Source organism: Pseudoalteromonas maris (assembly GCF_049257235.1).
Taxonomy (GTDB): domain Bacteria; phylum Pseudomonadota; class Gammaproteobacteria; order Enterobacterales; family Alteromonadaceae; genus Pseudoalteromonas.
Map to the genome: position 1 here is coordinate 173,015 of NZ_JBMMUF010000006.1, position 57,671 is coordinate 230,685.

The following is a 57,671-nucleotide window of genomic DNA, read 5'->3' on the forward strand; positions in this document are numbered from 1 at the left end:
GGCAATCAACACGATCGCCTCCAACGAAGTGTTATCGAAGTGCGGAGTGTAGGGTGTCGAGATGATTAACAAGGTCAAGACCTAGGTCGGTAAGGTAGCCACCGTCAGGGCTATCCGTTATGCCTTTCTCATACAAACGCTTCGCCGCTTCACGCATTGATTCCTCGGCGTCACTGTGCACTTTAATGCCCTGCATATGGCTTGCTCGTGGGAACTTGGCAAGCAACTCCATTTCATCAACCATCGCTTTATTTATGCGCATAATACTTTCCTTTTGTTGCTTTTATTTTGGTGTTTTTACTAATGCTAGTAGAAGAAAATGATTTTGCTTTGTGATAAATCATCATTTACCCACATTTGAAACTCATCATGCAGGTATTTCAATGCCTTGTCCAAGAGGCTGAGACAATTTAGTACAATTTCAACCTTCCTCAAGAGCACGTCATCACGCTATCAAAATACCTCAACGACAAAGAAGCTGACGAGTGAGGCCTGCTACTGGGGTCTGAGTTAAAGACGTAAAAAAGCCAAGCATTCGCTTGGCTTTTCGTTACGCTGAGGCTCGACTGAGTCTATCCCAAATATCCGCCCATTTCGGCTCACGCGGAGGAGCTTCGACCAATAACTGCTCAATGCCTTGCTTATCAAGTTGATGCAGCGACGCATAAAAACCTTGGCGATAACCTTGGCAATCACTGGACAAGCGCACTAAATGTTCGCTCTCAAGATGTTGCAGTTCATCCGAGTAGACAACCACTGCCGTTGTGTGTGGTTGTTGTTCTAATCGCTGTTGTAGCTCGACAGCACTGCAAATAATTACTTTGGCATTGGGCTGATAATGCACTTTCATGTTTCCCGATACCGACTCCTGGTGGCTTTGCGGCATGGTTACAGGGAAGGGCAAATAAGGCTGGATGTGTTCAGCACTAAGCGGGCCACTGCGCAAAATTTCTGCTTTGCTTTCACTTACACGTAAAATAGTCGATTCAGTGCCAACACCGCACTCACCACCATCTAAAACTGCCGCTATTTTGCCATCTAGGCCTGCTATAACCTGCTCTGCACTAGTTGGACTGAGCTTCTGATAGGGGTTAGCTGAGGGCGCAGCTACGGCAATATCAAATTGCTGTAACACACTTAGTAGCACAGGGTGATCGGGAATACGTACACCAATGCTAGGCAAGCCACCGGTGATCACATCAGACACATCTGGGTGTCTTTCAAAAATCAACGTTAACGCCCCCGGCCAAAACGCCTGCGCCAAGGGCGTTACCCACGATGGTATTGACTTTACCCAGCGAGAGAGCTGGTCAATGCTGCCAATATGCGTAATCAATGGGTGATTGGTCGGTCGATTTTTGGCAGCAAAAATCTTACGTACCGCATCTGGATTACTCGCATCAGCCGCTAAGCCATACACCGTTTCTGTTGGCACAGCCACCAGCTCACCTGAGCACAACAACTCGCCAGCTTGTTGCAGGTGCTTAAGGTCATTGGCATTTAATTTTAACGTTTTCACGGGTTACACCATTGGCAACGGTAGGGATCGGCTTCCCTGGGTTGCGTTAATTCATTCAATTGATGATTACAGTGCGCACACTGCCTTATATACGCTTTCGCCAACTCAGTTGGCGCACCGCAGCCACTGCATGGCAAACCAGCTACACGCTCTCGTAACCAAAAATCAGGTAATCCACATGCGGGACAAAAGGTCTGAAGACGCTCTGCTAACTGTTGCCCAGCTTGAAAAATATAGGCTTGGCGCTGCGGTGAATACATAGCGCGAAGATCGGGGGTGATGTCAACGCGCTCGCGCAGGCGGCTATTTTCATCACAAAGGCCCTGTGAATCAAGTACTGCTTTGAGCGAATTGATATCACCAATGCCCTTGGTAATTTGCTGCTGCGTTTTGAGAATCCACGCTTGGCCGTCGCCCGCTCCTTTGAGCGCTGCTTCAAGCTCATTAAGGCATTGACCTTGATAGGTTTTTAAATTGACGGGTCCAGCGGCTGTGGCAACAATGTCGATATCTCGTTGTGCATCATGCAATACCAAGATTTCTGTATCCCAATTCATTAACCCGGGCAAAGGCCCGCCACCAAAGCTGCCTTCACTGCCAAGACCCGCACTGAGCCCTGACAACTCGCATGCTAAACGCGCTTTTTTCTTAGCACACTCCAGAGGCGATAGGGTGCGCTCTACTTCACCCGAAAACGTGCCTAAATTGTCGGTATCAAACGCCTCGGTGACATGCAGCGCTATCCCTAACGGGGCTAAAGCTGGCGCAAGCTGCTGTGCTTTACCATGCTTGGTAAGCAGCGCCACCTGCGTTGGAACTTGGTAAGGGAGTGAGGAGCAGCCCATATTATTTTGCGAACGGCGCTTGCCATTCTCCGCCCTCATAAAATGCCAGCGTGTCGCCATCAAACCGTGCCAAGTACAGCCATTGATTGTCGACGAGTTGCTTTACAATGTCATGATTGTTGATAACCGAAGCTATCGCCTGCTCTGGTGCATCAATCACCACTGTGAGTCGCAGAGGTTCGTGACGCCACTCGGTGCCATCATGCAGTGATTGCATCGACAAACCAATTCTCAGGTCACCACCGTTACCCTCAAATACGCCCATGCGCCCGCCAACCACATTATGTAAGGTCTTGTTGCCCGAACCATAGCGGTGGTTATCAACCGTAGAAGCAAAATACTGCATGTTAATCCAATTGGTCACTACCATTGGCGCGGTCATGATTTGCGCCAGTACACCCGCATCGGCGTCTGCGGCACTGTTATATTCATGCATAAAGGTACGGCCATCGAGCTTGAGCCCGCGGGTGCGCTCTCGTGGCGCGATGATAAAAGCGGCATTATTGGCAAGTCCCCATTCAGGACGTGTTTGCGCCCAATCGTTAGTGCGTCGAGTCACTTTAGCTTGCAATGCTTTTGCATCATTCGCGCTTTTATCTAGGCCCAGCTGCGGGGCACGCTCAACACGCGCAGCACTTGAAGCTGCATCCAAAGTGTTTTGCAACTGACAGAGCGCTTGCTGCATATCATGTGCAAGGTGTTCGGTGTCGAATAAGGTAATGTCATCTGTGGTGGTATTGTGCAGTGCAGCAACAAACTGCGTCGCCTCTGGGATTTCAACACCTCGCAGCTTTAATCCTTCACGTACCGAGGTGTTATTTAATATCTGTGCCAAGGCGCGAGCATTAACTTCACCGGTTTGGCCACAGCATGCGCCACAATCTAAGCCTGCACGCTGAGGGTTATTGGCATTTTCACTGCCATGACCGACTAGCAATACCATCGGAGCAAGCTTGCCCACTAACGCCATACCCTTTAGCACCCCTTCAGCTAATGTTATTTGCTGCTCGAGATCGGCGCTGAGCGTAGGGCGAAGTTGCTTAATATTTTTAGCGCTGAGCCCGGGAGAGGAAGGGTGGGAAGCACTGATTGGTAACACTCGCTTGATGAGCTTGGCCACATAAGTCAGGCCCAGAGCTTCAACCAAGGTAAAAGCCGAGGAAGGCATGGTATTGAAAGGAACCCATCCAGACTCACGCTGCAAGGCGGCCTTTCTGTGTTTGGCGATCACTGCGTCTTTTTCGTCACACCCTGCGCTGTCACAAATAGACATTTGTGGCGCCAGTAAGCCCGGTAGTTGCGGGCGCTTAACACGGGTAGCTAGAGGTGCGTAATCCACAGGTAGGCCAAAAAATCCTGCAAAGCCTAAGGTCTCTATCTCGTTACTTTGTGCTTCAAGGTGACGACGGATCACCTCAGAGCGCACATCAATACAAAACACCGCCTGCACTTTTGCCGTGGTTTTGCTCAGTGAACGCGGTTGGGTTAGCGCGTTACTCAATTGGCGCTGATAACTTAACTCATGAGCGCGCTGCCATAACAAACGCATGCTCATGGCATCATTGTCATAGTCTGCGAAGTGTTGCCCCCATTGTCGTTGCCAATGTTGCCATACCGACTCATCATCTCGCTTTTTATCATCAACCAAGCACTCCCAACTTAGGCGAATCGCAAGCAATTCGATGAGCGTGTGGTCTTGTTGTTGCGCCAAATTAGCTTGCCACTTCTGGTATGCACACCATGACGCCCAGCCGCTGACTCGATACATTACAGCTTGTAAGTAGTCTTGCCATTGCTCAGGCGCGATATGTAATTGCTCCAATGCGTGGGCAATTTGCGCACGAGGATCTTTGGCCATGTTGTTGGCAAGCTTTGGAATGCTCGGCGCTTTCATCAACAGCGCCACACTGTGGTCGTGACGCATTGTTTCACGCCAACTTTGGTACAAGGTGCGTCGGCTGTGAGGGTGCCAATCAGCCTGATCTTTATCAAAATAAGCGGCGCAGAACTGCGCGACCTGATGAGTGATAGTGTCGCACCACGCTGGCTCTTTATGCAGGTCCCGTTCACTATCAAGGGTATCGCACAGCAAAGGTGCAGGCACAGGATTGTGGCTGTTACTTGTGAGAGCGTCGATTGCTTTATCAAGGCTGGTATTTTCAAAAGCAGATGACGATGCCAATGCGTGCGCCAAATCTTCTTGGCTTATTTCCCCTGCTTGCCAGCGCTTATGGTAATAGCTCAATGACATCGCCATGGGCGAGCCGGCAAATTGCGCTAGGTAGTGCGCGGCTTCCGTAAACGGTTTATCAACCCATGACCAATAAGGGTTTACCGCAATCATTTTGTCGAGCGGCCAGTTGGGCGCAATGCTGTCACAGGCTGCTTGAATCGCTGCATTCAACATGGTTTGTGAACTACTTTCACTGTTTAATTGAACACTCATGCACGTTCTCCATTAATAGTCTTTGAGCGATTAACTTTCGTTTGTGCTTGTTCAACACTGAGCTGGATTGGCCACACTTTGAAGGTGAGTCGGGTAAAGGTTTCATCCAAATAAAAACCGTTGTATACCCAAGGATAGAAAATCTTTACAGCTCGGGTGCGAGGGTATCGGCATATCGCCACTTGGCCAGCATAGAGCAGGGTAAATACGGCACATACGAAGATCAGCAAGCCAACACTAGTCTGCTCGTTAGCTGAGGTGATTTGCGCGAAGCCTGTATGCCACAAAAGATAAACGTGAAGCAGCACAACAACCCTAAACACACCAACTAATACCGATGTTACTGAGGCTGAGGGGCTGTGCCACAACAAGGTAGAAAAGCCAAAGACTAAAATGACAATGGCTGCGGTAGGGAGCGTCATGGATGGCAACCACTGCTGCCAAACCCACAATGTGCCCATGATAATGACGCCTGTAATAATCACGCCAAGTACAGTGCCTTTCACTGAAGCTGATTGTGGCAGGTAATCTTTATTCACGGTTTGCTGCACAATATCACCGGCTGATAGGAAGCTGTATGCTTTGTACACTGAGTGTGCAACCAAGTGCAGTAATGCTAATTCATAAAGCCCTAGACCTATCTCCAGCAACATGAAACCCATTTGCGCACAGGTAGACCATGCTAGGCGAACTTTAATACTGATCCGCGTCATCATCACCCAACCGGCCAGTAACGCCGTCATGCCACCAAACACCACCAGCATAGCCTGAACCTTTGGTGCCATATCAAGCAAAGGGGCAAGCGAAATCAATACGAAGCCACCCATATTCACAACACCAGCATGCAGTAAAGCAGAGACGGGCGTAGGCGCTTCCATTACTTGAATTAACCAACCGTGAAGTGGCAATTGTGCAGTTTTAAGAATGGCTGCCAACGCAAATAAACAGGTTGCAACACCTAACAAAACAGGGAGTTCATTGAATGCCTGTAGTTGCTGACCGATGCTGGATAAAGAAAAGGTGCCGAAGGAGTGATAACTAAGAAACAAGGCGATGATTAAGCAAATGTCTGCTAAGCGACTGGCAATAAACTTTTTATGGGCAACAATTTGCCCAGCTTTGCGCTCTTTATAGTGGGTGAGCAAGAAGTGCAAACTAAAGCTGGTGGCACTCCATGCCACAGCCATTACCAGCAGGTTATCACTTTTTACCAGTAACGCGACGGCGAATAAGGTGGCTAACATGGCGCGAACGAATCGAGGTTGGCCTGTGTCGCCCTCGAGGTATCGCGAAGCGTAATCAACAATCACCCAACCCAATAAAGCAACCAAAATGCCCATTACAATGGTCATGTGCGGCAATGCGGTTTGGGAGTTAAAAGCATCAATCACAGGCAAGGCGATACTGGCGAGCAAACCCAAAAAGGTGGTGATACGCGCTACACTCCAATGATGCTGCTTAGTCAATAAACTGATAAAAAAGCCCAGTCCATACACAGCGGCAAACGCATAGCCACTTTGAATCAACGCCATAAATACTCCTATCAAAACACCTGCTGTTTCGAGTATGTATGTTGCAGCGAGAACTTCCAGATGTAAAATAGATAGATATTCACAATTCATTCTCTTTTAGTGAACAATCAGCATGAGACAGCTAAATTTTCATCATCTTTACTACTTTTGGACGGTTGCCAAAGAAGGGCATTTGACTCGTGCAGCACAAAAGCTCAACGTGTCTCAATCTGCTTTATCTTCACAAATTAAGCAGTTAGAAGGGCAGCTAGAGCAAGCCCTATTTCATCGTCAAGGGCGCTCATTGCAGCTAACCGATTTTGGCCATGTGGTGCTTGAGTATGCTGAGAGTATTTTCAATTTAGGCAGTGAACTGTTATCAATTTTAGAAAGTGGTGAGCACCAACGCATGCAAACGCTGCGCATTGGTTCTGTTTCTACACTATCACGTAACTTCCAAGAGAACTTTCTACGCCCAGTAATCGGTCAAGAAGACATAAAGTTGGTACTAAAGGCATCGAACTTTGACGACTTGCTTGAGCAACTCAGAGTCCACAAACTCGATCTGATTCTCTCAAATCGGCCCGTTGTTTCTGACTCAACCACGCCATGGCGATGTAAACTCATAGCGCAACAAGGCGTGTGTTTGGTTGGCCCAAATACGCAGGCGTTTTCGGGCTTAGGCTTCCCGCAAGATTTAGATAAAGTAAAACTCCTGTTGCCAGGGGGCGACAGCGAGATCCGCACCCAGTTTGATCTGTACTGCGAACACCATGGCTTACAACTAAAACCATATGCCGAAGTAGACGACATGGCCATGCTGCGACTACTAGCCCGAGATGCCGATGCGATTGCCGTTGTTCCCGAAGTTGTTGTACAAGATGAAATACAAGCAGGTACATTGAAAAACTACGCCTCACTCGAATCGGTAACTGAAAGCTTCTATGCCATCACCACAAAAAGGCACGTAGAGTTACCAATATTGAAAAAGCTGCTAACGGTGCAGTGATAGTATGGGTAACTTATATTTTGGGAAGAGACTATATGCGTAAAAAAATACTATTTATGACAATTTCAGCAAGTTGGGTATTTGTTTTTTATATATTAGTGGTTGATGCATTCAGACATCATCAATTAGGCAAAGTCATAGCTTCGTATGAGGAAGTCGCGACTGTATCACTGGACACAGCCTCGCAAAACATCGACGTTGCGTTAATGAGTTTGAAAGCTGAGCGAGGCATTCACCGCACGCAACTCAATTCAGTGAATACCTATGTGAACAATCACCTTGAGTTATTGTATTTACTTATAGTGGTCGTCATTATTAACAAACTAATTTTTTTGTACTTTATAAGACGTTATGCGTATCCCAAACATAAAGATTAAAGTAGTAGAGGATTGCACGGCTGAGACAACAAAGAGGGATTAGCGTAATGATTTATCTTGTGATGATTGTAATCGCGTTTGCCGCAACCACCTTTTTAGCAAGGCAAGAAATAAATAAAACACGCAATAAAGTTGGCTTCTCTGAAGTGATTGAAATTACATTGTCATCTTTTTGCTTCAAGTCTAATGAACACTGTAAAAGCAATATTAATTATGTTTATCTGGGGCTATTAAATTGGTCAAGACTGCTATTGCTGGTTTCACTTGTGGGAGTGCATAGCTACCTCAAGGGAAGTGGGCTAATCTAGCCAAACACATTTAAAACTAAAAATAATGAGCAAAATAGTCTTCTCCATAGCCTTAATATTAATGTTAGTTTGTGATGGCATTGGACTAACTTTAATGAAATCAAAGCAACCCAAGCTACATAAAGAGCTCGGTGAGCCAATCCACCTGTGGACTGGTGCAGATAAAATAAGCTACCTTTTTGGCTTTATTTTGTGGTTTAGATTTTTTAGTACATCTTGCAAAGCATTGTTCTGGGTCTTGCTCTTACAGGCTGTTTGTCTTTGGTATTGCTTGTTTTTTGTCTTTTACTCTTAGCTCTCTGGCTTCAAATATTAGAGTGATAGTTTCAATAACGTGGCCTTAAAAATGATAACCTTTGTATTCTTTATATTGACAACAGTAATGGCCATTACGCTTTATATAGCTAGGGAGGACTATAGGGATGTTCTCATAGTTATAGCATTATATTGCATCACAAGTTATTGGATATTAGGCAAAGACCAGCCGTTAAAAATGATAGTTGGAAGTCTTACTTTTTGGAAAAACTTAAAGCTTGTACTAATAACAGCGGCCTATGTAATCTTCAACTATTTTGCCTTGATGAAAGCGTTGTCATTTAATTTAATAACTATGTTTATCGCTGTTATTTGGTTTTTGTCTACAAGCGGAGTTTTGTATTTTGAATGTAGAAAAATAAATCAAACCCAGTAAAGAGTACGAACGCTCATTCTTGATGCACCGCATACCCCTTAGATTATCCTGAGCACTAAAAAGCCGACAAAAAGTCGGCTTTTCGCTCAATATCAACTTACCTTACTCAACCGTTACCGATTTTGCTAGGTTACGAGGTTGGTCAACGTCGGTGCCTTTGATCACTGCTACATAGTACGACAACAGCTGTAACGGAATGGTGTAAACCACAGGCGCTATCACGTTTTCTACGTGATTCACGTTGATAACACGCATGGTGTCGTCTGACTCGAAGTGTGAATCTTTATCCGCGAATACATAGATAATACCGCCACGAGCACGCACTTCTTCAACGTTTGATTTAAGCTTTTCAAGCAGCTCGTTATTTGGTGCCACAACAATGATTGGCATGTCTGCATCAATCAGTGCCAATGGGCCGTGCTTTAATTCACCTGCCGCGTATGCTTCAGCGTGAATATACGAAATTTCTTTAAGCTTTAACGCACCTTCCATCGCAATTGGGTATTGTGAACCACGGCCAAGGAATAGTGAGTGGTGCTTGTCAGCAAACTCTTCTGCGAGTTGCTCGATGCCATCAGCAAGTAACAGAGCTTCTTCTAGCTTGTTAGGTAACGTTTTAATCGCGTTAACGATTTCTGCCTGATTTAAGCCTTTTTCCTGCGCGATTGACGCTGTTAGCATCAATAAACCAACAAGTTGTGTTGTGAATGCTTTGGTTGAAGCAACACCAATTTCCGCACCGGCTTTGGTCATAAAGGCCAAGTCAGATTCACGCACCAATGACGAACCTGGTACGTTACAAATCGTCATAGACGCCATGTAACCTTGCTCTTTGGCAAGGCGCAATGCAGCAAGAGTATCGGCTGTTTCACCAGACTGTGAAATAGTGACCAGCAAGCTGTTTTCGTGCACGAATGAATCGCGGTAACGGAACTCTGAGGCAATCTCAACGTTACAACTTACACCTGCAAATTGCTCAAGCCAGTAACGGGCAACCATGCCTGAGTGATATGACGTACCACAGGCGATAATTTGCACGTGTTTTACGTCTTTAAAAATTTGATTTGCGCTTTCGCCAAAGGCATCAATTGCTACGCGGTCGTCTTGCAGACGGCCTTCGAGCGTGTTGCGCACAGCCATGGGTTGCTCGTAAATTTCTTTAAGCATGTAGTGGCGATATTCGCCTTTGCCCGAAGCGTCTTGGGTGATGTTTGACTCAACGACTTCACGCTCAACTACGTTACCGTTGATATCAAAGATTTCTACACTGTTACGAGTAATGCGCGCTACATCACCTTCTTCTAGGAAGATAAAGCTACGCGTTACAGGCAGAAGTGCCAACTGATCTGACGCGATAAAGTTTTCGCCTAAACCAAGGCCAATTACCAGTGGGCTACCTGAGCGAGCAACGATGATTTCGTTTTCATTCGCTTTATCAAATACCACTGTGCCGTATGCGCCCTCAAGTTGCTTCACTGCGGCCTGAACAGCATTCAATAAAGAATCATGCTGTTGGCGAAGCTGGTGAATAAGGTGCACCATAACTTCTGTGTCGGTTTCAGATAAGAAGGTGTAACCATCGCCTTTAAGCGCTTCGCGCAGGCTGGCATGGTTTTCGATAATGCCATTGTGCACTAACGCCAGTTCATTGTTTGATAAATGCGGGTGAGCATTGGCTTCTGTTACGCCACCATGGGTAGCCCAGCGTGTGTGCGCGATACCTGTAGTGCCTGACACATTCGCTTCATTCAGCGCGCTTTCAAGTGCTGCAACTTTACCTACAGACTTTACGCTATTTAAAGCACTTCCTTGCAATAGCGCAACGCCCGCAGAGTCGTATCCACGGTACTCAAGTCGCTTTAAGCCTTCGATCAAAATTTTATTTACTGGGCGTTCTGCAACAGCCCCAACAATTCCACACATAAATTCTCCATTTGCACAGTATGTGTACGTTAATTTAGGTTGCTCTGAGGTTGTCGCTCAGGGCGTTATTCGTTGACCTCGGCGCAGATCACATTAATGCCATGCGCTTGTATCTCTTGGCGCAAATTCGGCGCTAAGTTGTTGTCGGTAATAAGCGTGCTCACACTTTGCCAAGGTAATTCTAAATTTGGGATTCGGCGGCCAATCTTTTCAGATTCAACCATGACCACTACATCGCGTGCGGCTTCAGCCATTACTTGGCTCAAGCCAATCAGTTCGTTAAACGTAGTGGTTCCTCGCGAAACATCAATGCCATCAGCGCCAATAAATAAGGTATCAAAGTCGTACGAGCGCAATACTTGCTCTGCCACTTGCCCTTGAAATGACTCTGAGTGTGGGTCCCACGTGCCACCGGTCATCAATAAGGTTGGCTCATTTTCGAGCGCTAACAGGCGGCTGGCAACATTAATCGCGTTTGTCATCACCACCAAGCCACGCTTGCTCGCTAGCTCTGGGATCATGGCTGCCGTGGTTCTGCCGCTATCGATAATAATGCGGTGATGGTCTTTAATGAGTGCCGCTGCCGCTTTAGCAATGGCCACTTTGCGCGATGAATCTTGCGGCGCTTCACTGGCGACGATTTCGCTTGGCAGCGCAATTGCACCACCATATCGGCGTAGCAATAAGCCACTTTGTTCTAGTGATGCCAAATCCTTTCGAATCGTAACTTCTGACGTTTGCAGTTGTTCCGCTAACGCTTCCACAGACACTTCTCCTAACTCATTCACTTGATTTAGGATAGTATGGCGGCGCTGTTGGGTATTGCGTTTGGTCATTTGAAATTGCTAAGTTTCGATTCGAAAGATGCGCATTATAGTCGAAACTTTAGGCAAAGCTCAATGCTTTACATGCCCCAACAGTATTAATTTTTATAATAATGACTACACCACCACCGAACTGGCGAATGCGGGTAAATAGTTGATCGAGCATGCTATTCTTTACGTAGTGCTGTGCCAGCTTTATCACACTATTGTTTGCGATGCGCGCAAACAATGACTAACTTCAATAACATATAAACCGCTTTTGTCAGTGAGGTATGCTGTGGTCAAACCGTCATCGTTGATGTCATCGCTGATCGTCTTCTTATTCGTTGAGTCCATTGTGCTTGGACTTTTCTTTGATAATGCCATTCAAGGCGCACTCATTGGTGCTTTGATTGGCTCTGTGCCTGTGATGTTACTGCGTTCTGACCCAAACAGTGCGCTTACCCATCACGTGTGCGCGGCGGCGTTGATGATGTTTTCTTTTTTACATATTCATCAAGCCTATGGCCTCATTGAGGTGCATTTCGAAATCTTTATTTTGATGGCAATACTGGTGATATTCACCCGCTGGCAGATTTTTATCACGGCACTGGTGTTCGTTGCGGTGCATCATCTCAGCTTTTTCTTCATGCAAACGAATGAGGTAGGGGTCTATGTGTTCGATGCTGAGCGCTTGAAATTCTCTACGGTGATCATCCACGCCATTTACGCTATCGCAGAAGCAATGATAGCGGCATACATTGCCTACATGCTGCTCTTAGAACATCGTAACAGTAAATCTTTGGAACACGCTATTTCACGTATCAGTGAAGATCCGATGAAGCTAGATTTGTCTGTACGAATTGATAACCCAGACAATACGGCACTGGAGCAGTTTAATGCGCTGCTAAACACCATGAGTGATGCGTTACAGGAAATACAAACTCAGCAAACGGCTTTAAACCAAAGTGCAGAGCATGTGTATGCGCTACAAAATACGCTAACCCAAGGCATAACCCAAAAGCGTGAGCAAAATGCTCGGATCACTGACGCGGGTGAACGGGTAGCCGATGGTTTTGCACAAGTGCATAGCCAAAGCGAAGGGGTGTTCGCGCAATACGGCAATATTACCGAAGAGCTGCAAAGTGCGAACTTACAGGTGAGTGAAACTGACCAACAAGCACATGCCCTTGGCCAATTACTGCAAACAACACAGCAACAGGTGAAAGAGCTTGATAGCAGCTGTGCCTTGATCTCAAACCTACTAAACGACATAAACACCATCGCCGAACAAACCAACTTACTGGCGCTCAATGCGGCAATTGAAGCTGCTAGAGCAGGTGAGCAAGGCCGAGGATTTGCGGTTGTTGCCGATGAGGTACGTTCATTGGCGAATACATCTAAACAAGCAACCGACAAAATAGCGAGTACCCTGAGTGAGCTTATCAGTAACAGTGAGCGCTCTACGTCATCAATGAGCGAGTGTATCGAGAAAATCACGACGGTTGAGTCGCTTAGCTCCTCTGTGCTTGGTGCTATTTCGTCAGTAGCACACACCATGGAGTCTATCCGCAACGACTCTCGCAGTGTGAACGATATCGTTGCCCAGCAAGCAGACAACACCCAAGAAATTGCGACTCAAAGTGCACAGTTTAGAGAAGACTTTGAGCGCGATGCAGATAACATTCAGCAACTTGATGAGCAAATTCGTCTTATGGCTGGTGCCATTGAGCAGATGCAGGCCCAAGTAGAGCGCTTTAGAGCGCTTAAACGTTAATAAAGTCGCAGCGGTATGTTTGGCAGGTATTCGAAGCTTATCGTTAGCACAATATGGCTGATGGCCACTGTGTGTGCTCTTTGGTGGGCGATTCAACAGCGCGCATTGGAGTTTGATCCAGAAAATCAGCTGCAATCACCACAGTGGTTAACGCTAGCGCGAGAAGTCAATAACACGCCCCATTCTGGCCCTTCGCTCGTCATCATTTCAGATGCGTCATGCCAATGCGCTAAAGTCAGTGAGGCGCATCAAACTAAGGTAGTGAAGGATGCACTGCAAGCAGGGATTGAGGTCACACAACTGCAACTGACTGATGGCCACAGAGAGTGGCTGCCAGCAGTGCCTGCCGCCATTTTATTTAATAATCAAAACGACGTGATTTATGCAGGGCCGCTATCTGTTGGACTCGCCTGCGCTGCCAAAGATGGGATCATCGATACCGTGATAGCCAACTACACCCGTGGCTATCATAGTGAATTGTTGGTCAGTAATGCGATGGGATGCTATTGCCGAACTTAGGCTGACATGGTGCCAGCCAACGCCTAGGTGAGATTACGGATTTCCATGTCTGAAATATGATCCATCAAGCCATCGCTTGGTCCACACTCATCATATGCAGATTGCATTTTCAACAGCGCCTTGGTCGCTCCCAAGTTAGCAAGTGCTTGCTCCGCTTCTCTGAGTGAATTAAACGGCTTCATGGCTTGGCGATTGTCGCCCAGAATATGGTAGTTGCCCTGCGAGTCTAATGCACCGGCTAGATAATGGTTAGCGTCGGCATAGCTCAGGATGATGGCGTTGTATTGGTTATCGGCCAGTGCTGCTTTTAGTTCGTTTGCTTGCATGGAAAAGCTCCTCTTTATGCTCACCAAGAATTAAACGTTTTAAGTGCACAGACCGATTAAAAAAAATACATATTTTTTGCTTTACGCTGTAGGGATACGCATCTCAAAGCATGCTCCGCCAAGAGTGTCACTTTCTCGCACGTGAATATCGCCACCATGCCAATGAATGACCTTTTTGGTAATCGCTAGCCCCAAGCCGTAGCCTAATTGAGTATTATTATGTCTCGTGTAAGGCAGGAAAAGCTCATCAATTTCTTGCGCGTTTACCCCACTGCCGTCATCTTCAACACGCAGGACTAGGTGTTGCTGTTTTATAACCAAAGTGAGCTTTATTTGGCTGTCGGCATACTTAAAAGCGTTGTCAATCAAGTTCTTGATAGCACGAGATAAAAAGGGTAAGTCGACCTTTACTACGGGATCGTCTGCAACTGAAAATACATAATCTTTGTGGCTATACGTGCTCAATTGCTCTAAATATCCGTTGATTGTCGCCGACAGGCGGTGCTCCTTTATTTCCAGCTGTGGTTGCTCGTGCTCCGCTTTTGAGAAGTTCAAGTATTGCTCTATCAGCGCTTCAATTTCTACCACGTCCTGTTTTAACAAGACTTTGCTTTTATCAAGGTTATCCTCATTCAGCGTCGCCAAGGTGAACTTTAATCTCGATAAATTCGTTCTGAGCTCATGAGATAGCGTACCTGAGAGCTCCTTTTGCAACGCCATGAGTTTGGCTATTTTGTGCAACATCCAATTAATGGTATCTGTCACTGGCTTGAAAAAACGAGACGAAGGCACTGCTAGGTTATCGAGATCTTTACTCTGAGCGAACTGCTCAGTTGCTTCTTTTATTCGCCATATATCGCGATATAAAGGCCATAAAATAAGTAAAAAGGCGACACCTAAAACAACATAGAATAATACACTGTACCAACGCCAGTATGTGGGCTCATCAACAAGTAAAGGGCCTATTTCAAGCACATAACGGGGTGAAAAAGGGTAGTAAAAATAGAGCTCTGATTTATCGCTCACCACTAACGGTTGTTGCTGAGAAAAGCGCGTAGAGTAGCTCTGCGGTAAGACAAAATTTGCCCGTTCAAGCAACCTGAGTTGCGTTGATGAAAACGTTGTCGACGCGTCACAATCAACCGTCGCGCAATGATGTTGTGCAAGCTCTAATAGCAGGTGTAAGCTCTGTGTCATGCCATGAGGCTTATCAGACTCATTGTGACGCTGAAACCAAAAGTCAGCGGTTAAAATAAGTGAAAATAGCACCAGCACGACAACAAAGTAGTATTGAATTAATCGACTGATCATTGGCTTTTCACCGAGAGTAAGTAGCCTTGTCCCCAGAGAGTTTCAACCTCACACTTTAGATTCTGATACTGCTCAAGTTTCTTTCTTAGCCTGCTCACACGCCCATCGATTGTGCGATCAGAACCATTGTATTGCCTACCAACAGTATTAACGAACAAGAACTCTCTACTCACTTCCTTTCCTTGCTGAGACGCAAGAATCCACAGTAAGTCAAACTCACATCGCGTCAACGCAATGGGTTGGTCATCAACTTTTACGACGCGATTTGGCTTATCAATCGTCAGGTTCTCAATTTCGATCACGTTTTGATTTTCTTTATAGGGCAGGCCGCGTCGCAGACACGCGTTAATGCGCGCTAACAGCAATTCAGGTTCAACGGGCTTAGTTATGTAATCATCCGCTCCGAGTTTAAACCCCTTGAGTTGATGGTAGCTGTCATTTAAGGCCGACATAAAAATGTAAGGGCCGTCGAATTTATTTCGAATCGCCCGAGCTATTTCAAAGCCGTTTGTCCCTGGCAGCATGACATCGCATAGAATTAGGTCAATAGAACCACTACTCACAATACTTTCTAGGTTATCGCCGTTAACGAAATGCTTAACAATAAAGCCATTGCTACTGAGAAAATCACAAATTGAACGAGCGAGACGCTGATCATCTTCAATCAGCAAGATACGATACTCAATTGTGTGCATATCAAAAAACACTCCATATATGGCGGCGCACTTGGCGCACATCAGCACGTAATTGGCGCACAAATATTGTCTCTTTCACTGCCTGTTGAGGCGAGCGTAACTCAAACTCTTGAGATTCGAGTAAGACGATATCCTTCGTTAACTTCACTTCTTTGGTGTACGCACAGTGCAAGGGCTCATCCTCAGAGGCTTTGAACAAACACGCTTGCATTGGCTGCGTTAACCGCCAGTAAAATATGAACCGTTGGTGGCACAGCTTTTCTTGCTCAACAATGCATAACGCTGGCTTTATTGAAAATTCCTTGATCTCGTTTTGTGCACTGACGCTAAAACTCAGCGCCGTGATAAAAACGAAACACGTGGTGATAAGCAATGGCCTAAAGCACATATTTTATCCCCACGAAGAAGCTGTAAGGAGCAGTTGTTCTCAGCAGTGGGCTGTCATTAACACCTCCACCAAACCATTGCTGCTGAAAGGAAGCAACAGCCGCGAGCTGTTCACTCATAGGATACGCAACATTTACTCCTAGCAACCAATCAAGGGTAGCGCTTGCCTGATAGTGATGATCGCCACTGACAATGTCGCCCTCTCGAACACTGAAATAATAACGCGACAAGGCGTCACTCTTGTATGTGAGTCGCCCCTCAAGAGACACTTGAAATGGCTGTAGGCTGATATTTTTTAGCAGTCTTAGTTTCGTTTCACTGCCATGATGAACATTACTCACATCTTTTTGCCACGAGATATAAACATTTACCCACTGTGAGTCATAAAAACGCGTCTCTACTCCGCCCAGATAAGACATTGAGCGATGCGCAGGGGCCGCAGGCCGAGGTGTGAGCAGATCATAAAATGACCCTGAAAATGACCCTGCAAATGCGCCATACTCTTGTCGATGCTTACCAGGAAAATACACACCATCAAAGTTTTGTGAGCCTATCAGCTCGACAACCCAACCTTTTTTTTCTATCAACGCGTATGAGGCATTTAAATTATCCAGTGAAAATCTTTCACCGTAATAGCGAACGTCAGGCAGGATGTATAAAGGGATTTCTTGTCTACCTTTTAATGGACTTGCGAGTTTGCCGTAACCAAAAGCAGCCCCCAAAACCCATGAGTTACTTGGCTGGTAGATATAATCACTTTGTGTTGATTTGACACTCATAGAGGTCAGTATCGTCGCTAAAGCGAACAAATTCATGGCAAGTTTCATAACACAGCCGAGTCGTGGTAGTTAGGGCTGAACTATACTTAAACGAGCATAACTTAAGCAATATTGGTGAAGTCTTAAAAATTGCAAAAACTCAATTACCCATAAAAGCAACACATTGATATATAACAAGAAAATAATATTACATTTACGCATCATACAAATTTGCACATTTATCACCTAAATCAAAAATAGCGATATAAATCATAACCTTATAATAAGTCACGCCTCTAATTTCACCGCTGTTTCCATGTAATTTCGGACACTTTGCTACAAGTAAAGCCTTTTCCTCATGCTTTTATAGAGATTGCTTTTTAGCACTTCTAATAACAATTAACCGGGAGGATTTGTTTTGAAACTCAAAGCAATCTCAGCTGCCACACTGGCGGCGCTCTATTCAGCAGGAATAGCGGCATCAGTCTCACAAGGCTGGCAACCGCTGAACATCTCAGCAGAAAAAATTGATATCAAAAAAGAGTCAATTGAAAACAAGCGTAAGCAATTTGATTCTCTGAATCCCAAATTGAGACAAGGCGCTACAAATCGTGTTTTTAAAAAGTTAAAGCCAGAAGACAAGTTCACTTTCGAGCAAGATGTTACCGGCACTAATGTGTACATCATTCAACTCAAAGACGCGCCAATCGCGACCTATCAGGGTGGTGTAAACGGTATCCCTGCCACCGTATTGCAACCTGTTTCAGCAACACAATATGGACAGCGCACGGCAAGTCAGCCACACAGCAATAAGCTATTTACTAATTCTCGTGCACATTCCAGCCATATCTCTCAATACCAGTCATATTTGCACGACGAGCAAAGCGCTTTTGTCAGCGAAGCGCATACCCTAGGTGTACCACTCAATGTGCGTAGACGCTTCACTGCAACGCTCAACGCTGTAACTGCAGAGTTAACGCAACAAGACGCGGCACAACTGGCTAAATCAGACCGTGTTGTGAGCATTGAGCGCTCAATTTTACATACCATCGACTCTGATGTTGGTCCTCAGGTGATCAAAGCAGATCAGCTTTGGACTGGGCAGGGCTCTCATGATGGCTTGGCATATAAAGGTGAGGGTCAAGTCATAGGTATTATTGATACCGGTATTAACAGCGACCATGTGTCTTTTGCAGACGTTAGTGATGACGGTTATGACCATACCAACCCCTTAGGTGAAGGTAATTATTTAGGCCAGTGTCAGCTAGAGGAATTCGCCGAGCGCTGTAACGACAAGCTTATTGGTGTGTATACCTGGGATATCATTGCTGACATGTACGATGCAGAGTACTTCCAACCAGGGTACCCAAATCATAATCCATGGAACCCACAGGAAATTCGCCCTTATTTTGGTGAAGACTATAACGGTCATGGTTCTCATGTAGCAGGCACGGCTGCCGGTAATGTGGTATTTGAAGCACCTTTGCAATTACCGAGCTTTGATGCAGACCCAGACACGCTAGGGAATACTGGCGATGGCCGCGATACAGGCTATGTAACACAAGTATCGGGTGTTGCCCCGCGTGCAAACGTCGTCATGTACCAAGCGTGCTACGGTGGCGATGGCGTTACAAACCCATATTACGGTTGCCCTACAGAAGCGACGTTGGCATCAATTGAGCAGGCTGTGCTTGATGGCGTCGATGTTATTAACTATTCAATCAGTGGTGATGGCTTCCCTTGGGAGCAAGCAATTGAACAGGCATTCTTCTCTGCGTATGCAGCAGGGATATCGGTTGCGGCTGCCGCTGGTAATGGTGGTTTTAACTCACCGACAAACCACAACTCACCTTGGCTCCTAAACGTTGCAGCAACGCACCATGGCCGTACTTTTGATGTTGAAGAGAAAACACTGGGAGAGTTTAGTGGTGGTGATACCACGGCACCTGCTGAAATTACCGGAGCGAGTATTTCTGAAGGCTTCACTGGCATCTTGGTTTCTGCTGAAAATTACGGTGATAAAAGCTGTGATTCTGAGTTTGCACCAAACACCTTTAGCAGCGACGAAATTGTTATGTGTGAGCGCTCAAATATGCCACGCATGGCAAAGGCCGAACATGTAAAAGCGGCTGGCGCAGGCGGTTTCATTCTGTATAACCAATCGCTGTATGGTAGCAGCTCAGCCTTAGTTACCGACATGTACCCGCTACCAAGTATCCATATTGGCAAACGAGATGCTGACAAAGTGCTTGCTTGGATGGCTTCAGGTTCAAACCATATGGCCACCATTTCACAAGCAAATGCATTTGCAACCGTCGATGAAAGCAAACAAAACCTTATTGCCTCATTTACCTCAGCAAAACAAAACCCTAAATTTGACGGCACATTGACGCCGAGCATCTCCGCACCGGGTGTGCAAGTGTTTGCGCCTTGGTCTGATGATCAACCGTTTACCGCCTACCCATCTGCCGCAGATTGGAATGTCATCGACGGCACATCAATGGCATCGCCGCATGTTGCTGGTGCCTTAGCGCTAATCCGCCAAGCTCACCCGCATTGGAGTGTTGCGGAAGTTCAATCTGCCGCACAAATGACGGCAAATGCTGATATGGACGATGGTTCTGGCCGCGATCCGTATTTACGTGGCGGCTCTGGTCTAATCAACGTGGCCGCAGCAGTTAATGCTGGCTTGGTGATGGATGAAACAGCCATCAACATGGAACTGGCCAACCCACGCAATGGTGGTAACCCTACCACTCTTAACTTACCTACATTAGTAGACACATCGTGTGAGCAAACATGTAGTTGGATGCGCACAGTTACCGCCACTAAAGATGGCACATGGACAGTAACTGGCACACCGAATCACGATGCGGTATCCGTAGAGATTTCAGCTTCTCCTGCTACTTTTAGCCTAAAAGCAGGTGAGTCTCAGACCATCATAGTCACTGCGAAAATTCTTGATGCAGTCACGCAAAATAGCAGTCCAGAGAACAGCTATCTGTTTGGCAATGTGACGCTGGAGTCTGCAGATGCAGATACACCAAATGCTCACTGGCCAATGAAAATTCGTTTTTCACGTAACGACTTACCGCAACTTCTTAATATTGAAGCACATCGCGATAAGGGCCAATACACAATTAAAGATATGCCAGTATCTCGTCTAGCAGAGTTTAATGGCCGTGCATTTGCAGCAGCCAAAGCACCTGTTGAAATACTCACAATGGCGCAAGACGATGATACCGTTTCACCTTACTTTGACAGTGATCTTAACGGTGCTGCGGTGAGATGGATTGATGTACCAATGGGCTCAAAGCGTCTTTTTGCTGATGTAATTCGTCACGTTTCTTCAACGGCCAAAGAGCCTGTTGATTTCGGTGATTTGGATGTGTTTATTGGCCAAGATATCAATAACGATGGTGAAATCAGTTTCCTAGATGAAACCATTTGTTGGTCTTACTCTGCCACTGAAAATGACTTCTGTAGCATTAGCGACCCTGAGCCAGGTAAATATTGGGTTATCTTCCACAACTACAAAAACTCGTGGTTTGCTGACAACATTTCAGACACCTATGAAGTAGCAATGGGTGTAATTAGCGATAATCCTGCTGCCAACATCACTGTTAGCACTGACACGATTGTTGATGCAAATACTCACAGTGTGGACGTACACATTGATTGGGACTTTGCGAACTGGCAACAAGGTGAACGTGTATATAGCTTAATTGACTTAGGCTCATCTGCCGATGATGCAGGCAATATGGGAGCAATCCCTCTCAACATTACCCGAGGACAAGATGACGTCACCACAACAGCCAGTCAATCTCAGGCAAAAGCGGGTGATGTAATTGATGTCAACGTCGAGGTGTTGGCTAACACCTCTGGGTTAGACCGCGACTTTGCTATCTCTGCTGTGATCCCTCAAGGCATGCAGTATGTGGAAGGTTCTGCGACTGTTGATAATATTCACTACACACAAAGTAATGTGTCAGTTGCGGACAATACGATTACGGTAACAGGTACTCAACAAAACTCAGAAAGCTGGGCGCGTGAGTACAAGGTATCGACCAATGTAACCGATCAATCTTGTCGCATGCCATTAAGTGCGGATGGTGGTTATATCAACTTACATGACGAAGGCTTTAAGCCAAGTTTTGGTGGTTCGTATCAAGACCAATATCGCTTCAAATTCACCGATTTATTCCAAGGTGATGACCATGTATTTGCCCCTTATGAAAATGAGGAGCACATGCAATATCGTAGCATCAATATTAGTCCGCAAGGTTGGGTGCAGTTTGACCATGGACCACAGTTCTGGGCTGATCACTACCAATTCGATGCAACTATGCTGAGCTTTACAGGCATGCCGGATACCATGATTGCTCCAATGTTTCGTGGTAGCACATTCGATGGCTCATTAAGTACACCTTTGGAGCTAGTACCTGATTGGATCCCTGATCAGGAATCGAGCGGTATTACCATTGTGTATAACGATGCACCAAAAGCCTTGTTGATCGAATGGGACGATGCTCGCACTGCCACTCCAATGTACGATTGGCAAACAGGCGAAACACAATGGCTAAGCTGGCAAGATTCATACGACTTCCAAACGTACATCAATCTAGAGTACCACTATGGCGATAACCAACATGAAGTGGTTATGGCTTACGACAACATTACATTCGCTGAAGAAAGTAATCTGCCAATTACGCCATGGTTACTGGGCTTAAATGATGCGAGTATTGGCTTGTATGGTTTCTATGGTCCTCGCGGCACTTATGGCCCAACTTATGGTGGTTTAGCAACACAGTTCCACTATGGAGACATGAGTGACGTGATCAAGGATGGTTTAGTTGTGTGTTATGACTATCAAGGTCCTGAATCAACAACGTTCAACTTAAGCTTCAAAGTACAAATGGACAACACCGCAACGGGTCAACGCCTACCAATCAAGGTAATGAGTGATGTCTATGGCATGGACTCAACATCGCATGAGCTAGTAATAACATCACCGAGCAACATCACCGTTGCACAAATGGCTGACATGAATGTTGCTGAAGATGCGATGCTCGAAGGTATCAAGGTTGTTTATCATGATACAGACAAAAATAGTAACGTGATTAGCGTAACAGGCGAGCACATTGAAGCCGTTGTACATGGCCATGAGTCAGGTGACACGATTGATATTGCTCCTGTCGCCAACTTCTCAGGCACTACGGTAGTAACCGTTACTGTTGCTGACAAATACTTCCCGTCGGATGCGCATTCAACGCAATTTACATTGAATGTAATGCCAGAAAATGATGCTCCTACGTTGATGATAGCAACATCAGGTTTAACCATCGTTGAAGGTGATACTGTAGAGCTTAATGCGTCTGCTTCCTATGATGTCGATGGCGACACCCTGTCTATTTCATGGCAAGGTCCAGGCACTATCAGCTCACCTTCAAGCTTGGTAACTCAGGTAAGTGGACTGACTTTAGGTGCGCATACTTTCACGGCGGTTCTTACTGATGGTGTTGAATCGGTAGAGCAAGAAGTGAGGGTATTAGTGGAAGAAGTAGAATCAAGCAGTAGCTCAGGCTCTCTGTATTTATTCACTTTACTACTGCCGCTAACTGCATTCCTGCGCCGTAAAAAGCGCAGCTGTTAAGGTCAACACGCTCTAGAACAAAACCCGCCCCATGGCGGGTTTTTTTGTGTCTCCAAATAAGATAGAACTATCTAAAAAATAGTTTGTCTATCAAAGCAATAATAATGAAATGAGCCGTCGCGCCATCACTGCAAACTCACTGTGTGTTCAGCCTGACTCTTTAAGCTCATTATTCTTTTAACTCGAATTTTGAGTGTTTTTTATGTCTCGAATTTTTATTCTCTGCGCCGCGGCTTTACTCGGCGCGTGTCAAAGCACACAACCTGAACCACAACCGCAGATCACAGAACAACGACAACAACACACACCTGCGTCAGACGATATTCAAAGCCCACAACAAGGGGATAAAATCGCAACCGATACTCCACAAGAATCTCCTCAAGAAGTAGATGATGTATGGCAGCGTATTCGTATGCAATTGCGCTTTGCTGATAGCACCCATCCTGATGTAATGCGCCGTATTCAGTGGTATTTGTCTCATCCTAATTACATGGAGGAGATCAGCCGCCGCGCACAGCCGTATCTTTTCCATATCGTCACCGAAGTAGAAAAGCGTAACCTCCCTATTGAGCTGGCGTTAATGCCCCTGATTGAAAGCGACTTTGATGCCAGCGCCTATTCGCACAAACATGCCTCAGGGCTGTGGCAACTTACACCGGCATTGGCGCAATACTTCGGGGTAAAAATTAGCCCGTGGTATGACGGTCGCCAAGATGTGATCAACAGCACCGATGCGGCATTGGATTTTTTGGAATATTTGTACAAGCGTTTTGACGGTGATTGGTATCACACCATTGCTGCCTACAATGTTGGTGAAGGCCGTGTATTTAAAGCGATAGAGAAGAATAAAAAAGCAGGAAAGAGTACTGACTTTTTTGCGCTTAGTTTACCGAAACAAACCCGTCATTATGTTCCTAAGCTACTCGCGGCAGTGCAGCTACTCAAGCACAAAAAGATGGAGTTTCCGCCTATTGCCAATGAATCTGCAATTACCACTTTGCCTATGACAGGCGCAGTGATCCTCGCGGATAAAAAGCAATGGCGCGAGCTGGAGAATCTCAACCATGGTGTGATCCGTTTTCCTGCGATTATCGACTCGCCACACCTAGTGGTTCCTGCGAACAAAAAGCAACACTGGCAGAGTATCATCGCCAAACAGCAAAGCAGCGATTACAGCCAGTGGCATCATTACACGATCAGCAAAGGTGATAGCCTGAGCGTGATAGCCAAACGCTATGAACTGACAGTCAGCCAGCTCAAGGCATTTAATAACCTGCAATCTGATCGCATTCGTATTGGCGACAAACTGATTTTACCTGTATTAGCCGATGAGCAAATTGAACACAAGGTGAGATCAGGAGAAAGCCTGTGGAAGATTGCCCGCCACTACGATGTGACAGTCGCCAAACTCAAACAATGGAACAACTTATCTAAAGACACCTTGCGCATTGGTGAAACCATAAAAGTATTCTTATCGCGCTCATAATTTACTTTAACCACTTATCCATGGCCGCATTCAATGCGGCCTGTTCTTTACCCTTAGCATCGGCACAGGGCACGTCACCCGCAGGCATATCCGAATCTGACATAGGCGAGGAAGCTAGCATCACGAAACAACGACCATTTTGTTCAAATCGATAGTTTCCTGACACTACATCACCGGCCAATACCTTCATTTGTTGGGAATTATGTAACACGTCTTTAGGCACCGTTGCCGTGTTATGGGGCAGTTGATCAAGTGCTTTCTTTTGATTGTGCGTAGGCACTTGCCACACGTTGCTCCAAATTAGTATAAATATCGATGGTCTTAATTTGCGACGTTGGTAATGCTTGGTCTTGAGGCTTAGTTGTCAAATTGCTCAGGGGTTTAGGTGAAGACTGACGCTCACCAACTTGTGCCAATGACGATGTTTCCCCCGATTCATTTTGTAACTCAGGAACATTCACCTCTGGCTCAATAATCTCAACCTCGGAGCGAGGAGTATCGGCAGCCACAGGCTGCGGTGTAGGAAGCGTGATCATCACCACCTTAAGGTTTTTTTTGCGCCACATCTAGGTTGTGCATGACCGCAGGGGTCGGCGTGCGCAATAACAACCACAGCACGATTAAGTGCAGCAGCAATGAGATGAGAATCGTTCTAAAAAACATGTCCTTATGTCTTCGATACACATGGTGTACTAAAGACCTTGGTGCAGGCGACTAAGTTCATTGAAGACTGCACTTTATTTCGCACCTATCCCGACCTCGACTTAGAGATAGGTGCCATTGCTTAGGTTTATTCGTTGGGTCCGTACCAATTGAATTTGCGGGTTAGCATCATAATGAGACTCAATACGGCGAACACCAATATCGCGCCCATCAACAAGGCATAGTCTTCCGCCGACAACAGACTAAACAGCACGCCATACAACAAACTAATGCCGATGAAAAATAGACCTCCTTGTTTGCTGCTACGCAGCATGCCAGCCACATAAATACTGAGCAACAACCCTGATGCCAGCGCTGATACGCCATACGCTAAATTAAAACCAAAGTGCTCACTAAGCGACACCAGCAAGAGATAAAATACCGCTATTGCCAAGCCAACAAATCCATATTGCACAGGGTGAATAGCCTCTTTGCGCAAAATCTCCAGCAAGAAAAAGCTCGAAAATACTAAAAACAACACCAAGGTGGCATAGTTAGTCGCACGATGACTTTTTAAATAGTGATCGACTCCGTCCACCAAATTTACACCTAGGTTTCTTTCACGCAAGTCATTACAAATGCCCTTACTACTCATACAATTAGCAAACATATCCTGCATGTTCGTAGCAAAAAAGCTGGTTTGCCAATTTGCTGTGAAGCCATTATTTTTTATGTCCGTTGCGATTGGTAAGTAATCACCAACAAAACTAGGGTGCGGCCAATCTGCGTTCATGGAAAAATGTGTTTCTTCACCGATAGGCGCGATGGCAAATCGTGTCATACCTTGCAGGTTCAGAGTCACTTGCGTGGTAAGCGTTTCCAGCTCTAACAGAGCGCTCATTTCCAATGGCACATGCACACCACCGGCGAGTTGCTTTAATTGGGTGCCAGGTAGGAAGCTGCGCTGCTCACCGGCTAATTTCACCTCACTGCCGACACCAATACCGCGGATATCTTCCACCGCCATCACCAAATTTACTTTGGTCACATTCATGTCTGCGTAGGTTTGTAGCATCTTGGTTGAGAAGGTGGCATTGATGCTGTTTTGAGAGCGATAAAGGTTAGCTTTGTATATACCACGGTATTTTTCGAAGGTAGTGAGGTCCGCTTGCCACGTTAATTCATCTGGCAAAATCACCTGCTTGTTAACGATGGTGTAGCTCTGACCTTGGTCGTTATTTTTTTGTACTAATGACTCCACATACAAAAACGGACCAATCACCGTTTGTTCGCCGCTACTGCTGCGAGCTATTTCTTGTTGTACTTCGCTCAAGCGTGCGGAGCGTTCAAAGATAAGCCCCTTGATCAACATTATTGGCACCAGCAACACCAAGGTTAATCCCGCGATAATGAGTAATTTATTACCTAATTTTTGTCTCATTTATTTAACTCCATGTGATGATATAGGCATAAGCCTATTCCTCTAATTTGGAGTTCAGGTGTAGGGTGTGTGGAGACTTTATGGAGTTTTAAAAATAAGCGTTACACACACGCCGTCTGGGGTATTTTCTATATGTAGCTGCCCATGATGTAGCTGCATGATCTGCTCTACAAATGTCAGCCCTAAGCCTGTACTTTTGTGGCCATCAGCTCTTGGCAGGGAGTAAAAGCGCTCTCGAACTTTATCAAGTGCGTAATCGGGTATGTGCGGGCCTTGGTTGCGCACCGCAACGCGTGTTTCATGCAGCTCTTGGGTAACAATTATCTGCACATCACCATCTGCGGCCACAAAGTCAAACGCGTTTTCTACTAGATTGTAGAGCGCTTGTTGGACTAAAAATGCATCGCCAAGCACATAACTGTGTTCATCGCAGTCAAGACTCAAGGACGCCCCTGTTCTGGTCACTCGCGCCAGCATGGAGTCACAAATTTGAGTGATCATAGGTGCCAGTAAGACCTGCTCGCGAGATTGCAGCTGTGGCTGTTTTTCCAGCCGCGCAAGTTGCAGCAAGTTGTCGATTAGATCCTGCATACGCTCGCTTTCTTTCTCAATATTACCCGCAAATAGGTGTAACTTTTGCTCTGATAATGGCGTTTGCAGTAACTCGCTCGCACCTTTAATTGCACTTAGCGGACTTTTGAGTTCATGAGTAAGGGTTTGCACATACTGCTCAACATAATTTTTACCATCAAGTTTGGCGCGCATATCCCCAAGCGCATCGCTCAGTTGGGCGTATTCATAAAAGATTCGAAATACCGGCTTTTTCGCTTTTTCTCCACGGCCCATTTTGGCTGCATAGTCAGCCAATTTTTCCAAGGCGCGATTAATCCGCCAAGCAATCAACGCCCCCAACAGCAAGGCCACCACACTCATCACTACCAGCCAAGTTAAAACTCGATATTTGGCATTGTCGATAAAGGGTTGCACGGAACGATTAGCTTTAGCCACAGTAACACTGCCGATGATGTTATCGCCGACTTTAATGGGGGCGGCTACATGCATCACGGTTGAATTGGGATCATCGGCTGATTGCGCGCTTGAGCGCGCGCCATATTCACCGCGTAATGTCAGGTACACATCGTTCCAGCGCGAAAAATCCGCGCCTACATCTTGTTGCCACGAGTCCACCAGCACAATACCGTCAGCGTCTGTAATATAAATTCGATGATTAATGCTGCTTTTGTCCATGCCCCAAATAGCGGCCTGCGGATCACGTTTACCAAAATGAACAAGCAGCTCTGAGAATTCACTGCTCGCTAAATTTCCTTGCTGCATATAAGGGGTTGCTAGTGTGGCCAGCAAGTTGGCCATATCAACCAAGGTTTCTTCGCTAACTTGACGCACTGTCGGTTTAATTTCTCGTATCACCGTGGAGCTGACCACATACGTCGTCAGGATCACCACCACCACATAAAGTAAAAACAGCCTGAATCCCAAGGGGATTTTTGGCCATTGAAATAGTTTATCGATGCGTGAGCCAGGTGAGTTATTTAGGCTCATAGAAATACCCAAAGCCACGTTTAGTGTGGATCACATCCGCTAAATCATGCGCCTTCAATTTCTGTCGAACCGCTTTGATATGAGAGTCGATATTGCGCTCATAATGTGTGCCATTAGCCATGTCACTCGCCTGCATTAGCTGCTCTCGACTAAAAACGTGTTTGGGGTGGCTAAATAGCTTATTGAGTAGCTTGTATTCAAGCGCGGTTAACTGCAATGCTTGCGTGCCAACAAAAAAGTCATATTGCTGCGGATGTAGGCCCATCTCTGTAACGTGTGCGGCGGGTGTGGACTGAGGTTGTACCTTGGCAATACGAAGCTTAATACGGGCCAATACTTCGCGGGGGCTGAATGGCTTGGTAACGTAATCATCAGCACCGATTTCTAAACCAACCACACGGTCAATTTCATCGTTTCTGGCACTGAGAAAGATTATCGGCACAGAGCTAAAGCTGCGGATCTGTTTGCAAAGCTCAAAGCCATTGCCATCAGGTAAACCAACATCTAACAACACCAAATCTGTATGCTGACTATGCAGCGCTGCTAAACCTTGCTGTGCCGTCGCACACCAACTTACGCTAAACCCGGCTTGTTCAATCACATGTATCAAGGTATCGGCGATGGTGCGCTCATCTTCAATCACTACGATGTGTTGGCTTGTCATTTTTGTGCTTTGTTCCCTGTGACGTTATCGAACTATAGTTACAGGCGCGGTCACTTTTAGCAAGTGAGCTAGAACACTATCCGCACGCAGGCGCCTTGCAAGGAGGCGCTTTTGTCTAAGTGAATATCGGCTTCATTCCATGCACATAGTTTGCTGATAATCGATAGTCCCAAGCCAACACCCGTTTGCTCACGCTTAGCTACCTGATGATTTTTAACAAAAGCATGTAATAATTTAGGACTCAATTTGTCGTTAAAGCCCGGGCCATCATCTTCTACCCGTAACTCGATCCCATGATCAGTGTGTTGTAAATGCACGTGAATTGTTGTTTTGGCAAAACGAATGGCATTGCTCATGAGGTTTTGCATGATTCTTAAGAAGCTGCGCCTATCCACTTCAATGGTATCGCAGTGACAATGAATCGCGATATCGATGTCATGATAGATTCGAAACTTATCACACGCTTGCTCAAGTAGCTCTCTGGCGTGATGCACACTTGGGCGAATAGCTGGCTGGCATTGGTTGAGCTCAGCGTAAGTTAAAAACTCCTCTACCAGCATTTCTAACTCTGTTATATCTTGTAGCACGCCGCTACTATCAAAACTCGACTCTCCCATATCGCGGTTAATTTCGAGCGCAAATTTAGCTCGGCTAATAGGGGTTAAGAAATCATGGGAAACGGCGTTAATGAGTTGGCGTTGGTAGTCATTTTGCTCTTTTAATGCCTGCGCCATGTCATCAAAAGCATCGCCAATACGCTTTATAGGGCTGATTTTGCCGAGTGCGGCTTGGGCTGAAAAGTCACCTTGTGAGATGGCTTTACTGGCTTGGCGTAAGCGGTTCAAATCGTGCAGCAATGGCCAACTTACGATCAGCACAGCCAGTGCAACGCTAAAATAAAATAGACCACTGACAATGCCTTGGTGGGCTTCGGGTTCAACACGCGGTAGGGGGCCGAGTACTTTTAGCTGTTGCGCCTGTAAGTAATAAAAGTAAACATCATTTTGCTCACTGAGCATGGCAACCACTTCGCCAGAGGCCAATTTTTGTTGTATTGGTTTATCGAAATGAATCTCTGTGGCTGCTTTGGTTTTAATCAGGTTGTCGAATTCACCGCTGCTATTATCATTGCTATTTAACAGCGATTTGGCGAACATCAGTTCAGCTTTGCTGGCGATAGGAGCGGTGTTTATCTGCTCATTAATGAGCCACGCACTCGCCCCCAAACACAATACTAGCGCACCAAATAAATACGCATAAACCTTCAGCACGTGTTTTAAACCCAGGCATCCGGAGAAAGAATGTAACCTTTACCCCACACGGTGATAATACGGCTTGGCTGCTCTTCTGCATCGCCTAATTTTTTGCGCAAACGGCTCACTCGACCATCAATAGTGCGGTTTTGGCCATCATATTTACGACCAATCGCAGCCTCGAAGAGATGCTCTCGGCTGACAACCTCACCGGCATTGAAAGCCAGCTTTTCAAGGAGATCAAACTCTCCAGTGGTCAAATCAAGACGGTCGCCATTGAGGCTGGCTTGGCGCTGATAGCGATTGATGACTAAATTACCAATGGTCAATGTTTGTGATTGCGCCGCATTTTTAGCGCATGATTTTAATTCATTGCGACGTAAACAATGGTTAATGCGCGCCAACAAAATAGAAGGCGAAATTGGCTTGGTAAGGTAATCTTCAGCGCCCAGTTCTAAGGCATGAATATGATCTATATGACTTTGACGCGCAGTTAGAAAGATAACAGGTACTGAGGCATGTTGGCGCTGCAATTCTTCAAACACCTTAAAACCGTCAGTTTCTGGTAAACCAATGTCCATGAGCACCAAGTCATAGCGCTTTTTAAGCATTTCAAATGTGGCGATATGCGGCGAATCAATATGACACACATTAAAACCATTGGTGGTCAAAAAGGTGCTGATTAGTTCTGCAAGTTTTAGATCGTCTTCGACGTAGAGAATCGATTTTTGTTGTTTGTTCATTAGAAAATACTCCATGCAACCTTACGACGCTTTTGGCTTAAAGTATGCTTTTTTACTTTTACCTTTACCTGCGCCACTCGTGCTTTGTTTTGCGCTTTAACCAAATAAATCAAAATATCTTCCGACGCTTCGATAGGCAGTTTATAGCTGTGAGCACGATTGGGGATGTCGCAAATGAAGCGCTGATTGGGCGCATTGATCTCGAGACAATAAGATGTATCAGCATCTCCTTGCCAGTAGAGTTCCAACGTCACCTCACAGCTGTCTGCTGCAGTAATGCAACTTTGCGGTTGGGCTTTGATGAAGTTATTGGCATAAGCATAAGTATTTGCTGATTGCACTAAAAGCAAACTTACAAATAACATGCTGTTTAACCCTGCCAATCTACTCATCAGAAGCTCCAAGCCACCCCAGCGTAGTAAGACAATAAATGGCGGTCTGCAACTAACGGACTGTCGCCAATTTCACTATCAAGGCGCTGCCATTTCAGATCTGATATGACGCGCCACTGTTCATTAATTTGGTACTGATATGTAATTTGCATGCTTGCGTTAAATGCATGCTTTGGTTGATAGATAGAAAAGCCAACCGACGCCTCATCTCGGTGGCTACCATAGTAATAACGCGTGAGTTCATTACTTTGGTATTGCATCTGGGCACTAAGAACAAATAAATGTTCCCTTATTGAATACAGTTTAGACAAAGAAATGTTTCCTTGCTGGCCACTGTAGTAATTTGTTAGCTCACTGAAGAATCCAGCACTGACTCGCCAACTATGCCAATCAAATAAATATTGCATACCACCCATAACAGAAATCTTACGATCGGGGATTTGCGTCATATCGCCAACGCGCTTTGACCTTTTTACCGTGTTGCTGCTATTGCCAGTGTAGCCGCCGGGTCTAGGGGAGTTAGGTGGCTTCGCCGTAGTTAAAGAAGAAATAAATGAGCTTGTTGCTAAATCATCAATAAAGTACAAACCATCTCGGTTCATTTTGGTAACAACAGATACTTGATGATGCTCTGAAGTGTACGGCGTCCAAGACAACTCAAAGTTGGTAAATGCGAAGTCGCCGTAAAATAATTCGATTTGAGGAATGATGTATAAGGGAATGTCCTCAGACTGCGCTAGAGGATTGTCCAACTTTCCGTAGCCCGCACCAAGCCCCAGCTGCCATCCTGAACTAACAGAATAAGCATCTTCCTCAGTGGCTAAGGTGATGGCACTAAACAGTGCAACTACCAATAAAAGTGTTACTCTAAACACCGTATGACAGACTCTCTTTACGGATAATATCCCTTGTTTATGGGGCAAGAGAATCGCTCGAAGGCCCATTTCAGTCAATTCTATTGATGTACACTTTTGTAACAATTTGGACACCCTGTTAATGATATATACACAAGAGAGAGAGAAAAAAGCCAACTGATTCAGTTGGCTTTATCTCTAGTTAGGGAGTGATTACGCCTGTACTTTTCTGCGAACTACCGCAAAAGGAAGCAGCATCAGTAACATCCACGCAAGCGAACCACTTGATGATTTCGCAGTGTCTTCTGGAGTTACTTGTACTGGGTATGTACAGCTACCGTCGTCGGTATTCGCCGATGCGTCGTAGTTAGTTGCAGCAGGGTCTGTACAGCCTAACTCTTCGCCGTCTGACTCAACCATCAGCATGAAGGTCGTAGATGACATATCAGTGTTGTTCACGCTGTCGTGAACACTCACAGTCACCGCCGTTTCACCATGGAAGTGAGCTGTTGGCGTAAGCGTTACTGTTGAACCAGACTCATGACCACTGATTTCACTAGTGAAGTTGTCACCTGTTACTGTGATCACATTGCTAACGCTGTTTTCATCTGCGTAGACAACATCGAATGAAATTGACTCATTCTCTGCAACTGTCATGTCACCTAGCTCAACCACAGTTAAGTTACCGTGTACTTCTAGGTCAACACTCAAGCGCTCTGTCTCTGAACCTTCAAGGCCATTGTTCAAGTAAAGAGTGTGTACTTGATTTGCAGCCTTTTCAGATACGTATGCATCGAAGCTTACAGAGAATTTAGAGATTTCAGGACCAGTGTAATCCATACATACAACCAAACCGTCTTCAACAATCTCATCCATGTTGTTATAGCCAACACTGTCACCAAGGTTTACATCCATCGGGATATCACCTTGGATAAAGATACGACCATCCGCAGCTTTGAAGCCTATAGAGCCTTGCTCATCAACAAGATTTACATTGTCGTAAGCGAATAGCATCTCATATTGACCAGGCTCATAGTTGATACCCATACGCATGAACATTTCAAAGTCAACGCTTTGACCTGCAACGCGAGAACGCTCAACGTTATCCCACTCAAGTACTAACCACTCACGAGAATATGTGTAAGTTGGTGTAATACCCGCGTTTGGATCGCCAGGTACACGTGAACTTGCATCGACACGTTGTGGAATAGTGTTATCACCTACCCAGAACGGTGCAATCATGTATGGCGGTGGTGGTGGGAAGCTCGCTGCACGCGGGAACTCAACGTGGAACGGCGTAGTACGACCTTGTGTACCAAAGGTAACCAAACCAGCAGGGTTTAGTTTGATTGAATCAAAGTGGTACTTGTTAAAGAATGGGAATGAGATATCCATATCCGTATTCATTAACTCTTTGAATGTGTAGTGGAATTCGTTGTAATAACGGCCTTCTACACCTTCAAGCGTACGCCAACCCAAATCACGTAAGTTCAAGTAATCAGGCACTGGCGAGTTAGCTGATGTCAATGAACAACTTTGATCTGTCACATTGGTTGAAACAATGTAGTTACGCTCAACATCTTTGGTTGTTTCTTGCACGCCAACTACTGACAGAACGTTATCCACTACTTCAGGCGTTGCTGGTGTAGAGGCTGTCGTTGTGATGCTGTCAGCAATAATTTGAATCCCCTCAGGGAAGTCAGTTGTCAGAGCAAAATTACGCGCTTCGTTTTCATTGTTCGCAATAACATCAACTGTAAAGCTTACACGGTCACCCGCACTTGCTTTGTTCTTGTCGATGCTGAATGAAACGTCATCATCCACTTGGCTGATGATCACAGGCACGTAACCTAGATTGCCCGCGTCAGTCGCGTTTGAACCAAGATCAAAACCACCGAAGTAGATATCACCGATTTCCATTTCAGGCAGGTTATATGCAAGGTTAAGGTTATATTCTTCGTAACCTGCAACTTGCTGATGCTCTGCAGTAACCGTTAGGCCACCTTCATCATTCATTACCACACCGGTCGCAAAACTGACATCGCGCCCCATGTCTTCTTCACCATAACTCAGGTAGGCAACGCTCATTACCACAGTGAAGTATTCACCCGCGTTAGGCTCAACAATGTTACAGAAGTTTGAGATATCGTAGTTGGTCGACATACACAAGACTTCATCCATGCTTGGCAAGCCGTCTTCGTTAATATCTTGACCCATAAACACGAGTACGCGCTTAACAGGCTCTTCACCAAGAATACTCGCGCTGTACATCTTCGCGCCTTCAGGAACGGTCGTCCATTCAACGTGGTTGATGTTTACCATTTCGCCATCTTCTTCGTGCAGGTCAAATGGATCCGCACCCGTTGTATCAGTGAACAACTTCACTGTTTTTTCGGTGCCTTTGACCATACCAAAGCTGCGAGAAGTGAAATCGGTTACTTCTGCTGTATTGAATGGGCCAACTTCTAGTTCGGCAGATGTACGGTGTGCATCGATGCGCACGTAGTCTGGTAAACCGCGCTCTCCAGCGAAGGTCCATACTGGTAACTCAAGTACTGGTGAGTTGCTGTTACTTGAAACCAATGTTACCTGGCCTTGATTGCCTGTGAAGTCACGGAATTCAACTGCACCTGAATTGTGCTTGCTCGTTGCAGTAATCACAACTTGCTGAGTTTCACCGGCTTTAATATCGAACTGTGCAGGCTCTGCTGTTAGTTCAAAGTTACCAATCCACTCTTCTGTGTGTACTGTCCAACTCGCATCTTCAGTAGCAGTAAATTCACGCACGAAAGTACATGTTTGCGCACAAGTATTGTCTACTGCATAAGCCGTATTCAAGTCTTTAGTGCGGCCACCTTGATTCGGGTTGGCATCTGCCATATCAGCAATAGGTTGATGTAGAGTCAGACCCGCTTTATCAGCAAGTTCAACACGCATACGACCCGCACCCATATCTTGCAACCCAGATAAGAAGCCTTCGTCTTCGTAGTTGTTAAAGTAACGTGCATTACTTAACTCATTACCCGCAGTAAGCATCATCGCAGACTGAATTTGCGAGATTGACCACTCAGGGTGAGACTGCTTCAACAACGCCGCAGCACCGGCAACGTGTGGGCTTGCCATTGACGTACCAGACAATGTCTGCCAATCCGATGAACGTGGATTATTGGTAAACGGCTGGTCGTCCGCGCTCGGAGCATAGATGTCCACACCAGGAGCAGCAATATCTACTAATAAAGTGTCTAGACCAAAGTAAGAAGGTCCACGGCCTGAGAACCAAGCAACACGTTCTTTATCTACAGACTCAATAACACTTGTAGCACCCGTAACTGTACCCATGTGGCTGTCGCCTGTGCTCAGCCAGTTCAGTAACTCTGTACCACTTTCATTGGTGATGTGAATTGCTGGTAATGGGTGAGGAATGACAGGTATTGAACTGTAATCTTGGAAGCTGAAACGGTTGTAGATAATCACACCTTCAGCGCCACCCGCAGCTACGTTTTCTGCCTTAAAATACAAAGGACGGCTACTACGGCGACACACAACAAGAACATCTTCTGCGCTTTCATCGATATCTGTAGTCGCAGGGTCATCTGCAAGATCGAATGTACCTGCAGGGAACGGTGCGTCACAATCAGCAATCGCATAGCTTGGCGCGTTAGGGTTCGCGAAATTCTGCGCATTGACAATTAAACCTGACACTTCATCAAACGTGAGTGAGTAGCCCTCAAAAGGACCTGGGGCTGCAGTATCGCCACCACTTAAGTTTTCTAACGACTTTTTACCGTATTTAACGATAGAAGAAGGCGTATGTGCTGCAACGGTTGTCACCCAAGGCGATGAGTGGTCTGCGGTTGTAAACTCAGGGCCTGAGTTGCCCGCAGCAGCAGCTACGAACACACCAGCATTAGCAGCATTGAAAAATGCTTGCTCGATCGGGTCAACCCATGGATCTTCCTCTAAGCCACCTAAAGAGGCATTAAGTACATCCACGTTATCGATAATAGATTGCTCAATAGCAGCAAGAATTGCTGTTGACGGACAGCCAGCGTACAGATCGCCACCGCCACCAGCCCAACACACTTGATATGCGATGATGTTAGCGTGCGGTGCCATGCCTGATACTTCTTCAAACACTAAGTCAGTTTCAAGGCCTGAAGACTGAGGCTGCGATTCTGAAAGTTTAAACGGGATGTCATAAAGGATGTTACCCGCTGCAGTTCCAGCAACGTGCGAGCCGTGGCCATTGTAATCTTCACCATAAGCTGGGCGTGACTCACCAAAGCGCGGATCGCTGAATGAGTCTGTAATTTCAGCGTAAGAGTAAATACCAACTAGCTTGTTGTTACACTTGTCTGAGAACTCAGCAGTCGCACAGTCACCTAAAAACTCTGTGCCGTATGGGTTTGTGTGAACATAACCGTCACCGCCAACTTCTGCAAATGATGGGTGATCGCTGTTGATACCGGTATCGATAACACCAACAACCATACCTTCACCCTTGTTGGTACCGCCGCCAAATGCATTAGCCCATAACTGCTTAGCACCTGTTTGTTCGATAGTATTAAAGGTAGATAATTCATACACTTTTGAACGCGTAATGCGCTTTACGCCAGGTACTTTAGCCAGGCGTGATGCTTCATCTTGCGTTAGCGTAGTGGTAAAAGCGTTGATAGCAACAGAGTAAGCTCGCTCAACATTCACACTCAGCCCCTGTAATACGCTGGCTTGGGCAACGAATGACTGACGCTGATTTTCAAGATATTGGCTGTAACCAACAAATTCTTGTTGCTGTAGGTTCAAAGGTGAACCCTGGTTAGCACTGGCCTGTGCAACGATTTGCTTGGTTGCAGCTAACCCTTGTACGCCACCTTCATAGGCTGAAATTGGTGCGTCTTCAAGCTCTACGATATAGGTGTGCTGTCCTGTAATGCCTTCTTCAGCACGGAAGATTTTTCCCTGCTTTTTAACGGTCTTAGCAACGTCGCCTGACCAATGATTCTGCTCAACAATAGGTTGAGGTGCATAGTCTGATGATGGTGTTGCCCACTGCGAACCTTGATCAACAGCAGTTGCAGCTGATGAACCTAGGTATAACGCAGAAGCCACCATAAAAGAGACTTTCTTCAAGTTAAACATAATTAACCTTCGGCTTTATTTTTTTATGTTACGAAGTTGTGAAATAACTTCCCCACGCCGATGATTGTGTTTAAACCTTGAGCATTCAATCAGACCCAAATATTTAGGACAAATTGATGCATTTTGCGACAGTTATGAAAACGAATTGATACAAAAAAGACCGCATTAAGCGGCCTCTTTAGGTACAAAACTCTATTATGTAAACGTTAGCTTTTCTTCACTGGGCGCTGCCAACCATCAAGGTTGCGCTGTTTGCCACGAGCAACCGCTAATTGATTGTCACCCACGTTTGTTGTAACCACAGAGCCGGCACCAATCGTTGCCGTGTGACCGATTTCAACAGGGGCAACAAGCGACGAGTTAGAACCAATAAAGCTATTATCGCCAATAATGGTTTGCGACTTATTCACACCATCATAGTTACAGGTGATCGTGCCTGCACCAATGTTTACCTTCTCACCGATTTGCGCATCGCCAAGATAGGTAAGATGATTGGCCTTTGAGCCTTTGCCTAAGCGTGACTTTTTCATCTCAACGAAGTTACCAATGTGCGAATCTTCTTCCATCACCGCACCTGGACGTAAGCGCGCATAAGGACCAAGCGTACACTTCGTTGCTACCGTTGCGTCTTCAACAATCGTGTTGGCTTTGATGACTACACCGTCACCAATTTTACAGTTTTTAAGCACACAGTTAGGGCCAATGATGACATCATCTCCGATCTCAACTGTGCCTTCGAAAATAACGTTCACATCAATTTGCACGTCTTGACCAGTGGTAACACTACCACGCACGTCAATACGGGCAGGATCAGCCAAACTCGCACCATTAATCATCAGCTCCTGAGCTTGCCATGCTTGGTATGCACGCTCTAACTGAGCAAGTTGTACGCGGTTATTTGCCCCTTCAACTTCCATTGGGTGCTCTGGCTGGCTAGAGCTAATTTCAACTCCCTCTGCGTGTGCCATAGCAACTATATCAGTAAGATAGTATTCACCCTGTGCATTATTGTTAGACAGGTTACCCAACCATTTCTTCAACAAGCCACCATTACAGGCCATGATACCGGTGTTAATTTCAGTGATAGCAAGCTGCTCTGCTGTAGCATCCTTTTGTTCTACGATGCCAACAAGCTTGCCATTTTCACGCAACATGCGGCCATAACCCGTTGGGTTTTCAAGATCTACAGTTAACACTGCAAGGCCATAATCTGGCGTTACTGACAGTAGCTTTTCAAGCGTAGATTTTTTAGTAAGAGGCACATCACCGTAGAGAATAAGCACGGTGTCATTGTCATTAATATGCTCTTTTGCCACGGCAACCGCGTGACCCGTACCGAGTTGCTCAGCTTGTAGCACCCAGTTAAGCTCATTGCCTGTAAGTTGCTGCTGCAGCATCTCACCACCGTGGCCATACACCAAATTAGTGGTATTGGCGCCGAGCGCTTTGGCATTATCAATGACATGCTGAACCATAGGCTTGCCCGCAATAGGGTGAAGCACTTTGGGAAGTTTTGAGCGCATACGGGTGCCTTTGCCCGCGGCCAAAATGACGGTGGTTAAATTCATTCTAATATCCTTTTTTCGCAATCTCTGACGTATGTCGTACAGTTCTGTTTTAAACGCGCACATCCTGTGTCGACGTTGAGTAATGCATTATGCGTTACTAACAGTGATTCTGTACCCATACGTACAATGTGCCAATATTGTAACTGCTTCACACTGAACATTGAACGAATAGGCATAAAAAAACCCACGCTGGTGGCGTGGGTTTTTGCAAACCTTTGAGGTTGATAGCGATTAGCTATTGCGCAATAGGCGGATAACGCGAAGTTGCGCAAGCGCTTCTTCAAGTTGCACAGCTGCTCTTTGGTAATCCAATTCGCCGCTTTGCGATTTATCCATTTGCTCTTGCGCTTCGCGCTTAGCTGCTTCTGCTGCTTGCTCGTCTAGCTCTTCAGCACGAACTGCAGTGTCTGCCAGCACGGTTACATTGTGAGGTTGAACCTCAAGTGTACCGCCTGCAACGTAGATGATTTCTTCACCACCTAGTTGCTTAACTAAACGCACCATACCAGGTTTCAGGGCAGTTAGTAGCGGCGCGTGACCTGGGTAAATACCCAATTCACCTTCACTACCTGTCACTTGAAGTGTTTCTACACGACCAGAAAATAGCATTTCTTCTGCGCTTACCACATCAAGATGTACGGTCATAGCTGCCATACTCCCCTCCTAATTACATGCTTTTAGCTTTTTCTTGCGCTTCTTCGATTGAGCCAACCATGTAGAACGCTTGCTCTGGCATGTCGTCGAACTCACCGTTTAGAATGCCTTTAAAGCCAGCAATGGTGTCTTTTAGTGATACGTATTTACCAGGTGCACCTGTGAATACCTCAGCTACGAAGAACGGCTGAGATAGGAAACGCTGGATCTTACGAGCACGTGATACCACTTGCTTATCTTCATCAGACAGCTCGTCCATACCTAGGATGGCGATGATGTCTTTCAGCTCTTTATAACGCTGTAGTACTGTCTGAACGCCACGCGCTGTGTCGTAGTGTTCTTGACCGATTACTAGCGGATCTAGCTGACGTGAAGTTGAATCAAGTGGGTCAACAGCAGGGTAGATACCTAGTGCTGCGATATCACGAGAAAGTACAACTGTCGCATCTAAGTGAGCGAACGTAGTCGCTGGTGATGGGTCAGTCAAGTCATCCGCAGGTACGTATACCGCTTGGATTGAAGTGATTGAGCCAGTCTTAGTAGATGCGATACGCTCCTGTAGTACACCCATCTCTTCTGCAAGAGTTGGCTGGTAACCTACCGCTGAAGGCATACGACCTAGTAGTGCTGATACCTCAGTACCTGCAAGCGTGTAACGATAGATGTTATCTACGAAGAAAAGAACGTCACGACCTTCGTCACGGAACTTCTCTGCCATAGTAAGACCAGTTAGAGCAACACGTAGACGGTTACCCGGTGGCTCGTTCATCTGACCGTATACAAGCGATACTTTATCAAGTACGTTTGAATCGTTCATTTCGTGATAGAAGTCGTTACCCTCACGAGTACGCTCACCAACACCTGCGAATACAGAGTAACCGCTGTGCTCGATTGCGATGTTACGGATAAGTTCCATCATGTTTACGGTTTTACCTACACCAGCACCACCGAATAGACCAACTTTACCACCCTTAGCGAATGGACATACAAGGTCGATTACTTTGATACCAGTCTCAAGTAGTTCTACCGAGCTTGACTGATCTTCGTACGAAGGTGCTTCGCGGTGAATTGACATACGCTCTTCTTCGCCGATTGGGCCAGCTTCGTCAATTGCTTCACCTAGTACGTTCATGATACGACCAAGAGTAGCTTTACCTACTGGAACCTTGATCGCTTCACCTGTGTTTTCTACTGCTGTACCACGACGTAGACCGTCAGTAGTACCAAGTGCGATACCACGTACCACACCGCCACCTAGCTGCTGCTGAACTTCTAAAGTCAGACCTGCTAAGTCGCCATCTGTTACTTTTAGTGCGTCATATACGGCTGGCACGTTTTCTTGTGGAAACTCGATGTCCACAACGGCGCCGATAATTTGGACGACCTTACCTAAACTCATGTCTATTCCTCTCGTTAATCTTTGCCCGAAGCATTAAACTGCTGCTGATCCGCCAACAATCTCACTGATTTCTTGTGTGATTGCGGCCTGACGAGCCTTGTTATAAACAAGCTGTAACTCATCCATCAGGTCGCCTGCATTATCTGTTGCGGCTTTCATCGCAACCATACGGGCAGCCTGCTCAGAGGCAGCATTTTCAACCACACCTTGGTATACCTGAGATTCCACAAAGCGAACCATTAATGTTTCCAAAAGTGCTTTTGGATCTGGCTCGTAAATGTAGTCCCAGCGGTGTGCTAGTTCTTCGCTTTCTGTTTTCGGCAAAGGCAACAATTGATCGATTGTTGGTTCTTGCTTCATGGTGTTTACAAATTTGTTGTAAACAACGAACAAGCGGTCTATTTTGCCTTCGTTGTATGCATCAAGCATAACCTTTACAGGACCAATTACGTCCTGTACTGAAGGCGCATCGCCTAGACCCGATTTTTTGGCCTGTAGCGAGCCACCAAAACGTTGGAAGAAGCTGGCAGCTTTGCTACCTAGTACAGCGAAATCCGCAGATACGCCTTTTTCTTTCCACGCTTTAACGTCTATAGCTACTTTCTTAAACTCGTTAGAGTTCAAGCCACCACATAAACCACGGTCGGTAGAGATGACGATATAACCAACGCGCTTGACCTCTCGCTCTTCCAAATAGGCATGGCGATATTCGAGGCTAGCATTAGCAACATGACCGATCACTTTGCGTAAGTTTTCAGCGTATGGACGGCTTGAAGCCACACGATCTTGCGCCTTCTTCATTTTTGAAGCGGCAACCATTTCCATCGCGCTAGTGATCTTTTGAGTATTCTTGATACTCCCGATCTTGCTTTTTATCTCTTTTCCGCTGGCCATGACTCTTTCTCCGAATCTGGGTGAGTTTTAAATTAAAACTCACCGTTCATAACTAATTACCAAGTTTGCGTAGACTTGAACTTCTCAAGAAGTTCTTTTAGCTGCGCTTCGATCTCGGCGTTGTAGTTACCAGTTTCATTGATTTGAGCCATTAGCTCTGCGTATGTGCTGTTTGCGTATGAGATAAGAGCGGCTTCGAAATCACCGATTTTCGCGATTTCGATGTCTTTTAGGTAGCCCTTTTCTGCTGCAAATAGCGACAGAGACATTTCCGCAACAGACATTGGTGCGTACTGTTTCTGCTTCATTAGCTCTGTTACGCGCTCACCGTGCTCAAGCTGTGCACGAGTTGCATCGTCAAGGTCAGAAGCGAACTGAGAGAACGCTGCTAGTTCACGGTACTGAGCTAGCGCTAGACGGATACCACCACCTAGTTTCTTAACGATTTTAGTTTGCGCTGCACCACCTACACGAGATACCGAGATACCAGCGTTAACCGCTGGACGGATACCCGCGTTGAACAAGTCAGTTTCTAAGAAGATCTGACCGTCGGTGATAGAGATAACGTTTGTAGGTACGAACGCAGAAACGTCACCACCTTGAGTTTCAATGATTGGCAATGCCGTCAATGAACCTGTCTTACCTTTCACTTCACCATTAGTGAACTTCTCTACGTAATCAGCGTTTACACGTGATGCACGCTCTAGAAGACGTGAGTGAAGGTAGAATACGTCACCTGGGTATGCTTCACGACCTGGTGGACGCTTAAGTAGTAGTGAGATCTGACGGTAAGCAACAGCTTGCTTAGATAGATCATCATATACGATTAGTGCGTCTTCACCGCGGTCACGGAAGTATTCACCCATAGTACAACCAGCGAATGGCGCTAGGTATTGTAGCGCTGCTGATTCAGAAGCAGATGCAACAACAACAATCGTGTTCTCTAGTGCACCGTGCTCTTCTAGTTTACGTACTACGTTAGCGATAGTAGATGCTTTTTGACCAACCGCTACGTACACACACTTAACGCCTGTGCCTTTTTGGTTGATGATAGCATCGATAGCTAGTGCAGTTTTACCAGTCTGACGGTCACCGATTACAAGCTCACGCTGACCACGACCAACTGGAATCATCGCATCGATAGACTTATAACCAGTTTGAACTGGCTCATCTACTGATTGACGCTCGATTACGCCTGGAGCGATTTTTTCAACTGGTTCGAAACCGTCGTTATCTAGAGCGCCTTTACCATCGATAGGTGCACCTAGTGTGTTAACAACACGACCAAGTAGACCACGACCAACAGGTACTTCAAGGATACGACCAGTAGATTGTACTTTTACGCCTTCTTTAAGGTCTGCGTATGGACCCATTACTACTGCACCTACTGAGTCACGCTCAAGGTTTAGTGCGATAGCATAACGGTTGCCAGGAAGCTCAATCATCTCACCTTGCATACAGTCAGCAAGACCGTGGATGCGGATGATACCGTCAGTAACAGATACGATAGTACCTTCGTTACGAGCTTCACTTACAACTTCGAACTGCTCAATACGTTTTTTGATCAGATCAGAAATTTCAGTGGAATTAAGTTGCATGCTCTTCTTCCCAATTACGATTGTAGTGTAGTGGCCAGTCGGCTCAGTTTGCCGCTGATAGTGCCATCGATTACGGTGTCGCCGGCTTTAATTACCAAACCACCAACAACAGTGTTATCAACACTACAATTCAGCTTAACTTTGCGTGCGAAACGTTTTTCTAGTGCCGCGGCTAATTTCTCTTGCTGCGTAGCAGCAAGCTCGGTTGCAGAAACAACGTCAACGTCGATTTCTTTGTCATAATCCGCTTTTAATTCAGCGAATAATTGTGCAACCGCCGGTAGGGCGACTAAACGTCCATTTTCGGCCATTACCTTTACTAGGTTCTGGCCATATTCGTTGAGTTGCTCCGCGCAAATCTGAATCATTGTTTCAGCTTGCTTGTCAGCAGAGGCGCTGCTCGCTAGGAACTGAGCAACTTGTTCATGTTTCGCTACTTCACCAGCGAAAATCAACATCTCGTTCCATGCGTCAACCGCACCTTTATCAACGGCAAATTCAAAAGCCGCTTTAGCGTATGGGCGAGCGATAGTAGTCAGTTCAGACATGCTCATACCCTCCTATTAAAGCTCGGCAACAAGTTTTTCAACTATGTCGCTGTGCGCGGCTTCATTGATTTCGCGCTCTAAGATCTTCTCAGCACCGATAACCGCTAGAGAAGCAACTTGCTTACGCAATTCTTCTTTTGCACGGTTACGCTCAGCTTCAATTTCTGAGTGACCTTGAGCAATGATTTTTTCACGCTCTTCGTGACCACGAGTTGTCTCTTCGTCAACGATTTGCGTCGCACGCTTTTTAGCTTGCTCGATGATTTCAGCAGCTTCTGCTTTAGCTTCTTTAAGTTGCTCGGTTGCTTTTTTACGAGCAAGCTCAAGATCTTTTTCAGCTTTATCAGAGGCAGCTAAACCATCTTCGATTTTCTTTTGGCGAGCTTCGATTGCACCGTTTAGTGGTGGCCACACGAACTTCATGCAGAACCATACGAAAACGATGAAAGCGATTAATTCACCAATTAGAGTGGCGTTTAAACTCACGTCCGCTCCTCCTTACAAGTCAATTTATGTTCGCGTTAAATGTCTTTCTAAAATTAAGCAGCGAACAATAGGTATAGACCGATACCTACACCGATCATCGCGATAGCATCGATAAGACCAGCTACGATGAACATTTTAACTTGTAGTTGAGGTGCAAGCTCAGGTTGACGAGCAGCTGACTCTAGGAATTTACCACCTAGGTTACCGAAACCGATAGCAGTACCAAGGGCACCAAAACCGATAAGTAGGGCAACAGCGATATATTTAAGGCCTAGTACGATTTCCATTATTGTCTCCAATATATTTGTAAATGATTAAAGTTAAAGTTAAAAAATCTTTTTTTGAGCCGGTTCTTAATGGTTGTCTTCAGACGCCATGCTCAGGTATACAATTGTTAGCATCATGAAAATGAATGCTTGCAACACGATTACCAGGATGTGGAATACTGCCCATACAAAATGCAGAGGTAACTGGAACAAGCCAATTGCTGCAATTAGGATGAAGATCAGTTCACCAGCATAAAGGTTACCGAATAGACGTAAGCCCAATGAAACCGGTTTCGCAATCAGAGTTACGAACTCTAGAACGAAGTTGACCGGAATAAATAGAGCTTGAACAACCATGTTTTTAGAGCTGAATGGGTGAAGCGTTAGCTCCTTGATAAAGCCCATTAAACCCTTAACACGAATCGAGTAGAAGATAATAAGCATGAACACACCGATACCTAGCGCTAGCGTCAGGTTAAGGTCAGTGGTTGGTACTACCTTCATGTAAACATCGTGAGAACTTTCAACAGCACCTGATAGTACGCCGATTTGACCTGCAAGCGTAGGAAGGAAATCAACAGGGATCAAGTCCATTAAGTTCATAAGGAAAACCCAAACGAAAATCGTTAGAGCTAGAGGAGCGATTAGTCGACTTTTACCGTGGAAGGTGTCTTTCACGTTTTGATCAACGAATTCTACGACCATCTCGATAAAGCACTGAAACTTTCCAGGAACGCCAAGCGTTGCTTTATTAGCAGCGCGCTTAAAGATCCATAAGAAAATCAGTCCTAGACCGATAGACCATGCGAGGGTGTCTACATTCAGCTTCCAAAACCAACCATCGCCAATACTGACTTGACCGTTAGTTAAATGGTGCTGGATGTAACCCGTTAAGGTAAGTTCTTCACCTGCAGCCATGTTTTATCCCAAAAGTTAATGATTAAAAAAAATCGGCGCCAACCATTGTACGAACGTCACTAATATAAAACTCACAAAAAAAGGTAATGCGATTACCGGATAAAGCTTAAATATTAGTGCGAACAAAAAAATCGTTAGCAAAAATTTTAATCCGTTGCCTCTTTTAAACGAGGCATACACTTGTTTGGCTTTACTTGCGCCGACATATCGAAACGCATAAAAAGCAAACAAAAAATTGGGGAGTACCGCCACCAGTCCACCAGCAAGCGCTGATAACGCGGCATCTACTTCCCAACCAACTAAAACTATTACTGCAACTACTAGTGCTACTCCACCCTGAAAAAGAACGCCTTTTAGTGCGGCGCGGCGATACGGGCCTGCTAACTTCTGCGTCACTTTTCATTAACCTTAATAACGTTAATTTTTACTAGGGTGCTAAAACTGGCGAAATTATACTTATTTCTAGCCATTTTGCAACTTGAGTGAGATGAAATAAGGGCAATTTCACCCCCGATAATACGGGGGCGGAAAGGGATTTAAGACGACTGATTTAACTGTGGGTCGATACGCTCAAGAATACCTTCAAGCTCGTCTAAATTTGTATAAGAAATCACCAACTTACCTTTACCCTTCTGGTTATAGTTGATTTCTACCTTAGCGCCTAAGTTATCTTGGAGCTTTTGCTCTAACTGTTTGACGTCAGGGTCTTTTTCTTTCTTTTGTGGCTGTTCTGCTGGCTCTAGGATAGAACGCACTAACTTTTCCGTTTCACGTACGGTCAAAGCCTTGGCAACCGCAGTTCGTGCTGCTTCCGATTGCAATTCACCTGACAGCGCAAGTAGACAACGCGCATGACCCATTTCGATATCACCATGTTCTAACATGATTTTTACATCGTCATTGAGGTTGTTCAGACGCAATAAGTTCGTTACGGTCGTACGTGACTTACCAACGGCATCAGCTACTTGCTGGTGAGTAAGTGCGAACTCTTCAATTAAGCGCTCCAGCGCAATGGCTTCTTCCATTGCGTTAAGATCTTCACGTTGGATATTCTCAATAAGCGCAATGGCCACCGCAGCTTCATCAGGAACGTCTTTGATTAAGCAGGGTACAACATCTAATTTAGCTAATTGCGCTGCGCGCCAACGGCGTTCACCCGCGATAATTTCATATTTATTTTCGTCAACTTGACGTACCACGATAGGTTGAATAATGCCTTGCGCACGGATTGAACTGGCGAGCTCTTCCAATGCATCTTCAGACATGTCTTTACGTGGCTGGTATTTACCTGGTTGTAAAAACTCAATAGGTAGCTTTTGTAACTCGCCTTTTACAGCGGTTTCACTGGGTCCATCTTCGCTGATTTGAGCAGATGATTGCGCAGCAGGCTTGGATGACGTGAGTAGGGCATCAAGGCCCCTTCCTAATCCACGTTTTTTAGCAGACATTGATTTGCTTACCTCTAAGATTTAGGCGACTGCAGGTGTTTGTTTTTCTTTTCTGCGCAGTATTTCACCCGCTAAAGCCAAATAAGCTTTAGCTCCTGCAGAGGCTCTATCGTAATACATTGCCGGGGCACCAAAACTCGGTGCTTCTGCGAGACGAACATTGCGCGGAATAACAGTTCGGTAGACCTTATCGCCAAAATGTTGTTTGAGTTGTTCAGATACATCATTGGCGAGGCGGTTACGCGGATCGTACATGGTTCGCAAAATGCCTTCAATCTGTAATTTTGGATTTACCAATTGTGCCAGCTGCTCGATGGTGCCCATCAATGCGGTAATCCCTTCAAGTGCATAGTACTCACATTGCATAGGTACCAGCACTGAATCTGCTGCTGCCATCGCATTCACGGTAAGCATATTGAGTGAAGGAGGACAGTCGATAAAGATATACTCGTATTGCGGTAAAATGTTCTCAAGTGAATTACGTAAGCGCACCTCTCGTGCGAACAACTCCATTAACTTCACTTCTGCCGCAGTCACGTCGCCATTGGCTGCAATGAGATGATATTCACCAGACGTTTGCGTGATGATCACCTCTTCGAATGGTTTTTCTTCAATGAGTAGGTCATAAACTGTGGCAACGTCGTCATATTTATCAACGCCGCTACCCATGGTGGCATTGCCTTGAGGATCAAGGTCAATCAATAACACTTTGCGTTTGGTCGCAGCCATTGAGGCCGCCAAATTCACGGCAGTGGTGGTTTTACCCACGCCCCCTTTTTGATTTGCAATTGCAATGACTTTAGCCACGGTGATCCTCTGCCAATTAATCTTTTTTTAGAATTATAAGATGGCGTTCGCCTTCTAATTCAGGCACTGACAACTCAACATTTTGCTCAAAGCTAAATCCATCAGGTAAATTTGCTAACTCCTGCTCTGGATATTGACCTTTAAGCGCCACGAAGCGGCCGTCCTGATCAATTAAATGCGCGCACCAATGCAACATATCATCAATTGAGGCAAATGCGCGAGATAGCACACCATCTAATTTAACACTTGGCTGATATTCTTCAACTCGACTCTGCACAGGCGTGACATTTTTTAAGCCAAGTTCATGTTTTACCTGCTTTAAGAATGTAACACGTTTACCCAAACTATCGAGCAAAACGAACTGGGTATCTGGCAGTGCAATGGCGAGCACCATACCCGGTAAGCCAGGGCCTGTGCCAACATCAATGTAGTTGCTGCCTTTGAGGTGTTCAGCAACCACTAAAGAGTCCATGATGTGCTTTACCAGCATGTCTTTAGGATCACGCACAGAGGTGAGGTTATAGGCTTTGTTCCATTTATCCAACAAAGCCACATAAGCAAGCAACTGTTCAATTTGTTGCTCACTTAGAGAAATGCTGGCCTTGGCCAGCAATTGTTTAAATTTATTTTCTAACACGCTTGCTCTTGATTACGCCGATTTGCGTAACATTCCTTGCTTCTTGAGATACACCAATAATAGCGAAATCGCCGCAGGAGTAATACCAGAAATACGCGAAGCCTGACCAATTGTATCTGGACGAGCATCTGTCAGCTTGGCCACTACCTCATTTGATAATCCTGATACTTGAGAATAATCAAATTCTTTTGGCAATAGCGTTTGTTCATGACGCATCTGCTTTGAGATCTCGTCCTGCTGACGTGCGATATATCCTGCATATTTGGTCTGAATAGCAACCTGCTCTAACGCCGCATCGTTATTTGAAGGTGACTCAAGTCCTTCGATAGCGTAAAGATCTTTATGGTCAATTTCAGGACGACGGATCAAATCTTCCAAACTTGCTTCGCGAGTTAGTGGTGTTTTCAGTAAATCGTTTACAGCATTAAGCGCTGGATGATCTTTGTGGATCCATGTAGAACGAATACGCTGAGATTCTTGCTCCATCACTTCAAGCTTTTCATTGAATGCGCTCCAGCGCTCATCACACACTAGACCTAACTCACGACCTTTAGCCGTTAAACGCAGATCCGCGTTGTCTTCACGAAGAAGCAAACGATATTCAGCACGCGATGTGAACATACGATATGGTTCTTTTGTACCAAGAGTTGCAAGATCGTCAATCAACACACCTGTATATGCCTCGTCACGACGAGGTGTCCAAGAGTCCTTTCCTTGTACTTGCAGAGCTGCATTCATACCTGCGATAAGCCCTTGTGCGCCCGCTTCTTCATAACCTGTAGTACCATTGATTTGACCAGCAAAGAATAAGCCATTAATAAATTTGGTTTCTAGAGATGGTTTTAGATCACGTGGATCGAAGAAATCATACTCAATGGCATAACCAGGACGACAGATATGAGCATTCTCAAAACCAGTGATACTGCGCACAATCTCCATTTGCACATCAAATGGAAGGCTTGTTGAGATCCCATTTGGATATAATTCGTATGACGTTAAGCCTTCTGGCTCCACAAAGATTTGGTGCTTATCTTTGTCAGCAAAACGCACAATCTTATCTTCAATAGAAGGGCAATAACGTGGACCAATACCCTCGATAACACCTGAATACATAGGTGAACGATGTAAATTGTTATTGATGATCTCGTGCGTTTTCTCATTGGTATACGTGATGTAACACGGAATTTGTTGTGGGTGATCTTCCACTTTACCCATGAATGAAAACACCGGTGTTGGTGTATCACCTGGTTGTGTTTGCATCTTTGAAAAATCAACGGTGCGCGCATCGATACGCGGTGGTGTGCCCGTTTTTAGGCGATCAACACGAAATGGTAACTCACGTAAACGCTGTGCCAATGCAATTGATGGCGGATCACCAGCACGGCCGCCTTTGAAGTTTTCTAACCCTATATGGATCTGGCCACCTAAGAAGGTACCTACCGTCAATACAACGCTGTTGGCGCTGAACTTAAGGCCCATTTGTGTAACGACACCTTTGACTGTTTCACCTTCAACGATGAGATCATCACACGATTGCTGGAAGATCTTAAGATTTTCTTGGCGCTGCAAAATGGCTTGAATTTCAGCTTTGTATAAAGCGCGATCCGCTTGAGCACGGGTAGCTCGTACAGCAGGACCTTTCGATGAATTAAGAGTGCGGAACTGAATGCCGCCTTTGTCGATCGCTTTGGCCATAGCACCACCAAGCGCATCGATCTCCTTCACCAAGTGACCTTTGCCAATGCCGCCGATTGCAGGGTTACAAGACATTTGCCCTAACGTATCCATGTTATGAGTCAACAAAAGGGTATTCATACCCATACGTGCAGAAGCTAAGGCTGCTTCAGTTCCAGCATGACCGCCGCCTACAACAATGACATCAAAATGTTCATGGAAGATCATTAAACGTTTTCCTACAACCGGTGAAATTCAAAAGGGCGGCTATTTTACCTAGAAATTGAGGGAAGGGAAACGGTTAAATAGTACTCAAGATCCAAAAGGTGATCTTATATAAAATAAAGGATCTTTAAAGAGATCTTTTATTAGATCTACTATTAGGATCACACCTTTCTGTTGATAACCGTTAAAAGTATATATATTTCATAACATTAAGCGATCTCTACACCTGTAGATATGATCGGATCTAAGGGCGTACAACCTCTGATCAATTCGGTGTTTTATACACAAGCAATATCGGGTTAGATCTTATCAAGTGCATAATCATAGGTGAGATCAAAGGATACTAAGCTTTTATCCACAATTCGATCTAAGTTTTTTATAATTTGTGAATAACTATTGAGTAAGACCGATCTCGTTCTTTTCCAAACAATGCACCAATTTAGGCAGCCAAGCTTCAGCTGTATCTTCGGGTAATTCACTATCAAGCACATCTATCTCTAAGTGAGGTAGTAACTGCTTTGCTCCTTTACTGACGAGCAAGTTTACTAGGTTCTTGGCTGCAAAGTTAAAGGTGTCATAGCTTGAGTCGCCAATGCCGATCACTGCAAATTGAACCGACTCAAGTGATACTTGCGTTGCTACTTGATCAATAAACGCGACTAAATTGTCTGGGTAATCACCTGCGCCATGCGTTGACGTGCATACAAGCCAAACCGCATCTTTATTGATGTCATTAAGATCGGGTTGCTCATGAAGTTGGCTATCTATTGCGTGATCTTTTAGTAGATTGCTAACGTGTTCGGCAACATATTCTGTGCCGCCCATTTGGCTGCCAATGATGATTTCAACGTGATTCATAGTAGTGTGATGCAGTAATAATTGCGGCTCATGATACCCGATCTGTGATTATGCTCAATCGATCTTACTCGCTGTGTATCACTTTATGTTCATTAGTCTGTTTAAAAAGTTTTTAATAAACTGATTATAAATGATTTTTTGATATTTTATCTTGTTGATAAATCGTCGATAAGCTTAGGTTAAAATGCTAAGCCCGTTCATCATATTGGGTGTTTTACGGACGTTTATTCGTAAAAGTTGGGTTGTGCATGAAATGCATGTGGATAATGATCATATGTGCAGAAAATTGTGTTTAATTTAGATCTTAAAAAGTGTTTTTATAGATCTAAAATATCTATAAACACGGCGTTTTTTATACGTTTGGCGTTTTCATAGTCAAAAATTACAGCGGATCATGCGTTTTTGTGAGTAAAAATCATGATCCGCTGTGTTGTTAGGCTGAAATAAAACGGGTTTGTACGGTATTTTCAAATAAAAAGCTGAGGTTTTGTGAGTGATTGATCGCCTCAGCACTTAATTCAAGTTGTGTTAGGAGATGATCACTCAGGGCATTTCCCGTTGAAACACGTTTTATTCCAAGGTGTTTGAACTGCTCTAAGTCGCAAAATTGTGGTAACACCATGACATTGATGGGGATTGTCATTGCTTGGGCTAACTCTTTAAGGACAGCGGGATCCGTTAATCCCGGTATAAAGAAGCAATCTGCTCCGGCCTCTTGATAAGCTTTGGCACGAGTAAGCAATTGTGGCGTATGCCAATTTTCTTGGAAGCACAGATCACATCGCGCATTAATAAAAAAATCAGCAAAACCATGATCCCTAAGCGCATTTTTCAATGTTTTTAATAGCGTTGTATGCTCCTCTATGCCTCTTAATGCATTCGCTGAGCTCGGTTTATCTTCGATGTTGATGCCCGCAACTCCAAGCGTTGCCAATGCTAGAACATTATTAATAATCTCATTGTGACTAAGGCTATAACCGGCTTCGATATCAACGCTCAAGGGAATGTTGATCACTTTTAAAATGGCTTTTACGACATTGTATACCTGCTCGAATGTGAGTTGTTCGCCATCCACCAGCCCTTGATGATTGGACATTCCCCAGCTTGTAGTTGCCACTGCGTGCGCCCCTGATTGTTCAATCACCAAAGCGGATAAGGGATCCCAACAGTTCGCTATCAATAACGGCTGAGATTGTTCATGTAATTCTCTAAATAGACGTGAAGATGACATTTGAAATCCTTACTAATAAATGAGCATTTACTGTAAGAGATTGATTTAACCTAGGCTGGCCGTATTCATCACTGAATAGGGATAAAAGGAAATATTATTGGTTAGTAAAAACAAAGCCCACACATTGTGGGCTTTTTGGATGCGTTTTACTTCCCGATACAGAACGAGCTGAATATTTTTCCGAGAAGATCATCGGAAGTGAATTCGCCAGTGATCTCATTAAGGTATTGCTGAGCTAAGCGTAGCTCTTCTGCCAGTATTTCGCCGGCGATGTGCGCTTCGAGTTGCTCTTGGCCAATCATCAAGTGGTGCAGGGCACGCTCTAGGGCATCAAGGTGGCGACGACGCGCCATAAAGCTGCCTTCTTGGGTCCCTTCAAAGCCAATGCAGGCTTTAAGATGTTCACGTACTAAATCTATTCCTAAGCCTTCTTTGGCGCTGAGCCTTAAAACGGGAGTATCACCTGAATCATCAAAGCCTATTTGTTCACCGCTGATGTCCACTTTGTTGCGGATAACGGTGATCCCCATATTTGCAGGCAGTTGAGCTACAAATTCAGGCCAGATGTCTTCAGGTTTTTGGGCATTTGTTTCTTGGGCATCGACCATAAACAACACGCGATCTGCTTGGTTTATTTCTTCCCACGCACGCTCGATCCCTATTTGCTCTACTTTATCGGGGCTTTCGCGAAGCCCTGCGGTATCGATTATATGCAAGGGCATTCCGTCGATATGAATGTGCTCTTTAAGTACATCGCGTGTGGTGCCTGCAATGTCAGTCACAATTGCGGCATCACGTCCCGCAAGTGCATTCAGCAAGCTAGATTTTCCCGCATTTGGTCGCCCAGCAATAACGACTCGCATACCGTCACGAATGATACTGCCTTGTTTTGCTTGCTCTCGTACAGTGTTAACTTGGTTGAGAATTTTTTGTAGATCGCCAGCAACTTTACCATCACTGAGGAAATCGATTTCTTCATCTGGAAAATCAATAGCCGCCTCTACATACATGCGCAGATGAATGACTTGCTCTACAAGCTGAGAGATATGGTTTGAAAACTCACCCTGTAAAGAATGCAGCGCGCTTTTGGCTGCTTGCTCTGAGGTTGCGTTAATTAAATCGGCGATAGCCTCAGCTTGCGTTAAATCGAGTTTGTCATTTAAAAATGCGCGTTCTGAAAACTCGCCGGGTTTCGCAAGGCGAACGCCGTCGATTTCAGCTATTTCGCGCAGCAGCATATCAAGAATAATCGGACCGCCGTGGCCTTGGAGTTCGAGAACATCCTCACCAGTGAATGAGTTTGGCCCTTTGAAGAATAAGGCGATACCTTGATCCAGTTGCTCTTTGTTTAAATCATGAAATGGCACGTATTCCGCGTAACGTGTCTTTGGGCAATGTCCTATTATTCGCTCAGCAACAGCTGTCGCCAGTGCCCCTGATACGCGAATTATCCCTACGCCGCCACGCCCAGGTGCTGTGGCTTGAGCAACGATTGTGTCTTGAGAATGCATAAACTAACTCGATAAAGCATTAATGTGTGTATTGTAACCTAATGTGGCCATAAACAATAAAAAAGCGGCTATTAAGCCGCTCTTTTGCATCGTTTAAGTGACGGTGAATTAACCGCGTACTTTGATGCCTTTTTTCTCCATACCGCGGTAGATGTATAGCATCTGTGCGATTGAGATAAGGTTTGAAACCAACCAATATAGTACCAGACCTGAAGGGAACCACAGGAAGAATACTGAGAAGAACACTGGCATCCAGGTCATCATCTTCTGCTGCATTGGATCGGTTACTGTCATAGGTTGTAACTTTTGCATCAAGAACATACTTGCACCAAATAGAATTGGTAGTACATAGAACGGGTCTTTTGATGATAAGTCAGTTAACCACAAACCAAATTCAGCATGACGTAGTTCAGGTGATTCTAGGAATACGTAGAACAACGCTAGGAAGATAGGCATTTGTAGTAGCAGTGGGAAACAGCCACCCATTGGGTTTACCTTTTCCTTACGGTACATTTCCATGGTTGCTTGGCCAAACTTCTGACGGTCGTCACCATAGCGCTCTTTTAGTGCCTGCATTTTAGGTTGTAGTGCGCGCATTTTTGCCATCGACGTGTACTGTGCTTTAGTAAGCGGATACAACGCGGTCTTCATAAGAATCGTAATAGCAATAATCGCGAAGCCCCAGTTACCCATAAGGCTGTATAGGAACTTCAATAGGGATAATAGCGGTTGTGAAATAAACCATAACCAACCGTAATCCACAGTAAGATCCAAGTTAGGGTGCAAGGCTTCTAATGCTGCCGTATCTTTTGGACCCATGTAATAAGTCGATTGGAAGTTGGCTGTGCTAGCTGAAGCGATATTCACAGGCTCTGATTTAACACCAATTTGTGCAAAGTCAGTTCCAGGGATGCGCATGTACACTGTATTAGTTTGGTCTTGTGCTGGCACCCAGGCACTTACAAAATAGTGTTGTAGGAACGCAACATAACCGCCTTGAGTCATTTCTTTCAATTCTTTGTCTTTAATATCATCGAAAGAATATTTCTCGTAATTCACTTCGTCTGTGCCATAGGCCGCACCAAGATAACTTTGGTCAATTAGGCTGCCTTTTTCTTGCACTGTGCGCTTAACTTGAGTGTAAAGCTGCACTTGAATAGGTGACGTTGTGTTGTTGTCGATGTCGTAATCTAGCGTTACATCGTAGCGGCCTTTGTGGAAGGTATAGGTTTTAGTAAAACTAACGCCTTGCGCATCTACGAATGTAAGAGGTACTGCGAGCGAATCACCGTTCATGGTGTAACTTTGCTGTGCACTCTCATAAACCGGACGACCTTCTGTACGTGCATCTGGACCATTAAGACCAATTAATCCGCTTTGTGCGAAGTATTCGTTGTTCTCAAATTTACCAAGCAGCAGGTATGGCTCTTCACTACCGTGTGTTTCATCGTGCTGAAGTAACTTCGCTTCGATGATATCTCCACCTAGGGTATCGATTTTTACTGCGAAAACATCGGTAGTAACAGTGATAATTTGCTGATTAGCAACGGTTGATGCTAGTGGCTCAGCAATATCTGAATTAGGCACATCTGATTGTCCAGCATTTGCTTGGACGGTTGTTTGCGTTTGAGCACTTGGGCTGTTAGCTGGTTGGTTATAATCATTATTCCATTCTTGGAATAATAAAAATGACACCAACAACAGACCGATAAATAAAAACGTGCGTTGCGATTCCATAACTGCTCTTATTTCTCGTTGTTAAGATTAATGGTGATTACGTTTGCCTGGAACGGGATCATCCCCTCCGGCATGTAAAGGGTGGCATTTTACTATTCGTTTAGCTGCCAACCAACTGCCTTTTATTACGCCATGAAGCTTAATTGCTTGTACAGCGTATGAAGAGCAGCTGGGATTAAAGCGACAATTTGGCCCAAGTAATGGGCTGATCCACTTTTGATAGACTTTGATAACAGCAATGAGGGTGTTTTTAGGTAGTGCTAAGATAAAAGCTAACATAAAGGCCCGCAGTACTGAGTCGTCCAGTGAATGCTCAGTTAGTCGATTAAAAGGTGAGCTAAAGATACCTGAAAACGTAGGTAAATTCTATTATCTACCACGCTTTTGCGATGCATTGTCACGCTTTTTGTGATGTCTGCGCGGTGGTGGCTTATATCCCGGCTTACAACGTTCATTAATTTTGCGCCAAAGCTTGTCGAGATCTTCGCGAATTTCGGCATTGGTACGTTCATCAATACCGCGCTTGACCATCAGTACAATATCGATGTTATCGAGTGTGTGTTGATGTAGTCGGAAACTCTCACGTGCGATTCGTTTAATACGATTACGTTGATTGGCCTGTTTTACATTCTTTTTAGCAACAGTGAGACCTAACCGAGCATGGTTAAGAGAATTGGGTTTTGCTAATAGAGTAAAGAGAGAAGTTGCAGCCCGAGCAGGCTCATTAAAAATGCGGGAGTAATGCGAGGGAGTTAACAGACGTAACTCCCTGCTAAAGCGAAAGTCTTCCACTTATATATTAAGCAGAAAGAACTTTACGGCCTTTAGCACGACGACGTGCTAGTACTTTACGGCCGTTAGCAGTAGCCATACGTGCACGGAAACCGTGAGTACGCTTACGCTTTAATACGCTTGGTTGAAAAGTTCTTTTCATAACAATTCCATCCGATCGGTTAAGGTTTAAATTCTCTGTGTGGGTCGCGATCCTCACTCAGACGCAGACACACCAGTAATGCCAAGTGTTACTACACCGTGCATTAATAAGCGGTGCCTTAGCGAGCGCGAGATTCTATAGAGAGTAGCAGGTAAAGTCAATGACATTCGCACATCTAATGAACGAAAACTCACTTTGCCAGTCGACAAACCATGGCGCGATCATACTCTTTGATCCGATAAAGATCAGCTAAAAAATAAAGTTTTCCACAGGGGGTGTTTAAAAAGTGAATAAATCCCCTTAATAAGCGCATATGATCCTTCGATATGATCAAGATCGGGCGTTTGTAAAGCGATAAATTTTATTCTTTTTATAAAATAAATTTCATTTAATATCAGTTGTTTATGTCTTTTTGTTATGAAGAGCAGATTTTAATTAAAAATCAATATTGAAGTTGTGGATAAATAGGCGTCATAATGGACGGCCGGATCATGAAAAACCACGATCTTGGTATATAAAAAGAGCTGCATTTATTGAGCCAGCTCGTGATGAACGAGTATACAAAACGAGTCTTTTTTAGGGAGTTAAGCGTGTATCTGTCTGTTTGGCAAAGTTGTTTATATGTATTGCAGGATGAATTGCCGTCGCAGCAGTTTAGTATGTGGGTAAGACCACTGCAGGCTGAAAGTACCGATGATACGCTTACGATTTATGCACCTAACCGTTTTGTTCTTGATTGGGTTAGAGAAAAATACCTAAATAGAATCAATGAGTTATTGGTTGAGATTTGCGGCAACGAAGCACCAGAATTGCGCTTTGATGTAGGTAGCAAACCAATTATTAATGCCTCTAGTGCGGCGCCGAGTGCATCGCAGAGCGAAAACACTCAAAGTGCAAGTGCTGCAAAGCCTGCCGTTGCTGTTCGGACTCAAGCGCAGTCTGCAGCCGTTGAGCCCGCACCAAAATCCCAACACAAATCAAATATCAAAGAGAACTACACCTTTGATAACTTTGTTGAAGGTAAATCTAACCAATTAGCTAAGGCTGCTGCGACTCAAGTAGCAGATAACCCTGGCTCTGCATTTAACCCTGTATTTATATATGGTGGTACAGGCTTGGGTAAAACCCACTTACTACATGCAGTAGGCAATGGCATTATGGCAAACAAAGAAAATGCCAAAATTGTCTACATGCACTCCGAGCGTTTCGTTCAAGATATGGTAAAAGCACTACAGAACAATGCGAT

The 57,671-nt window shown here is 45.2% G+C and carries 50 protein-coding genes (1 of these 50 cut by a window edge); 7 read left to right on the forward strand and 43 right to left on the reverse strand.

From position 1 onward, the window contains the following. Positions 1-31: 31 nt before the first annotated feature. From AAEU32_RS10605 to AAEU32_RS10625, 5 genes are all read right to left on the reverse strand, one after another. Positions 32-262 (reverse strand): TIGR02647 family protein, encoded by a 231-nt coding sequence (locus AAEU32_RS10605; RefSeq protein ID WP_421970494.1) that lies wholly within the window; start codon positions 260-262, stop codon positions 32-34. A 288-nt stretch (positions 263-550) separates the two neighbouring features. Next, a complete protein-coding gene (locus tag AAEU32_RS10610; protein WP_421970495.1) occupies positions 551-1,519 on the reverse strand; it encodes an L-threonylcarbamoyladenylate synthase in 969 nt (322 codons plus the stop codon). Next, positions 1,516-2,364 carry a DUF6671 family protein gene (locus AAEU32_RS10615; RefSeq protein WP_421970496.1) on the reverse strand — a complete coding sequence of 283 codons (849 nt, stop codon included), beginning with the start codon at positions 2,362-2,364 and terminating at the stop codon, positions 1,516-1,518. Before AAEU32_RS10615 ends, AAEU32_RS10610 begins: the two co-directional genes overlap by 4 nt. Before the next feature lies 1 nt (position 2,365). Further along, positions 2,366-4,810 (reverse strand): YbcC family protein, encoded by a 2,445-nt coding sequence (locus AAEU32_RS10620; protein ID WP_421970497.1) that lies wholly within the window; start codon positions 4,808-4,810, stop codon positions 2,366-2,368. Then, positions 4,807-6,342 carry an NADH-quinone oxidoreductase subunit L gene (locus tag AAEU32_RS10625; RefSeq protein ID WP_421970498.1) on the reverse strand — a complete coding sequence of 512 codons (1,536 nt, stop codon included), beginning with the start codon at positions 6,340-6,342 and terminating at the stop codon, positions 4,807-4,809. Before AAEU32_RS10625 ends, AAEU32_RS10620 begins: the two co-directional genes overlap by 4 nt. A gap of 112 nt (positions 6,343-6,454) precedes the next feature. Between AAEU32_RS10625 and AAEU32_RS10630 the strand changes: the two genes are divergently transcribed. Both AAEU32_RS10630 and AAEU32_RS10635 read left to right on the forward strand, forming a co-directional pair. Then, entirely contained in the window at positions 6,455-7,330 is an 876-nt protein-coding gene (locus AAEU32_RS10630) for a LysR family transcriptional regulator (protein ID WP_421970499.1), read from the forward strand. 35 nt (positions 7,331-7,365) lie between these two features. Continuing rightward, on the forward strand, positions 7,366-7,707 hold the full coding sequence (locus AAEU32_RS10635) for a hypothetical protein (protein ID WP_421970500.1): 342 nt from the start codon (positions 7,366-7,368) through the stop codon (positions 7,705-7,707). 1,101 nt (positions 7,708-8,808) lie between these two features. Here AAEU32_RS10635 and glmS read toward each other — a convergent pair. Beyond that, a complete protein-coding gene (gene glmS, locus AAEU32_RS10640) occupies positions 8,809-10,629 on the reverse strand; it encodes a glutamine--fructose-6-phosphate transaminase (isomerizing) (RefSeq protein ID WP_421970501.1) in 1,821 nt (606 codons plus the stop codon). Between the two features lie 65 nt (positions 10,630-10,694). Then, the gene (locus tag AAEU32_RS10645) at positions 10,695-11,465 is read right to left on the reverse strand and encodes a DeoR/GlpR family DNA-binding transcription regulator (RefSeq protein WP_421970502.1); all 771 of its coding nucleotides are present in this window, start codon (positions 11,463-11,465) and stop codon (positions 10,695-10,697) included. 265 nt (positions 11,466-11,730) lie between these two features. Between AAEU32_RS10645 and AAEU32_RS10650 the strand changes: the two genes are divergently transcribed. Further along, positions 11,731-13,209, forward strand: coding sequence for a methyl-accepting chemotaxis protein (locus AAEU32_RS10650; protein WP_421970503.1), 1,479 nt, complete (start codon positions 11,731-11,733; stop codon positions 13,207-13,209). A 60-nt stretch (positions 13,210-13,269) separates the two neighbouring features. Further along, a complete protein-coding gene (locus tag AAEU32_RS10655; RefSeq protein ID WP_421970504.1) occupies positions 13,270-13,728 on the forward strand; it encodes a DUF6436 domain-containing protein in 459 nt (152 codons plus the stop codon). A 23-nt stretch (positions 13,729-13,751) separates the two neighbouring features. On the opposite strand, the gene AAEU32_RS10660 is transcribed toward AAEU32_RS10655, so the two are convergent. The 5 genes from AAEU32_RS10660 to AAEU32_RS10680 form a co-directional block, all read right to left on the reverse strand. Beyond that, positions 13,752-14,054, reverse strand: coding sequence for a DUF6482 family protein (locus tag AAEU32_RS10660; protein WP_421970505.1), 303 nt, complete (start codon positions 14,052-14,054; stop codon positions 13,752-13,754). Positions 14,055-14,135: 81 nt separating this feature from the next. Beyond that, entirely contained in the window at positions 14,136-15,365 is a 1,230-nt protein-coding gene (locus tag AAEU32_RS10665) for a sensor histidine kinase (protein ID WP_421970506.1), read from the reverse strand. Beyond that, positions 15,362-16,060, reverse strand: a complete 699-nt coding sequence (locus AAEU32_RS10670; RefSeq protein ID WP_421970507.1) for a response regulator transcription factor — start codon at positions 16,058-16,060, stop codon at positions 15,362-15,364. The genes AAEU32_RS10665 and AAEU32_RS10670 overlap by 4 nt, the downstream gene beginning before the upstream one ends. A 1-nt stretch (position 16,061) precedes the next feature. Then, on the reverse strand, positions 16,062-16,448 hold the full coding sequence (locus AAEU32_RS10675) for a DUF3019 domain-containing protein (protein ID WP_421970508.1): 387 nt from the start codon (positions 16,446-16,448) through the stop codon (positions 16,062-16,064). Next, entirely contained in the window at positions 16,438-17,262 is an 825-nt protein-coding gene (locus AAEU32_RS10680) for a MipA/OmpV family protein (protein WP_421970509.1), read from the reverse strand. Before AAEU32_RS10680 ends, AAEU32_RS10675 begins: the two co-directional genes overlap by 11 nt. Positions 17,263-17,623: 361 nt before the next feature. Here AAEU32_RS10680 and AAEU32_RS10685 point away from each other — a divergent pair, with 361 nt between their 5' ends. Both AAEU32_RS10685 and AAEU32_RS10690 read left to right on the forward strand, forming a co-directional pair. Next, positions 17,624-22,858 (forward strand): S8 family serine peptidase, encoded by a 5,235-nt coding sequence (locus tag AAEU32_RS10685; protein ID WP_421970510.1) that lies wholly within the window; start codon positions 17,624-17,626, stop codon positions 22,856-22,858. Between the two features lie 202 nt (positions 22,859-23,060). Beyond that, positions 23,061-24,344 carry a LysM peptidoglycan-binding domain-containing protein gene (locus AAEU32_RS10690; protein ID WP_421970511.1) on the forward strand — a complete coding sequence of 428 codons (1,284 nt, stop codon included), beginning with the start codon at positions 23,061-23,063 and terminating at the stop codon, positions 24,342-24,344. A gap of 1 nt (position 24,345) precedes the next feature. Here AAEU32_RS10690 and AAEU32_RS10695 read toward each other — a convergent pair whose 3' ends face one another. From AAEU32_RS10695 to rpmH, 31 genes are all read right to left on the reverse strand, one after another. Continuing rightward, positions 24,346-24,624 (reverse strand): hypothetical protein, encoded by a 279-nt coding sequence (locus AAEU32_RS10695; protein ID WP_421970512.1) that lies wholly within the window; start codon positions 24,622-24,624, stop codon positions 24,346-24,348. Next, the gene (locus AAEU32_RS10700) at positions 24,593-24,910 is read right to left on the reverse strand and encodes a hypothetical protein (RefSeq protein ID WP_421970513.1); all 318 of its coding nucleotides are present in this window, start codon (positions 24,908-24,910) and stop codon (positions 24,593-24,595) included. The genes AAEU32_RS10695 and AAEU32_RS10700 overlap by 32 nt, the downstream gene beginning before the upstream one ends. 224 nt (positions 24,911-25,134) lie before the next feature. After that, complete coding sequence (gene creD, locus AAEU32_RS10705; protein ID WP_421970514.1) at positions 25,135-26,427, reverse strand: cell envelope integrity protein CreD; 1,293 nt, start codon at positions 26,425-26,427, stop codon at positions 25,135-25,137. A gap of 78 nt (positions 26,428-26,505) precedes the next feature. Continuing rightward, a complete protein-coding gene (creC, locus tag AAEU32_RS10710) occupies positions 26,506-27,987 on the reverse strand; it encodes a two-component system sensor histidine kinase CreC (protein WP_347391450.1) in 1,482 nt (493 codons plus the stop codon). After that, positions 27,974-28,651 (reverse strand): response regulator, encoded by a 678-nt coding sequence (locus AAEU32_RS10715; protein WP_421970515.1) that lies wholly within the window; start codon positions 28,649-28,651, stop codon positions 27,974-27,976. The genes creC and AAEU32_RS10715 overlap by 14 nt, the downstream gene beginning before the upstream one ends. 68 nt (positions 28,652-28,719) lie before the next feature. Continuing rightward, positions 28,720-29,922 (reverse strand): ATP-binding protein, encoded by a 1,203-nt coding sequence (locus AAEU32_RS10720; RefSeq protein WP_421970516.1) that lies wholly within the window; start codon positions 29,920-29,922, stop codon positions 28,720-28,722. A gap of 5 nt (positions 29,923-29,927) precedes the next feature. After that, complete coding sequence (locus tag AAEU32_RS10725) at positions 29,928-30,647, reverse strand: response regulator transcription factor (RefSeq protein ID WP_421970517.1); 720 nt, start codon at positions 30,645-30,647, stop codon at positions 29,928-29,930. Further along, positions 30,647-31,039: a DUF3019 domain-containing protein gene (locus AAEU32_RS10730; protein WP_421970518.1), complete on the reverse strand. Its 393-nt coding sequence runs from the start codon at positions 31,037-31,039 to the stop codon at positions 30,647-30,649. The genes AAEU32_RS10725 and AAEU32_RS10730 overlap by 1 nt, the downstream gene beginning before the upstream one ends. Next, positions 31,039-31,914, reverse strand: coding sequence for a MipA/OmpV family protein (locus AAEU32_RS10735; RefSeq protein ID WP_421970519.1), 876 nt, complete (start codon positions 31,912-31,914; stop codon positions 31,039-31,041). The genes AAEU32_RS10730 and AAEU32_RS10735 overlap by 1 nt, the downstream gene beginning before the upstream one ends. A gap of 192 nt (positions 31,915-32,106) precedes the next feature. Then, positions 32,107-37,032 (reverse strand): S8 family serine peptidase, encoded by a 4,926-nt coding sequence (locus AAEU32_RS10740; RefSeq protein ID WP_421970520.1) that lies wholly within the window; start codon positions 37,030-37,032, stop codon positions 32,107-32,109. A 206-nt stretch (positions 37,033-37,238) separates the two neighbouring features. Further along, positions 37,239-38,600, reverse strand: coding sequence for a bifunctional UDP-N-acetylglucosamine diphosphorylase/glucosamine-1-phosphate N-acetyltransferase GlmU (gene glmU / locus AAEU32_RS10745; protein ID WP_421970521.1), 1,362 nt, complete (start codon positions 38,598-38,600; stop codon positions 37,239-37,241). Between the two features lie 231 nt (positions 38,601-38,831). Further along, entirely contained in the window at positions 38,832-39,254 is a 423-nt protein-coding gene (locus tag AAEU32_RS10750; protein WP_421970522.1) for a F0F1 ATP synthase subunit epsilon, read from the reverse strand. Positions 39,255-39,267: 13 nt separating this feature from the next. After that, positions 39,268-40,653, reverse strand: a complete 1,386-nt coding sequence (atpD, locus tag AAEU32_RS10755) for a F0F1 ATP synthase subunit beta (RefSeq protein ID WP_421970523.1) — start codon at positions 40,651-40,653, stop codon at positions 39,268-39,270. Between the two features lie 33 nt (positions 40,654-40,686). Then, entirely contained in the window at positions 40,687-41,547 is an 861-nt protein-coding gene (atpG, locus tag AAEU32_RS10760) for a F0F1 ATP synthase subunit gamma (RefSeq protein WP_421970524.1), read from the reverse strand. A gap of 56 nt (positions 41,548-41,603) precedes the next feature. Continuing rightward, positions 41,604-43,145: a F0F1 ATP synthase subunit alpha gene (gene atpA, locus AAEU32_RS10765; protein WP_421970525.1), complete on the reverse strand. Its 1,542-nt coding sequence runs from the start codon at positions 43,143-43,145 to the stop codon at positions 41,604-41,606. A 14-nt stretch (positions 43,146-43,159) separates the two neighbouring features. Next, a complete protein-coding gene (atpH, locus tag AAEU32_RS10770; protein ID WP_421970526.1) occupies positions 43,160-43,693 on the reverse strand; it encodes a F0F1 ATP synthase subunit delta in 534 nt (177 codons plus the stop codon). 15 nt (positions 43,694-43,708) lie between these two features. Further along, complete coding sequence (gene atpF / locus AAEU32_RS10775) at positions 43,709-44,179, reverse strand: F0F1 ATP synthase subunit B (RefSeq protein ID WP_421970527.1); 471 nt, start codon at positions 44,177-44,179, stop codon at positions 43,709-43,711. Positions 44,180-44,232: 53 nt separating this feature from the next. Then, positions 44,233-44,466: a F0F1 ATP synthase subunit C gene (gene atpE, locus AAEU32_RS10780; protein WP_105201180.1), complete on the reverse strand. Its 234-nt coding sequence runs from the start codon at positions 44,464-44,466 to the stop codon at positions 44,233-44,235. Positions 44,467-44,532: 66 nt separating this feature from the next. Further along, positions 44,533-45,363, reverse strand: a complete 831-nt coding sequence (gene atpB, locus AAEU32_RS10785) for a F0F1 ATP synthase subunit A (protein ID WP_421970528.1) — start codon at positions 45,361-45,363, stop codon at positions 44,533-44,535. 15 nt (positions 45,364-45,378) lie between these two features. Continuing rightward, complete coding sequence (locus AAEU32_RS10790; RefSeq protein ID WP_421970529.1) at positions 45,379-45,759, reverse strand: ATP synthase subunit I; 381 nt, start codon at positions 45,757-45,759, stop codon at positions 45,379-45,381. A gap of 140 nt (positions 45,760-45,899) precedes the next feature. Then, on the reverse strand, positions 45,900-46,811 hold the full coding sequence (locus tag AAEU32_RS10795) for a ParB/RepB/Spo0J family partition protein (RefSeq protein ID WP_421970530.1): 912 nt from the start codon (positions 46,809-46,811) through the stop codon (positions 45,900-45,902). A 21-nt stretch (positions 46,812-46,832) separates the two neighbouring features. Further along, the gene (locus tag AAEU32_RS10800) at positions 46,833-47,618 is read right to left on the reverse strand and encodes a ParA family protein (RefSeq protein WP_421970531.1); all 786 of its coding nucleotides are present in this window, start codon (positions 47,616-47,618) and stop codon (positions 46,833-46,835) included. Positions 47,619-47,634: 16 nt separating this feature from the next. Next, a complete protein-coding gene (gene rsmG, locus AAEU32_RS10805) occupies positions 47,635-48,255 on the reverse strand; it encodes a 16S rRNA (guanine(527)-N(7))-methyltransferase RsmG (protein WP_421970532.1) in 621 nt (206 codons plus the stop codon). A 12-nt stretch (positions 48,256-48,267) separates the two neighbouring features. Then, a complete protein-coding gene (mnmG, locus tag AAEU32_RS10810; protein WP_421970533.1) occupies positions 48,268-50,157 on the reverse strand; it encodes a tRNA uridine-5-carboxymethylaminomethyl(34) synthesis enzyme MnmG in 1,890 nt (629 codons plus the stop codon). Between the two features lie 390 nt (positions 50,158-50,547). Next, the gene (mioC, locus tag AAEU32_RS10815; RefSeq protein WP_421970534.1) at positions 50,548-51,012 is read right to left on the reverse strand and encodes an FMN-binding protein MioC; all 465 of its coding nucleotides are present in this window, start codon (positions 51,010-51,012) and stop codon (positions 50,548-50,550) included. A 433-nt stretch (positions 51,013-51,445) separates the two neighbouring features. Further along, on the reverse strand, positions 51,446-52,243 hold the full coding sequence (locus tag AAEU32_RS10820) for an isocitrate lyase/PEP mutase family protein (protein WP_421970535.1): 798 nt from the start codon (positions 52,241-52,243) through the stop codon (positions 51,446-51,448). A gap of 146 nt (positions 52,244-52,389) precedes the next feature. After that, positions 52,390-53,754: a tRNA uridine-5-carboxymethylaminomethyl(34) synthesis GTPase MnmE gene (gene mnmE / locus AAEU32_RS10825; protein WP_421970536.1), complete on the reverse strand. Its 1,365-nt coding sequence runs from the start codon at positions 53,752-53,754 to the stop codon at positions 52,390-52,392. Between the two features lie 108 nt (positions 53,755-53,862). Next, positions 53,863-55,491 (reverse strand): membrane protein insertase YidC, encoded by a 1,629-nt coding sequence (gene yidC, locus AAEU32_RS10830; protein WP_421970537.1) that lies wholly within the window; start codon positions 55,489-55,491, stop codon positions 53,863-53,865. 27 nt (positions 55,492-55,518) lie between these two features. Next, positions 55,519-55,770: a membrane protein insertion efficiency factor YidD gene (gene yidD / locus AAEU32_RS10835; protein WP_421970538.1), complete on the reverse strand. Its 252-nt coding sequence runs from the start codon at positions 55,768-55,770 to the stop codon at positions 55,519-55,521. Between the two features lie 90 nt (positions 55,771-55,860). After that, complete coding sequence (gene rnpA, locus AAEU32_RS10840; protein WP_421970539.1) at positions 55,861-56,283, reverse strand: ribonuclease P protein component; 423 nt, start codon at positions 56,281-56,283, stop codon at positions 55,861-55,863. A 7-nt stretch (positions 56,284-56,290) separates the two neighbouring features. Next, entirely contained in the window at positions 56,291-56,425 is a 135-nt protein-coding gene (gene rpmH, locus AAEU32_RS10845; protein ID WP_008488847.1) for a 50S ribosomal protein L34, read from the reverse strand. Positions 56,426-57,015: 590 nt separating this feature from the next. Here rpmH and dnaA point away from each other — a divergent pair. Then, a protein-coding gene (gene dnaA / locus AAEU32_RS10850; RefSeq protein WP_421970540.1) for a chromosomal replication initiator protein DnaA crosses the window boundary here: on the forward strand, positions 57,016-57,671 show its beginning. Its footprint extends 748 nt past the window's final position; only the first 656 of its 1,404 coding nucleotides appear in the window; it begins with the start codon at positions 57,016-57,018; its stop codon lies beyond the right edge, outside the window.

What these genes read in the sequence shown, in the direction of transcription:
- AAEU32_RS10605 (WP_421970494.1), bottom strand. Translation starts at nt 262, where the DNA reads ATGCGCATAAATAAAGCGATGGTTGATGAAATGGAGTTGCTTGCCAAG.
- AAEU32_RS10615 (WP_421970496.1), bottom strand. Translation starts at nt 2,364, where the DNA reads ATGGGCTGCTCCTCACTCCCTTACCAAGTTCCAACGCAGGTGGCGCTG.
- AAEU32_RS10620 (WP_421970497.1), bottom strand. Translation starts at nt 4,810, where the DNA reads ATGAGTGTTCAATTAAACAGTGAAAGTAGTTCACAAACCATGTTGAAT.
- AAEU32_RS10625 (WP_421970498.1), bottom strand. Translation starts at nt 6,342, where the DNA reads ATGGCGTTGATTCAAAGTGGCTATGCGTTTGCCGCTGTGTATGGACTG.
- AAEU32_RS10630 (WP_421970499.1), top strand. Translation starts at nt 6,455, where the DNA reads ATGAGACAGCTAAATTTTCATCATCTTTACTACTTTTGGACGGTTGCC.
- AAEU32_RS10635 (WP_421970500.1), top strand. Translation starts at nt 7,366, where the DNA reads ATGCGTAAAAAAATACTATTTATGACAATTTCAGCAAGTTGGGTATTT.
- glmS (WP_421970501.1), bottom strand. Translation starts at nt 10,629, where the DNA reads ATGTGTGGAATTGTTGGGGCTGTTGCAGAACGCCCAGTAAATAAAATT.
- AAEU32_RS10645 (WP_421970502.1), bottom strand. Translation starts at nt 11,465, where the DNA reads ATGACCAAACGCAATACCCAACAGCGCCGCCATACTATCCTAAATCAA.
- AAEU32_RS10655 (WP_421970504.1), top strand. Translation starts at nt 13,270, where the DNA reads ATGGCCACTGTGTGTGCTCTTTGGTGGGCGATTCAACAGCGCGCATTG.
- AAEU32_RS10660 (WP_421970505.1), bottom strand. Translation starts at nt 14,054, where the DNA reads ATGCAAGCAAACGAACTAAAAGCAGCACTGGCCGATAACCAATACAAC.
- AAEU32_RS10665 (WP_421970506.1), bottom strand. Translation starts at nt 15,365, where the DNA reads ATGATCAGTCGATTAATTCAATACTACTTTGTTGTCGTGCTGGTGCTA.
- AAEU32_RS10670 (WP_421970507.1), bottom strand. Translation starts at nt 16,060, where the DNA reads ATGCACACAATTGAGTATCGTATCTTGCTGATTGAAGATGATCAGCGT.
- AAEU32_RS10675 (WP_421970508.1), bottom strand. Translation starts at nt 16,448, where the DNA reads ATGTGCTTTAGGCCATTGCTTATCACCACGTGTTTCGTTTTTATCACG.
- AAEU32_RS10680 (WP_421970509.1), bottom strand. Translation starts at nt 17,262, where the DNA reads ATGAATTTGTTCGCTTTAGCGACGATACTGACCTCTATGAGTGTCAAA.
- AAEU32_RS10690 (WP_421970511.1), top strand. Translation starts at nt 23,061, where the DNA reads ATGTCTCGAATTTTTATTCTCTGCGCCGCGGCTTTACTCGGCGCGTGT.
- AAEU32_RS10700 (WP_421970513.1), bottom strand. Translation starts at nt 24,910, where the DNA reads ATGTGGCGCAAAAAAAACCTTAAGGTGGTGATGATCACGCTTCCTACA.
- creD (WP_421970514.1), bottom strand. Translation starts at nt 26,427, where the DNA reads ATGAGACAAAAATTAGGTAATAAATTACTCATTATCGCGGGATTAACC.
- creC (WP_347391450.1), bottom strand. Translation starts at nt 27,987, where the DNA reads ATGAGCCTAAATAACTCACCTGGCTCACGCATCGATAAACTATTTCAA.
- AAEU32_RS10715 (WP_421970515.1), bottom strand. Translation starts at nt 28,651, where the DNA reads ATGACAAGCCAACACATCGTAGTGATTGAAGATGAGCGCACCATCGCC.
- AAEU32_RS10725 (WP_421970517.1), bottom strand. Translation starts at nt 30,647, where the DNA reads ATGAACAAACAACAAAAATCGATTCTCTACGTCGAAGACGATCTAAAA.
- AAEU32_RS10730 (WP_421970518.1), bottom strand. Translation starts at nt 31,039, where the DNA reads ATGAGTAGATTGGCAGGGTTAAACAGCATGTTATTTGTAAGTTTGCTT.
- AAEU32_RS10740 (WP_421970520.1), bottom strand. Translation starts at nt 37,032, where the DNA reads ATGTTTAACTTGAAGAAAGTCTCTTTTATGGTGGCTTCTGCGTTATAC.
- glmU (WP_421970521.1), bottom strand. Translation starts at nt 38,600, where the DNA reads ATGAATTTAACCACCGTCATTTTGGCCGCGGGCAAAGGCACCCGTATG.
- AAEU32_RS10750 (WP_421970522.1), bottom strand. Translation starts at nt 39,254, where the DNA reads ATGGCAGCTATGACCGTACATCTTGATGTGGTAAGCGCAGAAGAAATG.
- atpD (WP_421970523.1), bottom strand. Translation starts at nt 40,653, where the DNA reads ATGAGTTTAGGTAAGGTCGTCCAAATTATCGGCGCCGTTGTGGACATC.
- atpG (WP_421970524.1), bottom strand. Translation starts at nt 41,547, where the DNA reads ATGGCCAGCGGAAAAGAGATAAAAAGCAAGATCGGGAGTATCAAGAAT.
- atpA (WP_421970525.1), bottom strand. Translation starts at nt 43,145, where the DNA reads ATGCAACTTAATTCCACTGAAATTTCTGATCTGATCAAAAAACGTATT.
- atpH (WP_421970526.1), bottom strand. Translation starts at nt 43,693, where the DNA reads ATGTCTGAACTGACTACTATCGCTCGCCCATACGCTAAAGCGGCTTTT.
- atpE (WP_105201180.1), bottom strand. Translation starts at nt 44,466, where the DNA reads ATGGAAATCGTACTAGGCCTTAAATATATCGCTGTTGCCCTACTTATC.
- atpB (WP_421970528.1), bottom strand. Translation starts at nt 45,363, where the DNA reads ATGGCTGCAGGTGAAGAACTTACCTTAACGGGTTACATCCAGCACCAT.
- AAEU32_RS10795 (WP_421970530.1), bottom strand. Translation starts at nt 46,811, where the DNA reads ATGTCTGCTAAAAAACGTGGATTAGGAAGGGGCCTTGATGCCCTACTC.
- mnmG (WP_421970533.1), bottom strand. Translation starts at nt 50,157, where the DNA reads ATGATCTTCCATGAACATTTTGATGTCATTGTTGTAGGCGGCGGTCAT.
- mioC (WP_421970534.1), bottom strand. Translation starts at nt 51,012, where the DNA reads ATGAATCACGTTGAAATCATCATTGGCAGCCAAATGGGCGGCACAGAA.
- AAEU32_RS10820 (WP_421970535.1), bottom strand. Translation starts at nt 52,243, where the DNA reads ATGTCATCTTCACGTCTATTTAGAGAATTACATGAACAATCTCAGCCG.
- mnmE (WP_421970536.1), bottom strand. Translation starts at nt 53,754, where the DNA reads ATGCATTCTCAAGACACAATCGTTGCTCAAGCCACAGCACCTGGGCGT.
- yidC (WP_421970537.1), bottom strand. Translation starts at nt 55,491, where the DNA reads ATGGAATCGCAACGCACGTTTTTATTTATCGGTCTGTTGTTGGTGTCA.
- yidD (WP_421970538.1), bottom strand. Translation starts at nt 55,770, where the DNA reads ATGTTAGCTTTTATCTTAGCACTACCTAAAAACACCCTCATTGCTGTT.
- rpmH (WP_008488847.1), bottom strand. Translation starts at nt 56,425, where the DNA reads ATGAAAAGAACTTTTCAACCAAGCGTATTAAAGCGTAAGCGTACTCAC.